Raw genomic sequence first — 57,671 nt, forward strand, 5'->3', positions numbered from 1 at the left:
TATCTATTGAAACGTTGGGTGAGCGTTTTGATGAAATGGTACATGCAGTAGGTGAAATCTCTAGTCAGATTGATGAAATGAATGCTTCAGCTGAACAAATGTCTGCGAACACAGAGGAAGTGTCAGCCTCGATGGAGGAGATGGCGGCAACGGCTCATGCAGCAAGTGACTACGTGCATGATGTGACAGATGCTACAACAAAGCAAACGAAAACAGTGCAAATGATGAACGATCAAACTGTTAAACTTTCTGAAATGGCAAAACGATTGTATGGGGCTACCCAGAAATTTAAACTTTAAAAGATAAAGGAGCTGTCGTTGATTAGACAGCTCTTCTTATGTTTTAAAAAGTTAAATAAGCACATCTTGCATGGCTTTAAGGAGTTCCCCCGTAGAGATTAACTGCTCTCCACCGCCCTGAACCATTTGATCATTACCGCCACCTTTTCCATTTATGAGCGGTAAAATCTTTGCAGCTATATCTTTCATACTTCTTTCAGCTGCTGCACCTCTTGCTGCAACAAACTGTAGCTTGTCTTCGTTTTCAGTGACAAGAAGTACGATAGCATCTTTCTGTTCAGTAACAATTATACGTGCTAGCTTTTGTAGCTCCTGCATCGTACGGTTAGAAAAGGCAGCAGCGATCATGTGGTTGTTATTGGAAATGAGTGCCTTTGCTTCAAATTGGAGCAGCTCGTCTTTTGCATGAGCAAGTGCCTTTTCCGTATTTTTTTGCGCTGATAAAATTTTAGCAAGTGCAGCAGCGGCTTCTGCTTCAGGTACACTTAACTGTCTTGCCACGTCAGCTAGAACTTTTTTACGCATGGCGAGCTCTTTTAAAACCCGCTGACCGCAAACAAAGGAGACACGAATATTGCCCTTCATTTTTTCAGTGCCTAAAATTTTAATTGCGCTAACTTGTCCGGTGGAGATTGGGTGTGTCCCACCACAACCGTTATAATCAAAATTAGGAATAATCACTAGTCGAATATCTCCAGTAACGGCTACATCTTTACGTAGATTATAATTCTCTAGTTCATTTTCTGTAATCCACGTCGTTTCAATTGGACGATTTTCTAAAATAATATCATTGGCAAGAGCTTCAGCTGCTAAAAGCTGGTCTTCAGAAATTGTATCCACAGCTAAATCAATTGTGACCTGCTCACTGCCTAAGTGGAAGCTAACAGTTGGTAGATTAAATAGCTCGACAAAAGCTGCTGTTAATATATGCTGCCCTGCATGTTGCTGCATATGATCAAAGCGCCGTTGCCAATTTAATTGCCCTTGCACGTCTCCATTCAAAATGGAAACGTCACCCTGAATATAATGTCGTATTTCATCGCCCACCTTTTCAACATCAATAACCTCAATACCATTTATTGTCCCTGTGTCATGTGGTTGTCCACCACCCGTTGGATAAAATGCAGTATTTGAAAGCACGATGAAGTTTCGGCCATTTTCATCAGTTCCTTTACTGATAACAGTCGCATCAAATTTTCGCAGCATCACGTCTTGGTAATATAATAGCTCCTTCAAGAAAAAGCCTCCTTTTATGTAGTGTATCCGTAAGAGAAGCATCTCTTTAAATTTATTGTGTCATAATTAAGGATAGGTGTATACGAGTTTTCTAGTTGACCCATGCTGAATTTGATTTAATATATAAAAGAACAGGTTAACATAAAGGAGCTAGTATGATGGAAATTACACAATTCTCAATGGAAGAAATTTTAGATCCAACAAACATAATTGAGGGTAAGCGTTACGAGTTTATTTTAGACGTGGAAGTGGACGAAGAAGATGAGCTTTACCACGAAGCAGGTATTAAAATACGAGTACTAATCGCTGAAAAAGGTGAAGAGTTATTTATTTTAAACTACTTTATTATGGAAAAGGCAGAGGGCGAGTATTTAGATTTTGCATTAGAGGATGAAGAGTTAAATGAAATTTTAGCCTTCTGCAAAGAGGAATTAGCAAAAGCTTAATATTCCATTTAAAGGAGGGGGCTGTCCGCAAAGTTGATGTAGATCGACTTTGCGGTACAGCCTTTTCATTTTTGTATACAAAAAAGCCTTTGAAGGAATCTTGTTAAAAAGGACAGAATACGTCCTTCAGATTCAACCTCAAAGGCTGTATGCTAGTAGTAAATCCGTCATACCAAAAGTGGCTGAATAAAAGTCATAAACAACTTGGTAGCTACTTCTCAAATTCCGAGTGTAGTTTAATTGCAGTCATATACAAACTGTTTTATTCACTTTCGCTTTTTAAATTATTAAAAATGCTTAACATGAATGTTAAACCTGCAACAATTCCAATGAAATTCGAACTTATGGCTTTATTAAACCATATACCACCTATGGGTAAAGATAATGGCAAAAATGTAGCTAATGGCACATATAGCGAAAAGAGAAAACAAGGAAGGAATACACAAATAAGTAAGGGCAAATTAATTTTAATGGTCCATTTTTTTATAAAAATAAGTGATAAATAGACACCCCACATAAAGAGAATAATAAAATTAGCCCAAAAAACAGGAACTATACTATATGTTGTAGCTGAGATAACCTTAATTTGATATTTAATATCATAACTGATGATTGTTAATAAAAATAACCCAATAACCCAAATTAATTTCCAAAAAAAGATGACCATTTTTTCATGAACAACCCCCCCTTAGAAGTTTAATTTATAATTATTAATACGTTCCGATATTCAAAAAGTCCCCAAATAGTCCATATATAATAAATTATACCTTTAAATTACTACTGTTAGATACTTATTTCATCATGTAAAATCCAATGACTGTTGCCTACGCTACATGAAGCTCATTTTTAAACTGTTCAATTTGCTAAATTACTTTTAATTTTTTTTTGCAATATGTATGGTGAAATTAAAGGCTTGTCGTATAAACAAGAAATAAATACATAACATTCGCTTGTGCACTAGATTTTAGCCGCAATGAAATCGAGGCTTTTTTAAAGTACGTAAAAATTGACCAACAATGGCTGTATAGGAAGAATTTTTTCTATTGTCATCTCAGTAACTGTACTTCAAAGAGGTTGAATTTTACTGTCTGTTGTTTCTCATGATAAAGTTTTTGAATTGTTATTTGTAATTGATTTAAGAATTATTTAAGATTACTGAAATAGTAGTGTTGTGCTCAAAGGGTAGACTAAATCTTAGCGTTAGGTTTAACGGGAATTTAAAACGAAGAGGTGCTTTTATGTCTTTATATACACAATCGATTATGGTGGCTTTTCTTATAACCATTTTTTTATCCTTTGCTTTGTTTATACCTTGGCTAATTTATACCTATCGAAAGTACGGTTATTTATCAATATCTAAAACGATTATTATGTTCTCCTTTATTTTTTACTTTTTATCAGCATTATGTTTAGTCTTATTACCGTTTCCTCCAACACGTGATACTTGTTCGTTACAAGCTGCAGATACTGTTCACTATAATTTACGCCCATTTCAATTTATTAGGGATATTTTAAAGGATAGTGGAATCGCTCTAACGAGTCCCTCAGCATGGCTTTATATAACGAAGCAACCAGCCTTTTTTCAAGCATTTTATAATTTCTTATTACTTATGCCATTTGGGATATACTTGCGTTATTTTCTTAAAAAAAGAGAGTACTGGAAACGTGCATTTATCATCAGCTTTTTGCTAACATTGTTTTATGAGGTAACTCAAGTTACAGGAGTTTATGGCATCTTTAATTGTGCGTACCGTATTTTTGATGTAGATGATTTAATGCTTAATAGCGCTGGTGCATGGCTTGGGTTCTTTTTAGCACCTATTGTATGGGCGTTGTTTCCTTCTCATGAGGCAGTGCAGGCAAAGGCAGCAGAAATTGCAAAAAATGATATCGTCAAACCACTATCTATATTACTAGCCATCATTATTGATTTATTTATTGCGCAGCTTATTTTGGTTGTAGTGGGGGCTGTAGTACCTAATAATAGCATTTTTGAATTTTTTATAAAGTTCATAATGTATATATTGCTATTTGGTCTAGTTCCGACTATTACAGGTGGAGCAACTATTGGTATGAAGGTTTTACGCTTTACGATGACAAGTGTAAAGGGCAACGGTATTATTCAGAAAACATGGCGACGCTGCTTCGCGATATTAGCAACGATTAGTCTATTAGAGATGATTGCTATTTTAGGGCAAATTAAGCTAAATATGGATTCGCCCTTCTATGTGCTACAAATAGTAATTACATTAGTAGCATTTATGGCTGCACTGCTTATTAGACTTATAATTGTCATACATGTAGCTCGTGTCTTAATAAGTGGAGGGAAACGCCATCTGTTTATTGATGAGTATGCTGGGTTGGTGGCAACGAGAAAAAAATAAGGGGGATTGTTGAATGAAATACGTAATCATCGGGGGAGATGCTGCAGGAATGTCAGCAGCAATGGAGATATATCGAAATGTACCAGGCGCAGAGATAACATCTTTAGAGCGTGGATTTATTTATTCATATGGGCAATGTGGATTGCCCTATGTAGTGGATGGACGTATTTCATCGACAAAGCGGCTTATTGCAAGAGATGTAGAAACATTTCGTGATAAGTATGGCATTGATGCACGAGTAGGTTATGAAGTAAATGGAATAGATGTAGACAAGCAGCTTGTTTTTGGTACACAGGCATCTGGAGAAGCCTTTGAACTCCCTTATGATAAACTTCTTATCGCAACGGGTGCAGATCCGACGATGCCAGTGAAAAAAGGTGCGCATTTAGCAGGTATACACACGGTGAAAACAATTCCTCAGCTAGAGGATTTACTAGCCGATTTAACACCAGATATAGAAACTGTCACTATTATAGGTGGCGGCTATATTGGTCTAGAAATGGCTGAAACGATTCATGCATGTGGTAAAAAGGTAAGATTAATTCAGCGAAGTAGCTATGTTGCTAGAATTTTAGATGAAGAATTTGCCCAGCATGTTCATGATGAGGCAAAAAAGAATGATATTGAACTATTGTTAAATACAGATGTAGAGGCGTTTGAAGGTCAGCACCGTGTGGAACAAGTGTTGACAGATAAAGGTGCCCTCCAAACAGATTTAGTGATTATGGCTGTAGGGATTAAGCCGAATACACAATTTTTAGAGGGAACAGGTATAACAATGTTGAAAAATGGTGCAATCATTGTTAATCGCCATTTAGAGACCTCTATCGAAAATATTTACGCTGCTGGTGATTGTGCTACGCATTTCAATATTGTCAAGGAACGCTTAGATTATATACCGCTGGGTACCACTGCTAATAAACAAGGACGGCTGGCTGGACTTAATATGTCTGGTAAATTTGCACCGTTTCGTGGCATAGTGGGTACTTCTATTTTAAAATTTTTCAATTTAACAATTGCTACAACGGGTATTAATGAGCAGAAGGCAAAAGAGCTGGGATTTGACTATGAGGCTTTTAAATTATCGGCTCGCCATATTGCAGGTTATTACCCTGGTGCTCAACGAATGTACATTAAAATTATTGTGAGAAAGCGAGATCAACTGTTGTTAGGTGCTCAAATTGTGGGACCTTCTGGTGTTGATAAGCGTATTGATGTTTTTGCGACAGCTTTATACAGTAAAATGACACTACCTGATTTATTAGATTTAGATTTAGCCTATGCGCCGCCATTTAACGGTGTTTGGGATCCATTGCAGCAGATTGCAAGAAAGAATGGACGTTTATAAATAGGAGGTAGAGAAATGAGCATTTATGATATTAACGTAACCTTAGAGGATGGTACTATCTATAGCCTGGAACGATATAAGGGAAAGCCTATGCTAATTGTCAATACAGCCTCAAAATGTGGCTTTACACCGCAGTTTGAGGAATTAGAGGGTCTCTATGAGAAATACCAGGAGGAAGGTCTTGTTGTCCTTGGATTCCCGTCAAATCAGTTTAAGCAAGAGCTCGCGACTGCAGAAGAAGCGGCATCACAGTGTCGACTGACATATGGAGTGACGTTCCCAATGCATGAGATTGTCAAGGTGAACGGTAAAGAAGCGCATCCTATTTTTGATTATCTCACTTCTCACTCAAAAGGATTTTTAGGCAACAGCATTAAGTGGAACTTTACAAAATTCCTTGTCAATCGTGATGGTGAGGTTGTTGGACGTTACGCATCAGCGGATAAGCCACATAGCTTTGAGGTTGATATTAAGAAAGTCTTAGCACAATAGTTTAGGGGAATTCATGCACAATCTGTGTGTGAATTCTTTTTTTATGTCGATATTTATTAAAAATTGGGCGATAAAAGAGGGAAATGTTTCGATAAAACATATTAACTTTTCGACAAACGATTGATTTAAGGTTGCTGTAAGCTTACGACAAATTTGCTGTAAGTTTGGAGTCGTATACTAAGATCAGAAAGAAGAGGTGAGCGTATATGACGCCATTATTAAAGGTTCAAAACGTTGGAAAAACTTACGGCAAAGGCGCAAATACTTTTACAGCGCTATCAAATATATCATTTGGAGTAGAAAAAGGAGAGTTTGTTGGTGTAATGGGTCCTTCAGGGGCAGGTAAATCTACGCTTCTCAATGTATTAGCAACGATCGATACACCAACGACTGGTGAAATTATTATTGGTGATACCAACCTAGCACGTATGAAGGATGCGGAATTAGCAGATTTTCGTCGGGATAATTTAGGGTTTATTTTCCAGGATTATAACTTACTTGATTCTTTAACGGTTCGAGAAAATATTGTTTTACCACTAGCAATTGCGAAGATGCCAACAAAGGCTATTAACGCAAGAGTTGATCGCATTGCCTCATTGTTTGGCATTCGTGATTTATTGGATAAATATCCATACCAAATTTCAGGTGGACAAAAGCAGCGTACAGCCTCATCACGTGCGTTAGTGACAGAGCCAAAATTAATCTTTGCCGATGAGCCTACAGGTGCATTAGATTCAAAGTCAGCAACAGATTTACTTGAAAGTTTAAGTGATTTAAATCAATCCCAAGCAGCTACCATTATGATGGTTACCCATGATGCCTTTGCAGCTAGCTTCTGTCAGCGCATACTATTTATTCAGGATGGGCAGCTATCTAAGGAAATTCATCGTGGGACTCTCACAAGGAAGCAATTTTTCCAAGAGATCTTACAGGTGTTGTCTAGCATCGGGGGTGGAGTAAATGACGTTATTTAGCTTAGCACGTAAAAATATTCAGCGTAATTTGTCGAATTACTTTTTATATATTGCCTCGATGGTATTTAGTATTGTTATTTACTTTACGTTTGTGACGCTAAAATATAATGATGATCTATCAGCCTTAAAACAATCCTCTCAGCAAATTAAAGGATTGATGAGTGCGTCGTCGGTTGTACTATTGTTCTTTATTGTCATCTTTATGGCATATTCTAATTCATTTTTCATGAAGAAACGGAAAAAGGAAGTAGCGCTCTATTCATTATTAGGTGTACGTAAGCAAAAGATCGGTCTCATGCTTTTTTTCGAGAATTTAGTCATAGGACTAGTCTCTCTAGTACTCGGTATTGTTCTAGGGTTCTTTATGTCACAGGGTCTATTAATGATCCTAGTAAAATTAATGGGCTATGAGGTTGTTGGAAGCCTAACTTTTTCAGTGGAAGCACTGATGAATACAACTGGTATTTTTACACTATTGTTTTTATTCACATCCTTACAAGGCTATCGTGTTATATACCAATTTAAATTAATTGATTTATTTCATGCTGAAAAACAGGGTGAGCAAATTCCACGTGCATCTTTAGTAGCTGCTTTACTTGGGACAGCACTCATTGCATTTGGTTATTATACAGCCGCCTCTGATATGTTTACGAGTAAAATTTGGCGATTCTTCACCGTTTTAGGTACGCCACTAATGGTCATAGGAGTAACCATTGCAGGGACGTATCTTCTATTCCATAGTGTTAGTGTCTTTGTATTAACAGCATTAAAACGAGCAACGTCTTGGTCTTGGAAGGGCTTAAATTTAATAGGTGTCTCACAGCTATTATATCGCATACGAGCAAATGCGAAATCGTTGTCCATTATTGCGATCTTAAGTGCAACGACTATTACTGCTGGTGGTGGTGTCTTTGGAATGTATTACAATGCTGAGGCCACTGTACGTCAGATGCTGCCAAATACATTTATGTGGAAGGGCGATCCAGTAGAAATTTCTCAGAAAGATGTCTTATATAATGAATCACTTGCAGTGAAAAATTTACGTGTCGATAATGATTTGTCGTTTTTTGAATATACATTATTGAAGGAGTCGGATTATAATCGTTTAGCGAAATTCCAAGGTAAGAATCAAGAACTGCATATTGCAGATGGATCAACCGTATTACTTGATGCAGCCTACGATGAACGATTTTCACATGATTTTACAGGAGAAGACTTTAAGTTACAAAACGGAGATTCCTTCCATGTAGATAGAATGTACACAGAAAGCGTACTAAACTTTATAGCAGCCGGAACAGTACTTGTGGTGAATGATCAAGAATTCGCTGCTACTAATGCTGAAGAGGTAAAGATGCAGGTTGTTGGATTAGATAATGATTTGAAACAGCAGGCGGTTTCACAAGACATTATTAAGCAATTGTCCACAGAACAACAAGAATCCTTCTCTAGTGTTCCGCAAAGCTATGAGGATAGTTTAGCGACAGTTGGTGCATTATTGTTTGTGGGCAGCTTCCTAGGCCTAGTTTTCCTAGCGGCAACAGGCAGTATTATTTACTTCAAAATTTTAACGGAAGCTGAGGAAGACCAGGCGAAATATGCCATTCTAAATAAAATCGGTGTGAATAGTAAGCAAATCTTAAAGACAGTGGCAGGGCAGGTGGCTGTTATCTTTAGTGCACCACTTATCGTAGGCATTGTGCATAGTGCGTTTGCGTTACTAGCTTTTTCACAGTTGTTTGGCATGAATATTACGAAGCCAGTAATACTGTGGATGGTTGCATACTCAGCTATTTACTTTATTTATTATATCTTTACCGTACGAGCATTTTATAAAATTGTAAGACAGGGGAATTAATATGAAAAAAGTAATTTTAGGAATAGGTGCATTGTTCATCTTATTCGTAGCAGGGTTGGTTGTATTGATGACTGTAGACTTTAATCGTTTAAATAAAGACACGTACTATGCCCATATTACGACGGATGGTGAGGTAGAAGAATATAAGGCAAGTAATGGTGAAATTTTTAAAACGTATTGGTACGAGATACCTACTTACAATAAAAATGGCGAAGAAAAAACATTAAAGTTCTCTGCTCAGAAAAATTTACGCCATGATGCCTATTTAAAGCTATATGTAAAAAAAGAAACAGAAGTCACTTCATATGATGAAGTCAAATTCCATGAGTTACCTGCTAAGGTGCAGGATCAAATGAAATAACAAAGAGGAGCAGCCACTAGGACTGCTCCCTTTTTAGATAAATGCTAACGGTTGTTCCTTTTTGTTCTTCGGAGGTAATACTGACTGTTCCTCCATGAGCCTCAATAATATCCCTAGCAATAGCTGTGCCTAAACCAGTGCCAGTTGTTCGTTCTGTATTTGTACCACGATAATAACGCTCAAAAATATGCTCTAAATCTGCCGCCGCTATCCCTTTGCCATTATCAGAAATCGTAATAATATTCTCATCCACAGACACATGGACAGTTACATCAGGGCCATTGTGAAGCAGAGCGTTGTGTAAAAAGTTCATGATAGCTCTGCGCATAAAATGCTCATCTATTTGATGGCAACTGTTATGTGAGGTTGCCTCAAACTCAATATTGGCAAGCTCATAGTGTGGCGTATTTAATGTATCAATCACAATCTCACGAATAAACGATACTATGTCAATTTCTCTTAGTGTGAGCGGAAGCTGCTGATGTCTTAAGCGCATCGTTAAATTTAAATCATCTAGCAAATCTTGCATATGCAATGACTGTTTCTCAATGATTTGTGCGTATTCAGCTTGCTCTTGAGGAGTTAGTGTTTCATCATCTAACAGCTCGGCATAACCACGAATAGAGGCAAGGGGCGTTTTCATGTCGTGTGAGACATTACTAATCCATTCTTCACGCATCAATTCTAGTCGCTTGCGTTCCTGCTCGTGTGCAGCTAATTCTCTGGATACCTCATTTAAATTTTCAAAAACGGGTTTATACACACCACTAGGCATTTTAACAGTTTGATGCTCATGATTTTTTAAATGGCGTATACGCTCTATCAGTGCATATAGTGGCTTAGTTAATGTACGACCAAAAAGCCAGCCAACCAATGTAGCTACTAATAAATCGGCAATAACAATAAACAACCCAAATTTGCCAATAAACTGTAAAAATGAAGTGCCAGAAACATGCATAACAAGTCTTGTCACACCACTACCCTTGATACCAATAAGATAATTTACATCATCCTTACTGCCAACATAAACAGTAGTATCAGCATCAAATTCCTTATATTTATATACTTGAATTAAATCTATAGGTGCATAGTGTGAAAGAGCTTTCTCTGGTGCGAATTGGGAATCGATGACTTGACCATTCACATCAAGTAACTGAATCCAAGCATTTCGCTGATGCAAGTGTTCAAGGCCTTCTTTACTGATTGAAGGTTTTTCATTACTTATATCAATATATTTTTGGAAATCCCGTACAAAGCTTTCTTCTGTAGATGGAACAAAGCTATCATTTTCATTTGCTAGTCGATAAATGAGGAGCCCAATAAGAATAGCAGTATTGACAAAAATAACTATGATGACAATAGAAAGTATGGAAAGGAGAAAGCGTGCTGTTAATTTCCACCTCATCCTTGTGCCTCTTTCGGTAGGACAAATTTATAGCCAAGTCCTTTGACAGTGGTGATGTACATAGGTTTAGAAGCATCCTGCTCAATTTTCTCGCGTAGACGTCGAATATGCACCATGACAGTATTATCAGAGCCGAAAAAATCCTCTCCCCATACACGCTCAAAAAGAGTCTCTTTACTTAAAATTCGATTAAGATTGTGCATAAAGCACGCCATTAAACCAATTTCCTTAGCTGTTAATTCCAATAAAACGCCATCCTTCTGAACTTCAGTTTCATCAGCATTTAGCTGGAATGGTCCAACCTGTAATGTCTTTTCGGCAATGCTCGGTGTTGACTCCTGTGTTTGATAGCCAGCTCTACGTAATTGTGCCTTTACGCGATAGGCAACCTCCTTTGGACTAAAGGGTTTTGTAATATAATCATCGCCCCCAATTGCCAGCCCTAAAATTTTATCTATTTCCTCATTTTTCGCTGACATAAAAAGGACTGGAACATGCGATACTTCTCGAATTCGTCTACATAAATCATAGCCCTCACCATCTGGAAGCATGACATCGAGTAGCACAATATTTGGTTGTGTCTGCTGAAAGCTTGTCCATGCTTCTTGAATAGTACCTGCAGTATAAATTTGCTTATAGCCCTCTTTTTGCAGACTGACTTTTAGCAGATTAGCTAAATCAGCCTCATCATCCACTACTAAAATAGTTGGTTCTTGCATGGGGACACACCCTTTCATTTTTATAATCATCTTAGAGATTTAAGAATAGCGTATAGTCTTAATTTTTGAAAGCCGAACAATGATTAATGAATTATTAAATTTACAGTATGCTCATTTATAAAAATCATTATAAAAGAAATGTTTAAAAAGTTGAGAGTTTTAACACTTTGTATTCGATATAGTTAGTGAAAAAGCTTTTTCAAAAGATTTAGAGGGAGGCGAAATGATGAGGTGCACTGCTAAAAATTTCATTAGCCGTTTACAAAATAAAAAAGAAGATGCACTTGATTATGTAATAGAGCATTATTCTAGTTTCGTGAATGCAATAGCTTATAAAATTCTTTCAGACATCAATAAAGATGCTATTGAAGAATGTGTGAATGATGTGTTTTTAGCTATTTGGCAAAATGCTAAACAATTTGAAGGCCAGCCTGAATATTTTAAAAAATGGATAGGTATGCTCACAAAATATAAAGCGATAGATATTTTTCGTAGGCTTGAAAAACAACAAGCACGAGAGAAGGGTGACGAGGAGCTCTCACAAAAGCCTGATGTAAAAGAGACAGAGCGGGAGTTTCTAAAAAAGGAGCAACGAAATGATTTATTATTCGCAATTAGCTGCTTAGAAAGTGTTGATCGGGATATTTTTATGATGAAGTATTTTCTACAGTTAACGAATACTGAAATAGCAGAGACACTTCATTTATCAAAGGCGGCTGTAGAAAACCGGCTATACCGAGGGAAGAAAAAGCTAGCTACATCCATAAAGTTAAGGGAGGTATTCATATGACAAAAAGCTATAAAGACTGGTTAAGTTTAGATATTGAAAATATAGAACCACTGGAATTGTCATCACAGCAAAAGGCTAAGCTAAAGCAAAGGGTTTTTAAGCAAACAGTTAAAAAGCGTGTACCGAAATGGGTACGTCATTTATCAGCTGCAGCACTCATTGGCATCGGCACTGTAACAACTGTAGCAACTGCTTTTCCGACTCTAGCCTCACAAATTCCATTTATGAAAAACATAGCTAGCTATTTTAATAATAAAGACACTATGTTTGAGAATTTCGATAGTTACGCTACAGAGATTGGTCAGGTTCAAACTAGCAACGGTATATCAATGATGATCGAAAATGCAGTTTTTGATGGTACTTCCCTCACGATTTCTTTTGCACTGGAAAGTGATACAGAATTAGGCTCCCATCCATTTATTCAAGGTAATTTTATTGATGTAAAAGGTTCTGTGGCTATGGGAGGAGGGAGTCGACTAGAAAAAATAAGTGATAATAAATATGTTGGGTTAGCAAATGTCACACCCTATTTTGATAAAGAAGCACCAGAGGAAGTAGAGGTAAGCTGGACGCCACAGGCTTTCTATGTAAATACAGATAAAATAGTAAAGGGTGATTGGGCTTTTCATTTTAAAGTCTCAAAACTTGCAGGTGAGTTACAGTTAATAAATGAAACCGTTACTAATTATGATGTCACTGCTAGATTTACAGCCCTTGAAAAAAATGATATGTCCACGATTATTCATTTTGAATATGAAGTTGATCCAGAGTTGCTGAAAAAATGGCCAGAGGTGACAGTGCAATTTGATGAACTGCAAGATAATGCAGGGAATAAGTATACAGTGCATGGAAATGGCGCAAGAAGTCTTGACAATGGTATTTCCTACAAATCTAGTGCTACTATACAGGCTATTCATTCATCCGCCAAGTCCATTACATTTGTTCCAGTGATCTATTTCTCCTTAGGCTCCGGAAAAGGTATGGAAATAAAGGAGATGGATCCTGTCACACTTCCAATAAAATAATTAAATGAAAGGTCCTTGTGCACTTTTAAAGCACAAGGACCTTTTGAAACTTTTACGGAGTATAAATCGTAAAGAGAGTATTAAATAACTAGGAGGGAAAGCAAATGTTCAAAAAAATAGCAGCAGATGCATTAGGATTGTCGGATATTGGCATAGTTGTGCCACGTGAGGATTATGATAAAACGGATGCAGATGATTTTATTTTGCATGAAATAGATGAAAAAATTTATTTTTTAATTAAAACAAAGGCAGACGAGTATTGCTTCACAAATAGAGCGATTATACATGTTGATGGTGAAAGTGCCATGAGCAAGAAGCGATTGCTGCGCCGTTATGATTATTCTATGTATACTATTACAGATGTTTTTCTCGAAACAGCAGGAACAATCGATCTTGATGTCGAAATTAAGTTTACAATAGGTAATTCTCCATTATCCATCGATATTCATAAACGTTTTATTGATGATATTAAAGACTTATATAAAGCGTTACATGCAATCAGCTATGAGCAAAAGCAAAATGCCTACAAGCTAGAGGCAGCAGAAAAAAGCTTACAAATTGCTTCCTCATCCATCGGACGAATTGGTAATGATAATGTCACTCCTTCTACATCATTCGAGGAAATTACACGCTTTGCAAATAGCTGGATGATAGATCATAAGGACAAATATAAAAAAGACGATTTCTCACACGTTTATGATTTATATATGAACAATTAAGAAAGAATAGCTCTCTGCAATTTGTGGAGAGCGTTTTTAACATAAATACATAAAATCAAACTAGGAGTGTGGCGAAAAATGACAAACGAATTGCAAGTGCTAGAAAAAGAAATAGGAATAGAAAATGGACATTTCGAGCAGCAACCGCAAGCCGTAGAAACATTATTCGTAAATGAGTTTATAGATGGTATTTTAGACCCTTCGCAGAAAATGCTTGGTCCTGTTAAAGATGGTGGAACGATTATTGCTAATACAACACCTGGTTGCTGGGGACCCATGCTGACACCTACAATTCGTGGTGGACATGAAGTGACAAAGCCTGTATTTGTAGAAGGAGCGGAGGTAGGAGATGCCATTGTCATTAAGATTAAATCCATTCAGGTGACATCATTGGCAACGGCATCTGGACACGATGAGGTTATTAGCGATCGATTTATTGGTGACCCATTTGTTTCCGTAAAATGTCCAGGCTGTGGCAAACTTCATCCGAGCACTATTGTTAAGGGAATCGGTCAGCACGCCATTCGTTGTTCCACATGTGATACCGAAACGGCACCTTTTAAAATGACCAATGGCTACACGATGGCATTCGATCATAAGGGGAATGTTGGTGTTACTGTTGGTCGAGAAGGAGCACGTCGTATTGCACTGGATGCGAAAAATTATATGCGCACACCTGAAAATTCTATACAAAATCCGGTAGTAGCATTAGCACCCAGTGATTTAGTTGGCGTTATGGCTAGAATGCGTCCATTTTTAGGACAACTTGGTACGACGCCTTCCAAGGCTATGCCAGACTCTCATAATGCAGGAGACTTTGGATCATTTTTAATTGGGGCACCACATGAATATGCCTTTACACAAGAGGAATTGGATAAACATCGTACAGATGGGCATATGGATATAAGCCGTGTTCGTGAGGGGGCAACCATTATTTGTCCAGTTAAGGTTCCTGGAGGTGGTGTTTATATTGGTGATATGCACGCCATGCAGGGTGACGGTGAAATTGCGGGACATACAACAGATGTTGCTGGTATCGTCCAACTACAGGTTAGTGTATTGAAAAAAGCGTCATTGGAAGGTCCAATTTTATTGCCAAATGCTGAAGATCTACCTTATACAGCTAAACCTTTTACAAAGGAAGAAAAACGCCGGGCTCGTGAGCTTGCGGAGGAATTTGGGGTTAAACAGGTGGAGGATGCATTCCCTGTATCAATCATTGGCTCTGGAACATCATTAAATGAGGCAACAAATAATGCCCTAAGTCGTGCTGCAAAGCTTTTTGAGATGAGTGAGCCAGAGGTGATGAACAGAGCAACTATTACAGGCTCCATAGAAATTGGTCGTCATCCTGGAGTTGTAACAGCAACCTTCCAGGTACCGAAAACTGTACTGAAAAAAGCACGAATTTATAAACCAGTGAAAAAACAATATGATTGATTGATAAAAATAAGCACAAAAGCAAACTATGAAAATTATTTCTGGTTTGCTTTCTTTTTGTTGGCAAAGACTTTTGTCTAAAGATTGACAAATAAAAATTGTTTTCTATTGATTAGTTGCTATAATAGAACAAGTTCTAAATAGCTAAAAGATTGTTATAGTTCTAATAGAATTCTTACATAGAAATGATGGTGACACATGGCAGATTTCGTGCGTTTACAAGAAAAAAGAGAAAAAGCAAACAGTTTTAAAGCATATATCAATAAAATGCGAGGTGGAGGACATGCACCTTCAAGAACAAATTTTGCTGACGCTCTCACAGGTGCGGTAGGGGGGTTAGTATGTATTTTTGTGCTTCTTTGGCTGACGAATTACACAGGGACAACTTGGCTAATGGCCTCACTTGGTGGTAGCTGTGTACTCGTATTTGTGGTTTGGAATGCACCGTTGTCTCAACCACGAAATATTATTGGGGGGCATTTTATTTCTGCCTTTATTGGTCTATCTATATATTCCCTTCTAGGAACAAGTATTGTTTCCATTAGTATTGGTGTAGGATTAACAATTTTCTTAATGGCGATTACGGGAATTATTCATCCACCGGCAGGAGCTAATCCTATTATTATTATTTTAGGAGGCTATGGATGGAGCTATTTGGTGATGCCTGTATTATTAGGTGCATTAATTATTGTGTTCTTCGGTATAGTGATTAATAATTTACGAGAAACACGACAATATCCTTCATTCTGGTAAAGATAATAATTGTGTAATCTATATTTGGCGCAGGGCAATTAAAAATTTGACAGATTTTTTTGTAACTATTTGAATGGTTACTCGTCTACTGTTACGAGAAGGTTAATTTCTCGATTATATTAGTGAATTATACATAACTTCCCTAAGTTGTGTATGGCTAGCACTGTCTAGCATAGGCAATGAGTGAATTGTGACAATGCCAATGGGCTACCAACTTATAAGCAATTGTCCAAGGAACTCATTCGCCCTTTATTAGGAAAATATAAATTTTAACCCATCTATTAAGTTACTATTCAATAGATGGGTTTTTCTTTGTCGCATTTATAAGAATACTTTTGTCGTATTCTTAAGGCATATCATAATTTTTTTAGCATATGTTGGATTAGATTTGTTATATTGAAGAAAGAGTATTAGCGAAGCGTGTTAGTATTTTTGATAGGGGGCTCCAATTTCATGCTGTTGGATTGTGATGAGCAGTTATTCATGGCATATAAACGTAGTGGTGAAAAGGGTACTGAAAAAGTGCTGTCAACTTGGTCGGAGGCGGAGAACAAGTTACAGGCAGACCCAAAAATATTAGGTACTGCACTTTCACCAAATTTATTTTTAGTGAATGAGGAAATGGCGATGAATATTGCTTTTTCAACTGCGAGGAAATATTGGGGTCATGTAACTACAGATACGCAAGCTTTTTTTGATAAGCAGGGTATGGATGCTAAATTTGTACATGATCGTCTGAATGATTTTTTTTATACGCAAAAAGGGAAAGAGATTTTTTTTGAGCAGCTTTTTGCACAGCATACAATGGACTTTGAACGGTTAATATGGTTAATCTTTGGCAAACGAATGAAAATTACAATGCCGGTTAACGAACTTCAAACTATATTTTTATATAAATTAAATAATGAATATTTTGTGCATATGATTTATAAAGAACATACTCTATTTTGGCATTGGTTGTTTATGAAAAAGATTTATTCACTGTTTATCCACAAACCTTTAGAACAATTCACATTTATTCATGAAATGCTTGGTCATTTTGAGCATTCTGCAAGAAAAACTTATGCACATGTGAATAACTTTGTGAATAATTACAAAAAAGTTCTGGATAAGTGTATAACTTATGTGGATAACCATAATTCAACATGCTTAGAAAAAAAACAGTTACACCTTTACCAAATCGTTGTGCATTACCGATTAGCCGAAGGGGATAATCGTTGTGTTAAGTCATTAATTACTGCTTTTGAAGCGGATTGGCGTTATTCAATGTATGCTTTGACAGAGAAAGAAAAGGTGTTGATTGCCTACCTTCTGTTTCATATAGCACATCAGGAGAAGAATGATGAATTGGTTATCCAGTACGGAGAATATTTATTAGAGGATGAAAGACTTAATAATTATGCAATAGAGATTATGCTGGAATATAAAGAACTACTGCCTAATCGAAAGCCAACACCTCCCGCTATTATCAAAAATTATGAACTAAATTTTCTAGAAAACTTATATGCTATTTTACTCGATCATTACGTAAGAACCGAGCGTTATCATGAGGGATTAACACTTTTAAAGGAGCATAAACTAGCATCCAATAAAAAAATACATGCAGCATTAGTGCAGAAAAACTATAGTAATGAACATTTTATAGCGATAGAGGCTTATGTCCAACAAGATATTGCTTTACTTGTTAATAATTCATTACAGCATATTGGATTATCTGTTGATGAATGGCGTAGAAATTATCGTCTACCAGAGGCTTCGTATTATTTTGTTGCACAGAGCGCATCCCTTCATATATTAAATATCTTAAAAGTTCTATTTGTAACCGAGCAGTATGAACTCTTTGAAAAATTAATGGAAATTTATAAGAAGTACTTACTTATAGATGATCATTTCGAGAGTTTACGAGTGTTTATAAGTGCATATGTAGAGCAGGAATGATTAAAAAAGAGTGTCTAGTGTAAATATGTACTAGACACTCTTTTCATGTTGTTGAAATACTATTATGTCAATGAAATCAAGGTGACAAATTAAAAAGTATTGCCCTTTTTCATAACGAGGGGTTGATCTCCATTCCGACTGAGTGCTTTCCTGGGGCTGTCCGCTTCGCTTGCCCACTGGAAGCTTTGCTCTGTGCGAAGGCGAAGCGTCAGCAACACGGTCTTATCTGTGCGAAAGCGAAGCGTCAGCAACACGGTCTTATCTGTGCGAAAGCGAAGCGTCAGCAACAAAGCGAGTAGCCTGGAATGGAAATCACCTTCCTTTTGACTAAATATTCACAAAGAGTCCCATGACCATTTAGTTTTTCAACACTCTTTTTGATGTTTATTCTAAAACGCCCTTGTCTTTAAAGGCAGCAATTTCTTCTGCGCTAAAGCCAAGAGCAGATAACACTTCCTCATTATGCTCTCCGAGTTTGGCGCCAACATGCCTATATTCTGGTTGAGCGCCATCAAATTTAAAGGCAGATGCAATTTGTTTTTGCGTCGTACCATCGCTTTTGGGAATATCAACAATCATGCCACGAGCCTTTAGCTGTGGGTGCTCGCACGCTTCAGGGAAGGTTAAAACGGGTTCCACACATCCCTCAAAATCCTCGTTAAACACTTCTAGCCATTCATTATAAGTTTTTGATAAAAAGGCATCATGAACGGCTTCTTTAAAACGAATTTGTGTATAGTATGAATCATTAAAAGTATTATCAATAAGCTCAGGAATATCAAGGGCTTCACATAGCAGCTTGCGGAATTGAGGCTCAAGACTTCCTACTGAGAAAAATCTCCCATCTTTTGTTTTGTAAAAATCATAGTAGCTACCACCATTTAAAATTTCCTGCTCTGGCTGAGGCACACGTCCCCCTCCAATGTATGCGGCTCCATACATAGCATTAAGTGAAAATACAGCATCGGTCATACTAATGTCGACATATTGCCCTTCGCCAGTTTTTTCACGATGTAATGCAGCAGCCAGTACGCCAATTGCAGCATGCATGGTGCCTCCTGCAATATCAGCTAACTGAATTCCCATCGAAACGGGTTTTTTATCCTTATGGCGAGAGTAATCCAGTACACCAGCTAATGATAAATAATTATTGTCATGTCCTGGACGATTGCTATAAGGTCCCGTTTGACCATAACCAGTAATTGCACAATAAATAACCTTTGGATTAATTTCCTTTAGAGCCTCATAGCCAATGCCAAGTCGTTGCATAACGCCAGGTCGAAATCCTTCAATAATAACATCGTACTCATGAACGAGTGACTTCACGATTTCCACAGCCTCGGGCGATTTTAAATTTAACGTTAATGACTTTTTAGAACGATTTAAATGTTGGTGTATATATGCCTCATGATCGTCATCATAAGGAGGCATGATTCGTGTTAAGTCCACGCGCTTTGAAGATTCAACGTGGATAACCTCCGCACCTAAATCAGCAAATATCATTGTTGCCATTGGCCCCGGTAGTAATGCAGAAAAATCGAGAATTTTTAACCCCTTTAAAATACCCAAATCTCCCAACCCCTTTTGTGTAGCTACTAATGCCACCTATATTAAGAGACTTAGTAGCTTTTCTCTTAACCCCATTTTGAGAAGCGTATATTGCGTCTGTATTAATACAGAATACTATAAATTTATCAGTATTATAACAGAAAAAATGATGGCTTGACTATGCTAATTTTTATTATAAAATAATTAGTCTGAAAATTATATGTCAGAATAACAATAAAAGTAAAAAAATTTCGAATATAGATTTTCTGTCAAATTTCAGATAATAATCACCTTTTATTTGAAGATTCTGTAAATAAAAAAAGCGAAAAAATCTCTATGTAATAGAAAATACATAGAGATTTTTCATAGTGTTGAAAAACTAAATGGTCAAGGGACTCTTTGTGAATATTTAGTCAAAATGAAGGTGATTTACGTTCCAGGCTACTCGCTTTCCTGTGGGCGAGCGACGAGCCGCTTCGCTGCTGATGACGCTCCGTGCAGGGTCTCGTCTGTCTCGCTATCCCACGGGAGTCGGGTAGCCTTCCACTCCAATCAGCAATAGTGTAGAACTTTAAATATTTTCTTCCCTTAAAAGTAAAGTAAAGCATATTACTTACTATTTATTAAATGAGATAGAATAGTTGGTACAATCCCATATGGTTGTCAACCACATTTTTGTGCATAAAAATACTTTATAACTAAACATAAAACCTCTTACCACCTTGTCGTACTGCTTTTCGCATAGAAAAAATGTTATCAGCTTCATTTTCACGAAAATAGTGATGGTTAAGACTTAAATTTATTACTATACATTTATGTGAGAAATGCCAACGAAAATACTATGAGCGGTGGTTGATTGGAGTGTAGACTGAGTGATTCCTCAGGGTTCAGCGTCACAGATGAGAACCCTGGAACGCCAGTGAAGCGGCTCATCGGACGCCCCAGGAAGCTCTGCTCTGCGCGAAAGCGAAGCGTCAGCGGCAAATGTTTTCTGTAGCGAAAGCAAAGCAGCTACAAAGCCCTCAGTCGACGGAAATCAACCCCTCATCTTGAAAAAGGGTTATACTTTTTAATTTGTCACCTTGATTTCATTGACATAATAGTATTTCAACAACATGAAAAATCTCTATGTAATACATAGAGATTTTTATATTGTTATAGAAATATTATGTCAAAGTGTACGCTATTACTTTGAATAAAAATTCACTGTAAAATAAGGTGAACCATTGTTTTTAAAGCAAACACCGACAAAAACATGCGTAAATTCTTTTCTTAAAATATTCCTACGATGTCCTGCAGAATTCATCAGTGCCTCATGAGCAAAAATGCTATTGCATTGACCAGAGGCAATATTTTCACCATACCAGAAATAATCTACACTACCAGCAGTAAGTCTATTATTCGAATGATGACCTTTATGATCCTCATGGCTAAAAAATTGATGAGTTATCATATTATTACTATGTTGGCGAGCAATAGAATTGCATTTTTTATCATAAATAAGTGGTTGCAATCCTTCTACGGCTCGTTCATGATTAATGAGTTCAACCATTAAATCTTCAAATCCTGTCCGTAATTCATTGGAAGGTTTCCCATAGAAGCTATTTTTATTTAATTCTGTAGCAGAATGAATCCAAAGAATGGAGCGAACTATATTGTTTTTGTGTAAATCATAGAAAAAAGTGACATAGTGCTGATTAATTAAATAGGTACCATGTGCTACATTGTCTGTACAATCAATATAATGTAGCAAGTAACTTGTATTTTGATAGTGCATAGCTTTGAGAGGAGACCCATATTTTTTAGTAACCTCAGTTAGACTAGCACCTATTTTAATACCAAATGCTTTATGCGCTAATCTCGTTTCATATCCACCAATGACTTGAGAATTATGCCTTCCTACAAGAGAAAATAGGAAATCATCTGTCCCTATTCGATGCCATTCCATTTCATATTCACTTTGAAAGCTAATACTTGAGGCGTTTTTTTGTGTCAAAGCACTCGAATAAGCTTTTTTATTTGAGCTGATAGAAGCTTTAGCCCATAATCCCATACCAAAGCCCAATAAAATTGGAGCTGTTTTATAAATCAACATACTTCAATCCTCTTCTGTTAAAGTACAATATCTAATAAAAATCTATCAGAAATAGAGCGTTTTATTACTATAAAAATACTATATTTTTGCTAAAAAAACGAGAGGATAAATTTTGGTACTTACACTATAATGTTACTTTAGATATAAAATATCTATAAAAAATCACTGTTTTCAATAAATTATTTCTAATAAAATAAGGAAATGTACTCATTAAGAATAATAGGGGTGTGAAAGTTGAAATCAAATCGGTTAAAGTTAAAACATTTAATTATGGGAGTAGCAATGGCTGCCTTTTTCTTTACAAGTATTGGTAGTCTCTGGAGCGGTTACCAAATGAATGTTGACTCGATTAAAGAAAATACATTAGAAACGAATCGAGTGTACGCACAAAAATTAGCATCTACAGCAGATGCTTACCTAGAGGAGGCTTTTCAAATTTTAGGTTATAGTGCTTCCAATATAAGCTCAAAGATGAATGATGGAAATGCATTAGAGCAGGAAACAGATCGTTTGAAAATGCAAAATAGTATGTTTAACTCTGTCGTTATTACGAATGCAGATGGCCGTGTACTTTCTATCTCACCTCCCTCTATAGAAATAAAGGGAGAGGTTTTAACATCAGTTGGTGCTAAAGAGGCTTTAACTAAAAAGGAGCCGCTTATATCAAAACCTTATGAGGCGATAACAGGACGTCTAATTATTTTTATATCTTATCCTATATTCTCAGCATCCAATGAATATCTAGGAATGGTGGCTGGTAGCCTTTATTTAAAGGAACAAAATGCCTTTAATAATTTATTGGGAGAACATTATAGCCACGATGGTTCTTATGTATATGTAGTAGACGAAGATGGTCGAGTGATTTACCATCAGGACCCAAGTAGAGTCAATGATATAGTTACTGAAAATAAAGTCGTGAAAGCTGTAATTTCTGGGAAGAATGGAGCACAGCTAGTCGAGAACACAAAAGGCATTAAAATGCTTGCAGGCTATAGTGCAGTATCTTTAGCAGGGTGGGGAGTCGTATCTCAAAGACCTTTAGATGTGGCATTAGCGCCTTCGTTTGATCGGGTGCAGGATGTGGCGATAAAATCTATACCACTTATGCTGGTTTCAATCCTTATTGTGCTTTGGGCGGCAGCACGTATTGCTAGTCCTTTACAGCAATTAGCCACTTTAACAGAGGAGAGCCTAGATAGTAAAAATGTTGAGGGGCTAAAATCTGTCCAAGGTTGGTATTTTGAAGCGTATTCTTTAAAAAGTGTTTTAATAAGAAGCTTATCTTTTTTACATGGACAGGTACTGTTTTTCAAGGATCAATCGACCACTGATCCACTAACAGGGGTAACAAATCGACGTACGATGGATGCAATGCTGGCAGAATGGCAAGAAAACAAGCTACCTCACGCTATTATTATGTTGGATTTAGATCATTTTAAAAGTGTGAATGATACATATGGTCATGCTGTGGGAGATAAGGTGTTGCAATTTTTAGCGAAAAATATGAAAGCTGTAGCTCGAGAAGGAGATGTATGCTGCAGATACGGTGGGGAAGAATTTGTTATGCTATTACCTAATACTACAGCGGAGGAAGCAGCTTCTGTTGCAGAAACGCTACGTCAGGTTTTAGCTAACACGATCAGTCCTTGTGGTCGACCTGTGACATTATCGGCAGGGGTAGCTGTCTATCCTCAAATGGCTGATTCAACGGAAGCATTATTTGAAGCTGCCGATGGGGCATTGTATCTTGCTAAGCAGGCTGGGCGTAATCAAGTGATGGTAGCTGGGCAAGATAATTAGTAAAAAATTTATGACAGATAGGCATACATTGCTATTTTAGGGGTACATGATTAATGTAGAAATCATTTGGGCAAGCTACTCTTAAATGAATTGACATATATCACTTCTAAATCATGTTCAAATAATATGCAAACTCGGGACACATCTCTTGATCGACTTGACAAGACGTAAGGTTATCCCCCTTTCCCTTATGACATTTCAAGAACGACTAGATGTATGCCTATATATCGTTAAAGCCAAGCGAGCACCGATGCTCCTTGGTTTTTTTGTGTAGGAATCCCATAAGAAAAATGAATGAATTATGCTTATAGAGTTGCTTAATAAGACAGGGAAATCTAAAAAGGCGTACTCACTGCTCAAATGTACACTTTAAATTCACAAAGCACTGATTAATGCGTGACTTTCTACTAGTATTTTAGAATTAACTATGAAGGTTTTCTAATTAGCTGTCGATATAAAGGGTATGATGAAATTGATATTTGTGCGTATCAAAATCCATAAAGTGAAAGGATGAGTGGAATGGATAAAACCAAAATCCAAAAAGTGAACAAAGCACTTATTGCAACTGTCTTTGCTACTAGCGGAATTGCTTTAGTAGTGCCACCGCCACAAAAGGCAGAAGCAGCTACCTCACCGTTTAAGGATATCGATCAATATTCAAGTCACTATGATAATATTTTAAAATTATATTCTCAGGGTGCGATTAGTGGGTTTGCAGACAATACCTTCCGACCAAATCAAAATGTAACAAGAGGTCAGGCAGCTAAAATGCTGGCTACTGTCTTAAAGTTAGACCTAAAAAATGTACAGGACCCTTATTACAAGGATGTTCCAAAAGGTAGTGAATATTACAAATACGTAGCGGCATTACAAAATGCAGGGATTATGTCTGGATATTCGAATGGAACATTTATGCCAAATGAAGTTATTACACGTGGCCAATTAGCAAAAATGCTAGTGCTTGGATTTAAATTTGAGGTAGCTTCAAATTATAATCATAGCTTTCAGGATGTTAATAGCCAAACGAGTAATGCCATTTATATTCAAACATTAGTGGATTTAAAAGTTACAGAAGGAACTACGCCAGTTACATTTTCTCCATTTAATCCAGTAACTCGTGGTCAGATTGCCTCTTTCATTGTTCGCGCACAAGATAAAAAGGGGAATGCGTCCTCTTACAAGATTACGGGTATTGAAGATGATGTAGTCTACATAAATGCTGAGCCTTACACGGTACCTGACAATTTAGCAAACGTTTTTAATGAGTATAATGCACCTGTTTTACAGGGAGCAATTATTGAAGGTAATTTAGCTGGGAAGACTATTCAATCTGTTTCAAAGCTAACATTGAATGCAAGCGGCACAAGCTCAAAATTTTTAGATTTTGACGGTGAGTATGGTTCATTTGGTGCAACCATTGTTGTCAATGGAAACTATATTGGATTTTCTAATATTACATTGACTGGCACAATGCTAGTAAACGAAACAGTGCGTCCTCCTTTACATTTAAATGTTTCCGGCTACAAGCCATTATCAATTGGGCGCACAGCAAGTACGAATTTTTCATTTATTAACTGGTCTAATCCAGAAAATCAAAATGGAGAAAGCTCGTCCTCGTCCAATAGCAATTCATCGTCTGATCTTCAAAATTGGACAAATCAAAATTCAGAGAAGAACCCAGATAAAAACAAACCGTTTGTTAACTGGTCTAAAGAAAAAGTGACCATGAAAAATGTGGAAAAACATCTTGAGTTTTATAACAGCACTGTATCACGTTTAGTTGTATCTCAAAGCGGTACTAAAATTGAAACGAATACTAAGCTACCGCGTGTGGATATTATCGGAAGTGTTCGTGAATTTGAAATTCAAGGTGACATTGGAACACTAAACCTTGATACAGAAACAAAGCTTACAATATATGGCGATAGCAATATCGACTGGATTAACTACAATAGCTTTACAGATTTAGAGCTTTATATAGACGGTCGAGTTGGTACACTGTATGTGGATAATGCATTTGGCTGGGTGGATATTGGTCCATACACGTATATTGACAAAGTCATTATACCAAAGGGTGAATCACCAAATAATATCTTCGATGATTTCTTAGAGGATAAAGATAATGTTGGCAGTATCACAGATCCAGATGGTAAACCAATCGATAAGGATGATATTGAAAACCAAAAGCCTGCTGATAAAACTAAGCCTGTTGTTAATATCACTAAAGTATCTGTATTGAATGGTAGTGATGTACAGGTAGACTTTACTTCAGATAAAGTCGGCACATATTACTATATAGTTCGAGAAAAGGACGCTGAACCACCAACAAAACGAGAAATGGTTGATCGTGTTTCTACTGATAATGTTGCAAGTGGAACAGGTTCGGCTGTATTAAATAACAACACCTTTAAAGTGACAAATCTAGGTGAGAAAAAAGAATATGTTATTTATATAATGGTCGTAGATGGTGCGAAAAATGTTTCTGATCTTAAATCAGAATCCTTCCAGATGAAGGATGCGTCACCGCCAGTAGTAAAATCTCTAAAAGTGAATCCTTTACATGGTGGAAAACGAGCAGAGTTTACATTTACTGCAAGCGAGCCAGGGGATTACTACTACTATGTTCGGAAAAAGACAACTGCAGCTGATCCGACAACCGCAGATATAGTAGCAAAGCCAACAGGGACAGGTAAGGCTGTTGCAGGTAAACTAGGAATTACGGAGATTTTAACAGGCTTAGAGGCAGAAGAAGTGTATCAGCTCTATGTGGTCATGAAGGATGCATCGGGTAACTATTCGGTAGACCCTATCCCAAAAGAGGCCATCAAAGAGTTTACGACAAGTGCATTAGATAATATTCATCCTTATGTTGAGCAGACGAAGCTTGAACCAGCAGGAAAAGCAAATCAATTTTACTTATATTTAAACGAAGCATTGGATCCAGAAAGTGCTCGTAATATAAATAACTATGATTTATCAGGGACAGTTATTGTTAACACAACAGGACAAAATAAAATTAAACCTTCGGCAGTAGAATATAAAGAAGGGGACAAAAAAGTATTATTAACGATTCCTTCTGAAACAGGCTTTGTTTATGGTGATACATTACGCGCTACTGTTTTACCGGGCGTAAAGGACTTAGCGGGTAATGATTTTGAAAATGTCAATACTGTTGACCCTGGCAAACCTGTTAGAAACTATGCGGAATATATCCATGAAAAATTTGATATGCCTGTTATAACGATTGAAAATGTAGTTAGTAAGCCAGATCAAAATGATAATTATAGACGTTCTGAAGTAGAATTTAAACCAAGTAAGGCTGGTACTTATTATTATATGGTGCTGCCTGATACTGTTGAAGACAATGGAGAAGTAAAAACGTTTAAGCAATATTTAACAGACAAGGGCATTACAGAACGTGATTTTGTGAATGAGTTTGCAAATGATTCATCATTAAAATCAGGCTATTTCCAAATTGGTGGGGAGGATATATATATTGATCGTGGATCAGGTCCAGCTGATTTAGAGGAAGCTACAAAAAAATTCCCAATAACGATTTCGAAAGACAAATTGAATCCATTCCTAAGCTATTCCGTCTATATGGTCTTAAAGGATCGTGGCGGGGAAATTTCGAAAATTACCTCAAAGGAAATGATTGGTGATACAAGAGCACCGTTAATTAAAAATTTAGTAGTAAAACCTAAAGAAAATGATGATACGAAAGCTATGATTTCCTTTGATACTGATGAAACAACAGAGCTTCATTATTGGTTTGTACCGAAGAAAAATGCAGATGGCACAACAAATGATTCAGCAAATCTAAAAATTGATACACCTGCTGAACGCAAATTCTTAGAGGAAAAATTAAGAAGTAGCCCAAGCGTTAAGAAAAGTGGAAAGGGATCATTCCCATTATCTGAAGCTACAGGTGTAACTTTAGAGCCGCATAAGGAATATGTTGTGTATTTTGGTGCTGCAGATACGTATGGAAATATAACAGTGTACAGATCCAACGCTACTTCCGATGGTTACGATGAATCAAGTATGGGTTGGATGAGAGAAAATTTCTATTCTGATGGTACACCACCACGTATTGAAATGACAGTTGATGGTCAAAAGAAACGTAATATTGTTTATCGTAATCCAGATGATACATTTACGATTACATTTAGTGAAGCCATTATGCGCGATGAAAATGGTAATTCTTTAATAAACAATTTAAATTTACTTACAATTACGAATGAATCTGGTCAAGATATTACGTCTCAATATCAATTTGTTAAGTATACACAAGGTACAAAAACAACAGATGAAAGTAAGTTGATTATCAGACCAGTTGCACCAAATACGGCAGATAAAACATTTACAGTGAAGATGAAGAATGAAGCAGTCGATTACAATATTACAGGTTACACGGGTAATAAATTCAATGTTGAGGATTTTGGAAAATATGTATACCAAAAATCTGGTGTGGCATTCAGATCAGCTACATTAATGGGGAATATCTCAGTGGGGAATGTCCATTCTTACAGAGAGCTTGAGTTTATGTATCAACTTGCAAACGCAGGAGATGATGTGAAATTCTATTATGCAGTCCGTGTAAATGTTGTTCCTGGAGACTTAACCGCAGAAGAAATTATTTTTGCAGGTGAGCATGCTGACCAAATAGCGGCTGGACAAGCTGTTCCTGGTATTGCTAATGGTATTTCAGTTGCAGGTACTGGTAAACCTGAAAATTCATCAGATAACTCCCAAAGATCGGTATTAACAACGAAGTCTTCTAATCTGAATAAAGTATTTATGGAGGGTGACCGTATTTACTTTGCAACTGTCGATAAATATGGTAATATTTCTCAAGGTGTACTAGATACAAACGACCAACAGAAATATATTAAAATTGAGAGAAAACCTTAATCAAAATCGTATAATAGACATCTAATTAAAGTTTTAGTTCACACTTTAAAGATTCTAAAACGTTATAATCAATTTATCAATATAGTAATTTGGAGAGATATTAAAAGCCAAACAATTGTAGAGAGCTACAGTTGTTTGGCTTTTATTTATAAACTTTAATTTGTTGGCATTGAAGAAAACTCAACAAGAACTACGTGCTATACGAGAGAGTAACAAAGTGTGTTTACAAAAAAATTACTTATCCTAACAAAAATATCAGACATTAAAATTGATTAAGGTATTGTGACATCAAATTTCATAAGAGGATATGCTCAAGTACGACTTCGTCATACAGCATTTTGATGCTATAAATATAACCCCAAGTGCGGAGAAATTGTCACCTGGGGTTTTCATTGTTATCAGGTATTTAAAAAGCGAGGGAGTCGGCTAAGCATACAGGGAAAGACACTAACATGATCCTCCTCATCGAACTTTACATAATGAGTGTGAATGTTTTGGTCGCTTAAACGCTTCATTCGTTCTGCTGCTTGCTCAGCTCCTTCAAGCATATCAGCCAGTTCATTGGCACCAATTGTGAGCAGGAGATTGATAGTATGATTCCCATTCCAAGTTTCACTAAGTCTCTCCATTTCTTTAAACACAGCATTGTCAGCCCACCAAACAGAGGGACTTCCAGCTACGATGTGCGTAAATAAATAAGGTCTTGCACATAAAGCATATAGAGTAAAAAGACCACCTAATGAATGCCCTACAATGGCTTGTTTACTTTTATTAATGGGCCATTCCTTTGCCACCTTAGGCATCAATTCATGTTCGATAAAATCTAGAAAATCATTCGCCTTGCCATTAGGAGGCCAAGGCGTACCATCAGGACGAGGTGGTAGATTTTCCTCACCTACAGGTAATGTAAAATCAAGGCATCGTCGTTCCATATCAAATGGCTCCTTTGAGGGATAGCCAATACCTATAACAACAATGGGGTCGAAGCCTTTTGGTTTTCTTGTTTGTAACTTTACAGCCTCTGCAAGCGTTGGAAAAAATGCATCTCCGTCTAAGGCATAAATCACAGCATAGCCTTCTGCAGGTGGCTCGTCTGCTGGGGCCGCAATCAAAATTCGATAGTCTAACTGCTGGTGGGAAGTCATCACGTATTCAAAATAGCCTTCTGATACATAGGGTTTTTTTGTCATAGTTTTCATGGCGTTAAAAACTCCAATACATCATCTATGACTTTTCCTTGTGCATGAATGCCTCCATTTAGCCAATAATCTCCTGCTGTTTCGAATACTTGATTGTTTTTGAAGGCTGTTGTACTTTGCCAAATTTTACTTTCCTTAAATTCCTTTAAAAATTCATCCCCAAGATTGCCATCATTGATAAGGAAAATATAATCTGCATCAAGCTCTGGTAAAATTTCTAATGACACTTCGAAGGCACCATTCTTCACTAAGCTGCTTTGTTCAAAGCCTAATTCATGTGTCAATACATAACCACTGAAATACTCATCAGTCATAAAGAACATACCTTTCGCATTAAAGCGAATTAACGCCACTTTTTTCCCTTGAGTAATAGTAGCTAGCTTTGCTTTTGCAGCATCCACTTTCTCTTGATAACTTTGTAATGCTTGCTCAGCCTTATCTGGTTCATTAAGCAACTGCCCCAATACTTTAATAGAACCTTCTAAATCGGTGGGTGCATTTTTGAATACGTATGTTGGTGCGATTTTTGCATATTTTTCATATGTGCCATTTTCAACATAAAAAGAGTTGTACAAAATAATTAAATCTGGTTTGTTAGCCATAATCGCTTCGGCAGATGGGGGACCACTTGCAAAGCTAATTTCTGGTACACCTTGTAACTGATCTTGCAAATAGAGCTGTGGCTTCACGCCATTTGACCATTGCATCATGGGTTTAATGCCTAAAGCAAGCAGCGAATCCTCCATGACAGGCGCAAATATTTTTGTCGGCTTAGCAGGTAATGTCACTTCATTTCCAAGCTCATCCTTTATTGTTAATGGATATACATCTTTTGGCTCCTGCTTGCTTTCTGAGACTGCCTGTGTTTTTGCCTTTTCTTCTTTAGTATTTGATTGAGCATTGCAGGCAGTAAGTACGCCAATAACAAGTAATAAAGAGGCAAACACAAAGATAGATTTTAAAATTGTTTGATAGTGATAACGACAGTTTACGTTCATTGTTCATCAAGGTCTCCTTCTACTGATAATGATTCTCAAATGGAATTATAATTCAGCGTTAGATAAGAAGCCATGGACTGGAACAGGAAAGGGATTTGGATTTTTTCCGGTTAACATTAACAATGTTTCATCTAACATTCGATTAATGGCAATAGCAGAGTACTCAAACCAAGGATTCGATGGCAAAATATACACATGTCCATTTTTTATAGCTTGTAACTCTTTCCAACTATCAAGGTATTGTAAAGCGAGCCAATAATTTCGAGTGGCCGTATCGGGGCAAATGATGAATAGCAAACGATCTGGATTTATGTCTAAAAGCTGTTCAAGAGTGATAAGCTCGTTACATGTTTCTTGTTGAGCATCAATAGGATGAAGCTGCAAATCTGTAAAAAGAACATTTTGAATTCCTTTATTACAATATAAAAATAATTGATCTCCACATAATCGGAGTACAGCAAAAGTATCCTTTCCAACCGCTCGTTTGATCTCTAGCTTTGCCTGTAATGCTTTTTGCTCGTACGTTTGAATGAAATGTTTACAAGCGCTCTGTTTGTTGATGGCGTCAGCTATTTCTGTTAATTGAGTTTTCCAATCCTTTGCTTTAATCGTCACATGTTTGACGCCAATTGATTCAAGCCAATGTAGCATTGATAGGGAGGGCTCCTCCTGAAAAATATGAATATCCGGCTTTGCAGATGCTAATTTTCTAAAGTTATCCTCCGATTCCGCATCAAATATATTTAAAGGCACATGAATTTTATCCTGGTAATGATTGTAATAATATGGACTCCATTTAGCATTGAGTGGTGCAGCGACAGGTATTATTCCTAGTGCTAATAAATTCCCAATAGTGGACACAGAAAAAGTGGAGATACGCTGACGGGCTATTTTGCTATAAGAGGATGGTGAAACTCCAACCTCCTTTTTAAATTTTCGACTGAAATAAAATTCGTCACTGTAGCCAACCTTACTAGCAATATCACGCAACAATAAGTCAGTATCGCGAAGTAATTGTTTGGCATGTCCAATGCGTAACTCTGTTAAATAATCAGTAGCACTTTGCCCGAATTCCTTTTTAAATGCCTCCCCAAAATAGCTGGAACTGAGACCAGAAATGAAAGCTAAATGATCAATCGTTAGAGGCTGATGATGGTGTTTTGCAATATAATTTCGGATATCCTTTAATGATATTTGAGTTGTCATCATATCTGTAGCACTTTCTGTTTTCATGTTAACAAGTCACCTCTTATATGTTAGTGTGAAAATTATTTTATATTAACCAATAGCTTCGGTAATGCACCCAGTAATTTCTCTCTTGTAAAGGCATCGTTGTAATTCCATTTTGTTGCGTCAATCAAATAAGCGTGGTTATTTTGAACAGCAGAAAGTTCTTTCCAACTATCACTTTTAAGCAGTTCCATAGTTGCTATTTGCGATTCAAGCTGGTCAGATAATAGCATAAAAATTCGATCACCAGCGTACTGAGGTAAGTGATCAATTGGGATTTCCTTATAGCCCTTCCCAGCTTGTAGTAATTTTTTTACTTGTCTATGAGGCTGGAATCCATATGGATGAAAAAGCGCGGGCGATAGACCTGTACAGCCCATAACAAATAGCCGTTTACCGTGGTCAAAAGTTAAAACTGTAGCCGTTTCACCAGGCTTTACAACTTTTTGTAGCTGTAGCCACATTGTATTTTCTTGTAGTCTAAAATGTGTTAGCCAATCTTCTGCTCGTTGTTGTTGCCCAAGCCACTGCCCTAGTAGAAGAATGCGTTCGTCCAAGGAATCCCAGGAATTGAGTGTAATGGTTGGAGCAATAGATGATAAAGACTGATATTGCTGCTCGTCATTATTTGTAAAGATAATTAAATCTGGATTCAGCTTTGAAGATTTTTCAATGTTAATTGGAAATGCCACATCTTGCACATTAGGTACGTGATTTTTATAAAATGATTTGCTAATAGATTTTTTGTCACCACCTATTGGTTGTACATTAAAAATCAACATATCCCCAAACGTTTCTCCATGATAAATAATTCGATGAGGTGAGACAGGAATTTCTACCTCATGCCCTGTCCAATCTTTAACAAAAGTCCTTTGCTTATATTGACGAGCGAACTGCTTTGGCGGAATGCCAACGATCTGTCGAAAGCGGCGATTAAAATAATATTCATCATCAAATCCAACCTGTTGGGCAATATCTTTTAAAGGTTCATTTGTTTGTAGGAGTAATTCCTTTGCGTTTTTTAGGCGTAAATCTGTTATATAATCCAATGGCCTTTTCCCAGTTAAGGTTTGGAAGATTGCACTGTATTGCCATTGGGCGATATGGGCTAAATCAGCGAGTTTTTTTACTGGTAAAGACTGCTGATAATACTTATGTATATAGTCAATTGTTTGTTCAACAGCCTTTGTAATATTTACTTGGTAATCCATATGAAGCTGATGTTCAAATAATAAATGTAATAATTCATACAAGACCACTTGTTGTTTAAGATAATCCGAGTGAGGCTTCATAGCATATAAATCCTCTGTTAGTCGAGTAAAGCGGGTAGCCGGGTATAACGTATATTCCACTTGCTCAGAAAAAATGGGTTCTATATATGGAGAAGGGCCTTGTACTAACTGAAAAGCTGAAAAGGAAATTTTATAGAAACGAAAATCTTTAGTTATACCCGATAAATCAATTATTGAATGAGGCTGTACAAGGAAAATTTTACCCTTAGTCACAAGATAGGGAATATCATCAATCGTTAACGTTCCACAACCATCCGTAAAAAGAATAATAGTATGATGAGAGGTTGAAATAAACGGATAGCTCTGTGTAATACAGTCAATAGCTTCTAAATGAAAAAGTAAGTCTTTGGTAAAAGAAGTTGAATTTTTATCTTCCATTAGTGACTTCCTTTCTAAATGAAAATCATTATCAATTAACTGTATTGTATAAAAAGTAAAGAGACATTTCAACAAAGATGAAATGTCTCTCTCTTTTATTTATTTTTTTAGCATATTTGGTAGTTCAGTTAGCAGCCATTCTCTAGTTGAGGCATCACTATCAGCTTTTCGAATGTCAATTGTGTAGACATGCCCATTTTTTACAGCAGGGAGCCCCTTCCAAATTGGACTTTCCATCATTTCCTTTGTAGACTGTTTCGCTTCATCAGGTACTGGCGTAAGGATGAAAATTCGATCTCCTGTATACTCAGGAAGAAGCTCTGTGGAGATTTCAGCAAATCCTGTCCCTTCATCTAGGATTTGTTGTATGTTGTCGCCAGACTTTAAGACATTGGAGTCGTAAAGAACCTGTGAAAGACCTGCACGTGCCATCACAAACAGTCGATCCCCAGGATAGTAGGTTAAAACAGATGCCGTTTCATTTTCTTTTAAAACTCCTTCGTCAACTAAGGATTTCCACATTGTATCTGCCTTCGCTTTATAATTACTGAGCCATTTTTCTGCCTCTTCCTTCTTGTTTAATATATCTCCAAGTTCTGTTAAACGCTGCTCTAAAGGTGCAAAGGTATCGAATACAATAGTTGGTGCCACTTTGGATAGCTGTTCATAGATCTTTTCATCTGAAGTCGCAACAATAATAAGGTCTGGTTTTAGTTCAAGTGTTTTCTCAATATTGATTGGGAAACCGACATCTTCTACATTATGTACTTCTTTCTCCCATGCATAATCAGTAATCCAGGAGAAACCTGCACCTACTGTTTGGGCATCTAATGCGACAATATCACCATAGCCCTCGCCATGATAAATCACTCGCTTTGGTTCTAGTGGGATTTCCACCTCATGATTTAAATAGTCTTTATAAACACGTACTTTGCTTTCAGTCGGTTGTTCTTCCTCTTTTTTTGCTGTTTCATTTTTGGAGCTACAAGCAGCTAGTACTAATCCTAAAGTTAGCAATACGCTACAAAGGAGCATATATTTATTAAACGTTTTCATACCTAGTCCTCCGAAATAGTATTTAATAGATAATGAGAATCATTATCGACATTAGTTAGCATAATGGAGCAAGTTAACTTTCACAATGGAGAAATGAAAGAAGCTCCATTAATTTTTATCCAAAATTTAATTGATGACCATGTAGGTTTTGGAAGTAAAATCCGTGTAACCGTTAAATTATCCGCCAATTGGTGGAGAACGATATTTAAAAAGATTAAAATAACCATGTTTCTAAATGATAATAATTATCAATGAGGGGAGGATGAAGGTAAATGAGGAATTTTTGGCTGTTTGTTACAACTGGTATGTTATTGATTGTCACAACGACAGGGTTTGCACGTATGGCCTATGGTATTATCTTACCCTTTATGCAGCAGGGGCTATCACTGTCAACAACACAATCCGGGCTACTTGGAACAATGCTTTTTCTAGGCTATTTGCTAACAGTAGGGCTTTCGGGAATGCTATCAATGCGCATTGGTGCAAAAAATGTTCTGCTCGTTGGAGGATGCCTTGTTATTTTAGGCTTGGGAGGTCTAGTATTTGTCACAGGCTTTTGTTGGTCGTCTATCACTTTGTTCTTAGCAGGGGCTGGAAGTGCATTAGTTTATACACCTTTACTATCGATAGCCGTTAGCCTGTATCCAAAGAAACGAGGCACTGTGATGGGACTGTTAATGAGCGGAGCTGGTATTGGGATGCTATTTTCAGGCTTACTCGTGCCATTCATGCTACAGCAATTTCCAGAGCTAGGTTGGAGAGGAGCTTGGTTAATATTAGCAATCATGACCATTGTAGTAGTGTTGTTAGCATATTGGGTAATAAAGCAACCACAGGCTATAGCTGAAAAGAGTACTACTCGGGATAGTAACGCTTCTTGGCGAAGTAAGGAGCTGTATATGATTACAGGTTTGTATTTCGCTGTTGGACTAGTCTATCTTATCCCTAATCTATATCAAACAAGCTATATGAAGGAGCTTGGCATCTCAACTGCTACAGCAGGCTCTATCTATGCAATTGCAGGTATCGTTTCTATTGGCGGAGCTCCATTTTGGGGAATGTTGGCTGATAAAATTGGTGTAAAAAAAGCTTTGATAGCAGCATTGCTATTATCTGTTATAGGAGATCTCCTTCCAATTATGCGAGAAAATACAGGAGGGTTTATATTATCCTCCATTATCTGGAGCTCTTCACTTGGTGGAGTTCTTGTTTTGATTCAAATGAAGGCTAGCCAGCAGGTGTCACCTTCGTATGTAGCATCCGCTATAGGTTTTATTTCCATTTTCTATGCTGTGGGTCAAATGATGGGGCCAGGAATTGCAGGCTGGCTTATTGAGTATGCAGGAGGATTTAAAATGGCTTATGGCTTTGGTGCAATCGTATTCTTTATCACACTACTTCTGTCAACTGTTCTTAAAGGTGAAAATATACAGGAACAATAGTCCTAGCGGATGTCACGTATTCACGCTAAGGCATAATTGATAGCTAAAAGTAGCTCTGTTTGCTATACTTTGGTTAATTATTGATAATCATTCTCAATAAAGAACTGAAGGATGGTGACAACCTCAATGAAAGTTGATTTTCATCAAAATTTTAATCGTTTTTATCATGCATTCAAAATATTGAATCCACAGGAAATACCAAAAGATTATATGGCTTTTCAGTCAAGTGTAAAAGATGGAGCTATTCATCGACTTAGCCCTCGTCAGGATTTGGAAGTGGTCGTTTCTGATTATTCATTTTATAAAGAGCATCGAATGGATATGCTTACAGCCAAACCTATGGTAGAAATTAGCTTCTGTCTTCAAGGAACAAGGGAAGTTCAAATTTCGGGTTGTACCTATGAAATAACTGCAGAGACATGTTCATTACAATTTATTGAACAAGTAGAGGCTAGTTTTTTATTCAATAAAAATGAAGCTTATCAAATGGTTGGTATTGGTATTCCAGTTTCAACCTTTAATCATTATATGGATAAGATAGATGGTATCGGTGAGAGTTCTTTAAATTTTCATAAAGTTCTTAAAGGGACCTCCTATCGCCTGTTTCAGGAAAAAATTGATGCTATTGATACCCTTATTTTAAAACAAATGTTGCATGGTATAGCTGCTAAAAAAATGACAAATTTAGAGCTTGAATATACTGTTTTACAACTGTTAATAAGAACATTTCAAACTTTTCTCAGCCACCCTATTAATCAAACGGAATTCTCAAATAGTGACAGGGAAAAGATACGTCAAGCACAGGCCATTATAATTGAAAATATGATGAATCCACCCTCCTTAATGGAATTGTCGCGTTTAATCGGGTTAAATGATTTTAAATTAAAAAAGGGCTTTAAAGAAATGTTCGGCACAACAGTGTTTGGCTATTTACGTGAGAAACGTTTAGAGAAGGCTAATTATTTACTACAAAATGGCTCAATGAATGTAACAGAGGTTGCCTATACAGTGGGCTATTCCAATCTAAGCTATTTTGCTGAAGCGTTTAAGAGGAAGTATGGAAAAAATCCTAAAGAGGTATTAAAGAAATTTTCTCAGCCTTTTACCGAGAGGAACAATCTATGAAAAACGTAGAAGATCAGCTAAAGATATGGGAGAAGAGTGATTTTCGGGTGAAAGATATTCGCTTGTTTCGATTGTTGAAGGATGAGATTTCCCAGCCTTATTAAATGCCTACTAATGCCTTTCTCTGTTTTTAAAAAGGCGGAGCTGAGATGATAAGCTCTATCAAATAAAATAATCGAGTGTCTTTCACTTTGGGAAAGGTACTTATACAGGCACTCAATACTATTGAATATTATTATTCTTTAAAAAGGAATTATCCATAATTCATAAAGATGCCTAACTAGTTTGCTTTTTTAAATTCTACTTCATTATAATGATAATCAATATCAATTTGACGTTTTAGGAGGATAGAAAAAGATGTATATAGCAAACAGCCTACTTTCCCATATTTTTTATCAGCCTATACAAATAATTCATTTAGAAGATATGCTAGATACCTATAAACACTCATCTCCATTACCATGTATCATCATCGTTTATGATGGTAGTGTTAGCTATACTCTTCAAAATCGGCAAATAGAGCTTCACGCTAGAACCATAATGTTTTGGGATCATATCAGTAATTTTCATATTCCCAATAATAGCAATGTGAATGGAATAGTCATCGAGTATCGCCCGTTTGGAGTAAGAGAATCCAACTTATTTCAAGAAATCACCATGATTCAAGATTGTTCGTATAAGATTATGAGTCTGGCATTGGAAATAGAGAAGGAAGAAAGGGCTATTAAAAAAACGCACCCATTCCGCCTACAGAAATTATTCGCTGACTTGTTAGAGACGCTTTACACAGAATTACAAGAATCTATACAGCAAAAAGAAGAATCATGGATTGAAATGGCACTAGCATATATTCATTTGCATTTTCAGGAAGAATTGACGCGTGAACAAATGGCGAAAAAGGCTCAGGTGAGTCCAGAACATTTTTCGCGTACATTTCTTAAGCATACCGGTTATCCATTTACTAAATACTTAACTTTACTAAGAGTCCGTGAATCCCAAAAAAAGCTATTGAGTGAAATGCCGAAATTGGATGACCTTGCGCGAGATGTTGGCTATCGAGAAGGTTCCTATTTAAGTAGGAAATTTAAACAGCTCGTTGGTGTATCGCCTTCAGTCTATAATCAAAAATCGAAACGTGTTGTTGCCCTGAACACAAATCATACAGCATGTTTATTAGCTCTTGGGATTATGCCTGAATTAGGTGTATTTTCACCATATATTGAGAGCTTAAAGCCAGTTCCTCCTGTACATAAGCTAAAAGGTTATGAGTATGATGTTGTCACAAATTATGAGGAAATTATAGCGGCATGTCCAGACGTCATTATTAACTATACTGGTGAAAGAGAGAGAAAAGCATTCCTTTCGTTGGCACCTGTATTCGAGCTTCCGTGTATGCAGTTTAGCTGGCGAGAACAATTTCGCCTTATCGCAAGCATTGTTGATAAACAGGATTTAGTTGAAGAATGGCTTTATCAATATAATGAAAAGATAGCGGACTGTAATCATATCCTTGATCGACGGATTGGTCAAAGAGGTACTGCAATTGTCTGGGAGATAGGGAGCCATGCAGCCTATTGTCTAGATAGTAGCTATGGTAGGGGGAGTCAAATATTATATGACGATTTAGGATTCAGTCGACCGCATTCGATTGTTGGACATAGTATTAGGGAATCTGGTTTTTTTTCAGCCGAAATAGAAGAGCTTGTTCATTTTCCAGCAGATCATATTTTTATCACGGCTACTCCTAAGCAAGATTTTGAGAAAAAACGTCTTATGCAGTTGCTACACTCAGAACAATGGCGGTCTATGGAGGCTGTTCGCAGGAAACAAGTGTATTTTATCAATCAGTATGAGTTATTTTATGGATATGATCCATTGTCAACAGCCGCTCAGCTGAAAGAATTGATGAGAGAATTGACATCATAAAAGTACATGGCGATAGATCACTTTCATGCATGGACATTTATAGTATACTCTTCTACAATAAATGAGAATTGTTATCATTTACGTTGTATGGAGGGATAATATTGCTTTTACAAAGAAGAAAAATCATTGCTTCACTTTTTCTTGGATTACTACTTCTATTAACGGCTTGTGGGAATACGACAACCTCAGCCACTAAAGAGAGTGAATCAGCAGATACAAAAAAGGTACAAACTATGAATGGAGAAATTGAAATTCCCATAAACCCGAAGCGTATCGTTGCTGAAGAATATATTGCTACTTTAATCGTGTTAAATATAAAGCCTGTTGGTGCACCTGGATTAACACTTGAAAATTATTATTTAAAGGATGCCTTAAAAGGGGTTACGAGCATTGGTACCTATGGGAAGCCATCCACAGAAAAAATTATAGGCTTAAAACCAGATTTAATCATTACAGGCAATGGAGATAATTATGAGGCGTTAAGTAAAATTGCTCCAACTGTTGTGATTCCTTATGGTGAATTAAAAGATGCACATGAAGAACTTACATACTTTGGTCAATTACTAGGCAAGGAGCAGGAAGCAAAGGAATGGCTAGCACAGTATGATCAAAAAATTGCTGATGCTAAAGCACAGGTGGATGCGATAATACCAGCGGATGCAAGCTTTTCAATTATTGAAGATGCGGGCAAAAAACTGTATGTTTATGGTGATAACTTTGGTCGTGGTGGACAGCCAGTTTATCAGGCACTCGGACGAAAGCCACCTGCAAAATTTGCCGATGAAATTATGGAAAAGCAGTGGGCAGAGATTTCAGAGGAGATGCTAACAGAATACGCAGGTGATTATATTATTTTGACAGCCGATACTCGAACGCTTGAGGATTTCAAGAAAGATCCAATTTGGAGTAGCTTACCAGCAGTAAAAAATGATCACCTTTATATCTGGCCAGAGGAACGTTCATGGTATTACGATCCAACTGCTGTCCTTGCTCAGGTTGAAGAATTAACCAAATGGCTTACAAGTAAAAAGTAAGAAAGTGCTACTTCCTTGTTTATAAAACAGGGAAGTATTTTGCATATCATGAATAGGTGGTATCTTCGTATTTTAAAAAAACAATGGTTTAACCCATCCTCTCATCACGAATGGGAATTAGGCTTTAACGGAGAGCCTTATTTTGTCATTTGATCAGTTGCCTGTACATAGGCTTCGTACAAGTCGTTATTTCATGCTCTCTCAGGCATTGTGGGTAATTGAAGAAACTAGCAAAAAGTAAAAAGTTAATGCATAAACAAATAAATGACTAAGATGAGATTCCTAGTCTTCAGATTTTAATGGAATGAGCAGGATAATAATGAATGGAAGCAATATTTACTTGATGACGAATAAAATTCATCAACATGTCCTTTAAACACAAAAATGAAAAGCAGATCCAAAAACGAGTCTGTTTTTTTCAATTTGGATGATCCAAAAGCCTGTTTCTTTAAATGCATGCTAGAAGCCTTAGTAGGCTAATTAAAAATGTTTAATGACCTTTGTGATTAACTGGGCGGCTACATTATGACCTACAATTTGATTAACCGTTCCTGTAAAATAAAGATCCTTTTTCGGTAAATAAAACGCAAATGCCCCAGATTGTCCCCAATGACCGATTAATCCATCTTTAAAGGAAAAAAGAGAGATTGGCTGTTTTGCTATGCCTATTCCATAATAAAATTGTCCAGGAACAAAGAGGAAATTAAAGCTATTTAATAATTCATTAAAATCACTTTTCGGAAAAAGTTTACCGTTAAAGAATGCTCTTACAAAAATCATTGATTCCTTAGCTGTAGAGATAATACCTCCCTCTGCGGGTATAGAAGACATGTATTGAGGAATATGGAGTTGTTTAGATTTGTAATTTAATGGAAGTGGTTTTGAATCATTGCTATCCTCATAAACATAGGTATGCTTAAGATTTAATTCATCAAAAATAAATTCCTTAAATACTTCCTGAATTGATTTTCTTGTAATCGTTTTAATAATTTCACCCAAAATCTGATAATTCGTATCAGAATAATGTGCCTTTCCTTTTTGTCCAGGCTTAAATTTTGGTTTCATTTGTTTCACAGAATGAATTGTTTTATCAAAAGGCCAAGATTGATCCTTGCCATTTACTAATTCTAAAAAAATCTCAGAAGTAAAATAGTCTGGAATTCCTGAAGTATTAGACATCAAATGTTTGATTGTAATATCATTTGAATAGTCAATCTCTTTTAACACATGAATTCGGCTTACTACATCTTTAGAAAGATATTTTGAGATTTTATCATCTAAATTTAACTTATTTTCTGCCCTTAGCTTCAAGATGCTTGCTGTAATATATAATTTCGTGACACTTGCAAGAAAATATGGGTGATCATCCTCCATATTGCCTGCACTAGACACTTGAGAAAATGAGTTATCCCCTTTTTCTACACATAACACGACACTCACAATATTCTTTTTTTTAACTGCCTGAGCGACTAGCTCATCCAAGGTCGATTGATTGATAGCATTGTTCATTGTAAAAGGCTCCTTTCTGAAAATTTCTTTTACACACTTTCTACATATACGCTTTACTCCATGAAATGTTTCATTGAATAATTACAATGACATTTATTCGCGGATGTCACGGATTTTAAAAGAAATGAATTGTGCGGGCATAATTCAAAATCCGGACGCCATTACGCCAAGGCGAAATTGATTGACAACAACAAAATAAAGATGATAAAAGAAAAAAGCTGCTTACTAGTTTTTTAATTACTAGAAAGGCAGCTTTTTTGAATGAAAACGATGAAATAATTATACAAGAGATGCTTTGTTATCACTTGCCTCTTTCTTTGCAGTATGGTCAATGACTAAGCCCCTATGTGAGGAATATACAAATATAATTAGTAGAAGACTAATTGTAATGCAAATCCAATAAGGTGTATTTGGATGTATACGATATAATTCTGTCCCAACAATTGGTGCAACTAATGAACCAACTCCAGTAGCAACGGCTGTTAAACCGCCAGCAGCACCCTGATTTTCCTTTCCAGCTGCCAAGGAGATGCCAGCTGTATAACCTGACATAAGAAAACCACCACCAATGCCAAACAGCATAAAGGCAATAACAAATCCACCTAAATGATTCCACTCGATTAATAGGACAAACCCAAGTAGAAGTATAGGCAAACCGATACGTACCAGCCTACGTGGTGAATATTGTCGTTTTTGAATAATAGTCATTTGCACAAGCGCCATCATTAAACCAACGGCAAACATACCAATACCTACCCAGATTGCTGTTTCCTTAGAAGCTAATGAAAATCGATCCTGTATAAAAAATCCAGAAGTTACTTGAAGCATAACAATCATTGACATAACACTCGTAGCAATAAGTAGATAGGAACGAAGACCACTAGTTGTTAATGTAATCTTATTGCGTTTATTGGCTACTACGGTCGGCTCTGCTTTAGGAATGTGTATAGCTATCAAAATAACAGCGATTAATGCAAGAATAGCTGTGATAATGACTGGGAAAATTAGATTAATTGTTGATAGAAGTGCTCCTAGGGCAGGACCAATAATAAAGCCAATGCCTGTAGCTGCACCTATCATCGCCATACCTGCTGATCTTTCTTGCACAGAAGTGATATCTGCCATCAATGCTTGTGAGGATGATGAAATTGCTGGGAAAAAGAAGCCAAACATAATCCTCGAGCTAAGTAATAGGATGAACACGACATTGATTGGTAATAAATCCTTCATCCCCATCCATCCTAAAAAGGCGAAAAAGGCTAAACTAAATGAGAAACCAACAAATCCAATCACCATGACCTTTTTCCGACCTATTCGATCACTTTGTACTCCCCAGAAAGGAGCCGCTAGTAATAATACTAAGGCAGCGATAGAAATAACAATTCCAGCGTGTCTTTCCTGAAGTCCTATCTCTCGAATTAAAGGTGCAAGAATTGGGATAATAACCCCGAATCCGATATAACAAATAATCATTGATAAAAAAATTACTTTTTTTGGTTGCAAGTCCATTCCTCCTTTATTGATGATAATTATCAATTAAGGTAGTGGAGGTTGCCACTCTGTAAAGGATTTTCTTTAACGGTAAATGGATTTTTTAACAACAGTTTTAACGAAAAAATCCGTCTACTAGTATAAATAATCCCGGAAATGGTAGAAAGAAAAAATTTTTTATATAAACTTAATAATGATATTGATTATCATTTTCGATAATTGAGGAGGAATAAATAGATGTGTAGATTGAAAAATTATAAATATATTTTTGCTTTTCTCTGTTTACTACTGATGGTGACAGGATGTGCTAAGAAAACAACAGAAGTAGATAGGAAAGGGGCTTCTAATTCTACAGTAGAACAGACTCAGTATCTAAAAGTAATTCACCATTTAGAAGGCAGCACAACTATCGATAAAAAGCCCGAAAGAATTGCGACACCCTACATATCCTTTGTAGATTATTTAGCTGTTTTAAATGTATTTCCAATTGCTGGTCAAGGGATTGGTACTATTCAGAGAAATTTCCCTTACTTAAATGAGTTAATAAAAGATCATACGATTATAGATCTCGGTCAGGAAGTAGATATTGAAAAGGTACTTGCTGTTAAACCAGATTTGATTATTGCGGCAGATGATATGAGCGACAAATACGAACAATTATCTAAAATAGCTCCAACAGTGATTTTGCCACAAGCCGGCGATTGGAGAGAAACATTAATGCAAATGGGTGAAATTGTTGGAGCTGAAGAAAAAGTAAGAAAAGTACTAGTAGATTTTGATGAAAAATCGGCTAGGTACAAACAAGAACTTAGTAAGCATAGTAATGAAACTGTATTGTTTACAATGTACCAGGGGAAAGAAAATTTTGTCACATGGGATATAGAAAGATTTGAACCCTTTTATAATGGACTAGGATTAAAGCCAGTTCCAGAGGCTGAAAAAGGGGGAACCATAAGTCTAGAAGGTCTAGGTAAATTAAATCCCGATCATATTTTCGTTGTGAATAATTGGCAAACACCAATTGCAGGTGGTGTTGAAAAAGATTTGGAACATAACGCCGTTTGGTCAAGTTTAAACGCAGTTAAAAATAAGCAAGTTTATTACTTAGATGATCCATCTTTACCTGGTCCATTAGCTCTTGCCAAAATAAAAGGAATTGAAGATATTTATAATGCATTAAAATAGTACAATGTAAAAATCCTCTCAATTATAGGAAATATTGAGAGGATTTTTAAGGATGACTATTTTTCATTTTTTAATATTTCACTAGGGTTATAACCAAATGTTTTACGAAATAATGTAGCGAAATGACTTAAATTTTGATAGCCAACCATTAGCGCTGTTTCACTGACATTAGCTTTTCCTTGCTCTAAAATATTTCGTGCTTCAAGCATCCGCAAACTTCTAACATAGCCGAAGACTGTTGTACCAAATAGTTCTTTAAACCCGTATTTTAATTTGTAGTCATTTAAGCCAATCTTTTTCGAAAGTGCTAAAATGCTAGGTGGATTTCTCCAGCAATTATTTAAAATCTCTTTTGCATGATAGAGAGCATGAATATCAATTTCATTAAGCTTCGTGGCGGCTTTCTTCTTTTTCTCTTCAAGCTCTATGCCATTTAAATGAAGGGTTAACAATTCAAGTGCTTTCCCCTCTATATAAAGCTGTTTCAGCATGCCTGTATAAGGACAATTCTTTATTTGCTCGATTAGTCGATGAATGTAAGAGGGATTGGATATTTGCTGACAAAAAAACGATTGCTCAAAAAGGTGTTTATTTTCTGCGATTAATTGTTTGAAGTGTCTTAAATCTATACGTAATTCCATCATGACTACTTTTTCCTTTGGCGTCAGCTCTGAATATATTTTGGTGTTTTGAACAAATAGAAAATTGGAGGTGTTGGCTGCTAAGCTAAATTCTTTTCCATTTGTTGCCCAAAATCCATCCCCAGATAGTGGATAGAACAATTCAAGATGAGGATAACGAACGTTACAGCTTAAAGATAGGGGCTCATTCGTTTGAGCTTGAAACCAATTCATTTCCATACCTACTCTTAAAAGCTGTCTTTCAATATTACCTGAGCCATTATGGATAGGTAAACTATAGGTTTTTTGATTGGATGGCATGATCAACTGTCTGCATTCAATTTCGCTATAGAGTGAGTCTAGATCATTTGTATCGATGTTTAAATTCAATTCTTAAACGCTCCTTAAGTAATAAGATATGTAAAAAATTTCTTATTATATCCACTATAAATGAGAATTGTTTTCAGTGCAAATAAGGATGGTATAACTTATAGAAACAAAAAGAAAAAGGGGAATGAGTACCCCTTTTATCATACCCAGCCAAATGCTCGAGCAATCGTTGCTGTTAGCCATGTTACCCCGATAGCGATAGCCGTTGGAATTAAAAATGACATAAATGTCCATTTTGGACTCTTAGTTTCTTTATAAATATTCACCAAAGTGGTTCCACATGGGAAGTGTAGGAGAGAGAAAAGCATCATATTTAAAGCTGTCAGCCACGTCCAGCCTTGGTCGATAAACACTTGCTTAAGCTTCGATAAATCCTCAATTTCAAGCATAGCCCCCTGAGATAAATAAGCCATGATGAGGATAGGAATAACAATTTCATTAGCAGGAAGCCCCAGAATAAAGGCAGCCATAATAAAGCCATCCATGCCTAAAGCCTGACCAAATGGATCTAAAAAATTCACAAAGTGCATTAAAATACTTGTATCGCCAATGTATATATTAGCGCAGATCCAAGTCAAAATAGATGCAGGTGCTGCAACGATTACCGCTCTTTTTAAAACATTCCATGCTTTATCGATACTTGCTCGCAAAATTGTATTCCAAAACTTTGGTCTTCGGAATGGTGGTAGCTCTAGCGTGTAATGAGTAGGAACACCCTTTAAAGCTGTTTTAGATAGTCCCCAGGATACCGTTAATGTTACGACTACACCAAGCAAAACAAATCCTATTAAAATGGTTGCTGTCATAAATGTACCAGCTGCTCCTGTAAACCCAGTTACCATAAAGAGCGAGGCTAATAAAATAAGGGTTGGCCATCTCCCGTTACAAGGAACAAAATTATTGGTTAAAATCGCTAACATTCGTTCACGAGGGGATTCTATAATTCTAGTAGATAGAATAGCTGCCGCATTACAGCCAAAGCCCATAGCCATTGTTAAAGATTGCTTTCCATGACCACCTGCTCGTTTAAATAAACGGTCCATGTTAAATGCAACGCGAGGTAAATAGCCGTAGTTTTCTAGTAATGCAAAGATTGGGAAGAAGATAGCCATTGGTGGCAGCATCACACTAATCACCCAGCCAGTCCCTCTAAATAGCCCAAGCACTAAAATACCATGGAGCCACCCAGGCGCATGTATTGCTTCAAAAAGGTATGTGAGCTTACTCTCCAGAAAGCCAAATAAGCTTGCTAGCATATCGGATGGAATATTTGCTCCAGCAATCGTAATATAAAAAATAGTGCCAAGCATGAGCAGCATAATTGGGAATCCCCAAATGCGAGATGTGAAAATTTCATCTAATTTATCAGATCTGTACAGAGCCGTATGCTGTTGGGACACTACCTTTTTACATAACGATTTACTTTTTGCATAAATATCGCTAACGATTTCATCTCGAATGTCCTCGTTCGAAACTTCTCTTACTTCAGCTAAAATTGCCTTTAAGGAGCTATGATTTAACACTGATCGGGACTCCATTTGTGCTCACCTCTCGCTGTCTATTATTGTTATGATTGTGTAGCTTTACAATTAAATCCTCATCTCCGTCAAGTAAGCGAAGGGCAACCCATCTTGAGGGATATTTATCATCAAAATAGCCATTAAGTTTAGATTCTATTTTGAATATTGCTTCCTCAATCTCTCTTGAATAGGTCATACGATAAGGAGTTGTAATGATCTGCCCATTGACGAGCTGATTCAATGTATCCAACAATTGATCAATTCCTTTTTTATTTCTTGCTGATATTTTGACAACAGGGACTCCTAGCTCGCGTGCCAATTTCTTTTCATCAATCTGAATACTCTTCTTCTCTGCTTCATCTATTAAATTGATACATATAATGACATTGTTGGTCATTTCTAATACCTGTAGTGCAAGGTTTAAATTTCTTTCTAAAGAAGTTGCATCAAGCACGACAATCGTTGCATCAGGCTGATCAAAAATAATATAATCTCTTGCCACTTCTTCATCTGTCGAATTGGAGAATAGAGAGTAGGTTCCTGGTAAATCCACAAGTACATATTGTTCACCCTTGTGTTCAAAGAAGCCTTCAGCATGAACAACCGTTTTTCCTGGCCAGTTTCCCGTATGCTGTTTCAATCCTGTTAATGTATTAAACAATGTACTTTTGCCTGTATTCGGATTACCTGCTAAAGCTATTTTATTTACTCTCATTTTGTTCCTCCCTTACAATTTCGCCCAAAATCTTAGAGCTTTCATCATTACGTAAAGCAATAGTCGTATTACTAACACGGTATGCGACTGGATCTCCTAAAGGACTTTTGCGAAGAACCGAGATTTCGGCTCCTTTCACAAAGCCTAAATCTAATAATCTTCTTCTTAAAGGACCCTCAATATTTATTTCTTTTATTAAAAAGCAATCGCCAAATGAGCATTTTGAAAGTGATGTTAAGTTTTTAGTCATGGGCAGTTTTTGTTCCCTTCTATAATAATATTTCCTAAATTATATATTGTTTCTTTAAGGAAACTTTATTTAAGCATATGCCCGTAATATGACTAATGTCAATGATTTTCTAATTTTTTTTGGAGGAAACAATGGTAAGAGACCTTATCCTGCAATTTAAAACCTTTGATTCTTATAGGTTGTATTAGTAAAGGGAAATACGGTACAGATTTCCCTATTTATAATGGTTTTTTTTTACATGAAGAACACGTCAAATTAAATGAATTCTTGCTTATGGTATAGCCCAGTTTTAAATTTTAATATTTTACTTAAGAGACGTAATGTCTTCATCTAAATTTAGAAGTAATAAATGATTCTTATAAGCAACAAAATTGTATTGATATTTTGAATTAAATGGTAGGTAAATTCATCTATTTTGAAAAAAAATATTTTTTTTAACCTATTTTTAACCTTGAAACCGTAATGTGTTAGGAAAAGCAATGTTTTTTGAAGGAGGTTTAAGAATGGATCAATTTGTCGGAGAAATTCGATTGTTTGCTGGGGATTATGCGCCAGATGGCTGGGCCCTTTGTAATGGTCAACTCCTATCTATTTCCGAAAATGAAATACTTTTTTCTTTGATTGGCACAACGTATGGGGGAGATGGTCAAACAACCTTTGCATTACCCAATTTTCAAGGCAGGGTTGTGGTACATCAAGGACAGAATCCAACGACTGGCACTACCTTTGTCAATGGTCAAATGGGAGGGGTGGAATCTGTCACATTAATCTCATCACAGCTTCCTGCACATACACACCAGGTAAAAGCTTCTTCTCTTGATGGCACAACACCTAGTCCAGAAAATGCTGTTTGGGCAAAAGATATACAATATTCGACACAGCCACCAAATGGCACAATGAATGCCGCCATCGTTTCAAGTGTTGGAGGAAACGCTCCTCATAACAATTTAATGCCATTTTTAACAATTAGTTACATTATTGCCCTTTACGGTATGTATCCAACGGAATAGGAGGTATGAAGGATGAGTGAACAATATCTAGGTGAAATTCGATTGTTTGGCTTTGGGACAGTTCCAAGTGGCTGGGCACGATGCGACGGCCAAGTATTGCAAATTAATACAAACCAAGCGCTTTATTCAATATTAGGAGCAACTTATGGTGGTAATGGCTCCTCGACATTTGCATTACCTGATTTAAGGGGAAGAGTCCCAGTTCATGTAAGTAGTAGTATCACACGTGGACAAAAAGCAGGAGAAGAGGCACATGTATTAACAACTAATGAGATGCCGACTCATACACATATTGTTAATGGTAGTTCAGAAAGTGCTACGTTGAAAGTGGCTACTGGAAATGTATGGGGTACATCCACTAATAATATTTATTCTGTCAATCAACCAAATACTAATATGAACACGCAAGCATTGTCAACATCAGGAAATTCGCAGCCACATCAAAATATGCAGCCATACAGTGTCGCTAATTACTGCATAGCTTTAGTCGGAATTTATCCATCAAGAAATTAGAAAAAAGGAGGTGGGCAAAGTGTCAGAAGCATATATTGGAGAAATTAGAATATTTGGTGGTAATTTTGCACCAAAAGACTGGGCTTTGTGCGATGGCCAGATAATAAACATTGCCACGAATAGTGCATTATATGCTATTTTGGGTAACAGATATGGAGGAGATGGAAAAACAACGTTTGCTTTACCAAATTTAAATGGGAGGGCAGCGCTTCATCAAGGAACTGGTGTAGGGTTAACACCAAGAAATGTTGGAGAATCTGGGGGTTCAGCTACTGTTACATTATTAACCACTCAAATGCCTAGTCATAATCATATTGCTACTTGTAACAATACTCAACCATCAAATAATGAGCCAACTGGAGCAATATGGACCGATCAACAAGGGAAAGGCTCTGTTCCTCTCTATACGCCACAAGTAAATAAACAAATGAATCTAATGACGATGGATGTAGCTGGGGGAAGTCAACCACATAATAATATGCAACCATATTTAGGGCTAAACTTTATTATTTGTTTATATGGGGATTGGCCTCCTAAAGGTTAACGATTCATTAAATGAAGGGTGTGGAACCAAGAAGGAGAATATAGAATGGGAAAAAAGATATTAACAATAACCCTGTGTTTGGTGTTAGTCGTTTTTAGTCAATTGGCAGGAATAGGGTTTGTGTCACCTTTAAAAGTAGAGGCAGCCGCTTGCGATTCTCCCGATTTCCCGAAGTGTATACAGGATTTAACACAAGCTTCGTGGAAAGATGATACAAATAATGGCTTTGTAGTGAGTGGTATTCCTGGTAATGATGGTATTAATATATTCAAGTATAGCAATGGATCACAATTTCCAGCTGGTTATTATTTTGATGCAGATGAATATTCACCACCAAAATCAATTAGAATTTCTGCTGGAGAAAGCTTTGCAGGTGGGATCTTCGATTTAAAATCAATAAAAATTAATACTATTAATAAACATCTTGAAAACGATGCATTATCCTTAACAATTCAAGGGTATGATGGAGCAGGAAACCCAAAAGGAAATCCTGTAACTTTTAAGACAGTTGCAAATCATGAACCTATTTATGAAATTCCTATTAATATAGAGGGTATCAACTCATTTGTCATTACTGCGAGTGTACAATTTATACCTACTGTACAGGCGGGACTATGGGATTTAACATTTACTCAATTTACGATTGATATCCCAAATAATAATCCGCCGACAATTTCAAATGGTACTATTACTACCTCAAATATTACTACATCAGGAGTACAATTGGACTGGGCTAAAGCATCTGATGATATAACAACTCAAGAGGATTTAGAATATCGAATCTATCAATCTAGTAGTAACAATATTGGTACGGTTAGTACAATTGAATCGAATGGTACACCGTTAGGCAGTTATGTCAAGGATAGTAATTCCTTTAATGTCACAGGTCTTGCTGCCAATACTACCTATTATTTTAATGTCATTGTCAAAGATACCGATGGCAATAAGAGTGCATATACGATGCAGCAGGTAACAACCCTTGCCTTAAATAAACCACCGACATCCAGTAATGGAACCATAGATGTAAACGAGGGTCAAGTGTATACATTTAATAGTACTTCCTTTGCTTTTTCAGATGAAGATGCTGGAGATACTTTGAAACAGATTCAAATCTCTACTATCCCAAATAGCGGACAGCTCTTTCTTGATAGCAATAATAATCAGCAATTTGATGGTGGGGAAGCTATTACAAATGGTATGACAATCAGTAAGGCTAATTTAGATGCAGGTAATCTAAAATATATTACAGAAAATGGCTCTTCTTCATCTTTTACATTTAAGGTAAGCGATGGTATTGATTTTAGTACTGTCTATACGATGAGTCTAGTCGTCAATGCACGTCCAGCAGTGACAATTTCAACAAATAAACCTAGTCCAACAAATAGCCTTCCAATTTTTATAGCTATTGTTTTCAGTGGGTCAGTGACAGGCTTTACGGTTGGGGATATAGAAGTTACAAATGGAAATGTGACAGCACTGTCAGGAATTGGTACCACATATACAGCCCTAGTATCACCTATTGCAGATGGAGCTGTGAAAATCAAAATTCCTGAAAAGGTAGTTGCAAATGGTGGAGGTGCATTAAATAAAGCATCAAATGAATTACAAATAATTTATGATGGTACACCACCTACCGAAATAGGTCTTAGTAATACTACTGTACAAGAAATGAAGCCTATTGGTACAACTGTTGGGACATTGACAGCAACAGATTCAGGAAGCTCGCAAACATTCAAGTATTCATTACAGTCTGGGGATACAAGCTTCTTTACGATTGATGGAAATGTATTAAAGACAAATATGTTGTTTGAATATGATACGAAAAATAGTTATAAGATTACGATAAGAGTAACAGATGAGGCTGGCAATACGTTTGATAAGGAGTTTACAATCCAGATTACTAAAAATAATGCACCAACAGGCTCTATTATGATTAATAATGGGGCAGCATATACAAATTCTACTAATGTTATCTTAACAATGACGGCAACTGATTTAGAAGGAGAAGCGATAGAAATGCGCTTTTCGAATGATGGTACTACTTGGTCCAATTGGGAGTCAAAAGTATCTACGAAAAGTTGGACATTGTTAATTGGCGATGGTAGTAAAACAGTTTATATGCAACTAAGGGATACTACTGGCAATATATCAAATACATTCTCAGATACAATCGTGCTAGATACAACACCTCCAGTCATAACAGGAGTTACAAATAACGGTCTTTACAACACTGACGTAACAATTAGCTTCAATGAAGGAACGGCTACCTTGAATGGAGCTGTCTTCACAAGTGGAGCCACTGTAAGTACATCCGGAAATTATACTTTGGTAGTAACAGATAGCGCAGGTAATACGACAACCATTACATTTGTGATTGATAAAGCTCTACCAAAAGCTGTAGAGGTGAAGATCAAATCGAATAATCTGGATCCTACAAAGGCTAAGGTAGGAGATACGATCACATTAACGATGAAAACAGATAAAAATATCCAAATACCGACAATTACCATTGCGGGGAAAACTGCAACTGTAACGGGAGCCGCCACAAACTGGCAGGCAACATATGTTATAGCAAATGGTGATTTAGAGGGAAAAGCACCTTTTACCATTAACTTTAAAGATTTACAAGGCAATTCAGCAGCAGAGGTAACTGACGTAACTGACGGAAGCTATGTCATAGTTGATGGTATAAAGCCAACTGTAAAGAAGGTGACAATGGCTTCAAATAATGCTAATCCAGCAGTTGCTAAGGTAGACGATGTTATCACAATTGACTTTGAGACAAGTGAGGATATTCAATCACCAAATGTAAAGATTCTAGGACAAACAGTAAATGTAAGCGATAAAGGTAATGGAGATGCTAAAACATGGCAAGCAAGCTATACGCTGAAGCCTGGAGACACAGAGGGACCAATTAGCTTTACAATTGATTATCAAGATTTAGCAGGGAATGACGGCTTACAGGTAACGAAGGTTACATCAGGAACAATTGTGATGTTTGATAAAAAGGCTCCTGAAATAACAACCTATTTCCCAGCGCATCAGGCAATTGATGTTCAGCCTACAGACAATCTCGTGTTAACATTTAATGAAAAAATCTTACCTGTAACTAGTAAAAACATTATCATTCGAAATGCTACGGATAACCAAATTGTCGAAACAATTGGTGCTACACAAGCAAATGTTTCTATTACTAATGAAACTGTGACAATAAATCCTACAGTGGATTTGGCCCTTAACACCGCTTACAGCATTCAAATTGATGCAGGAGCATTTGCTGATTTAGCGGGCAATGCTTATAAAGGTATTACTGATAATACTTCCTGGAATTTTACGACTAGCGTACTGCCAATATACACAGTTACGTATGACGGTAACGGAGCAGGTGGGGGCAAAGTGCCAACAGATTCGAAGCAGTATAAAAGTCAGGAGACAATCACAGTACTGGGCAATACAGGTAATTTAATGAAAGCAGGCTATACATTTGTAGGCTGGAATACGAAGGCTGATGGAAAAGGTGTTACCTATAAAGATGGGCAAACGATTCAAATGGGAAAAGAGAATTTGATATTATATGCTTTATGGTCTAAAAATCCTGTACCAGGAGATGGAGGATCGTCAACTCCGAATCCTACTTCAACACCTGACCCTGTTGCACCAAGCAATCAATTAAAGGTGAATGTAGTAGATTCGAGCATGCCAGACGAGGTGCTCCTACAAACAATGTTAACACGTGTATTTAGTAACGGTAGTTTCCAGGATACAGTAAACTTTACGGTTGCAAATGCAAACGAGTTTCTCCGAAAATTAGCGAATAAGGAAGAAAAAAGATCTCGACTTGTGTTACCCGATATGGAACAACCAGCAAGTGAAACAAAGGTGATACTAGCTAGAGAGGCTGCCAAACGATTAATAGAGGGCAAATCACATTTTGGTATAGGTATGGGAATAGTCAAAATTGATGTTCCTTTTGCTTCAATGAATGATTTCGATGAAGATATTTATTTCCGAATTGTACCGATTAAGGATGCACTACGGCAGAAAGCTATCGAGGAGCGGGCTAAACAAGCAGAAAAAGTCTTACAACAGAGTAATGGAGCTAATGTAAAGCTTGTTGGTCAACCAATATCTATTGACACAAATCTACAAAATCGTCAGGTGACATTGCTGCTACCATTACCAGCGAACATAACATCAGCTCAACGGGAAAATATAATGGTTTACGTAGAGCACAGTAATGGAACACATGAATTAATACGTGGGCGTTTTGTAGAATTTATGAAAGGGCAAACAGGTATTGCCTTTGATGTACAACACTTTTCTACTTTTTCTTTACTATATGTAGAACAAGGACAGGAAGAAGAGCAACCAGAAAAGGAACCTATAGAGGTAGACAGAACATTTGCCTCCTATATTCAAGGCTACACAGATGGCACTTTCCGTCCGAATGCAAATGTCACACGTGCGCAAATAGCAGCGATGCTGGCAAGAAACCTAAGTGACAATGATGTACCAGAGACATCTAATTTATTTTATGCGGATACAGCTACTTCTTGGGCAAAAAATGACATTGAGTATATTCGAACGCAAGGAATCATGCAAGGACGTCTTGATCATTCATTTGGTCCGAATGATATGATTACTAGAGCTCAAATGGCGGTTATTGCTGTGAGGTGGATTGATAAGCAATGTGTAGAAGAATCTACAGATACCCCATATTGTGAAGTGACGGCAAGTGGCGAAACATATAGTGATGTGGCTGCTACGCATTGGGCGGCAAAAGAAATCGATCGCATAAGCGCAATGGGAATAATGGTTGGCTCAGGCAATGGACAATTTAGACCTGAAGAGAAACTAACACGCGCTCAGGCAGTAAAGGTACTGAATCGTATCTTTAATCGTCCAATACCGACTGAGGAAACAGAACAAATCTTCAAGGATATACCAAAAGAGCATTGGGCTTTCTTTGAGATTCAAGCCGCAGCAAAATAAGATCAATAAAACAAGCATACTAGGTGGAAAATGCCTAGTGTGCTTTTATTTTGTCGAAAACATAAGAAAGTTTTAATTTTGAAGGGGGATTGCTGAATTGATGAGAATATATGCACGATTGTCTAGTATTCATGCTAGATAGAAAACTATTTATGCTAATAAAATCTATGGTTATTTGCCTTTTACAAGACATCTGTGGTAGTAACAATAAAAACGCCTGAGCCATCTTCATTAAACATTTATTCCATTGAAAAACTTTATTGGCATAATAGTTTTTTAATAACAAGAAACACGCTAGGAGAATACTGCCTAGCGTGCTTTAAATTTGAGCATAACATCAATTAATTTCTTACAATTTGGAATGTACCAGATGTAGTTGTTTGAATATAAATTCGATTACCATCAATTGTATAGTCTGCTGGCATTCTCTCCCCGAATTCATCGATACGGACAATGTAGGAGTTGGAAGGTATATTTTCAATAATAATTTCCATATCAGCCTCATATTTAACAGGTTTTTTATTTAATGTTGCCTGGAAATTGATACGATTCAAATTTCGTGTAACTTGAATATCCATCACGCCACTATCCTCATTTAGAAGCGTTTCAAGTGGTGGAATGATGACCGTCATATTGGCTTTGGTTGTTAGTACGTATCGTTCTGTATCGATTTCAGAGTCTGCCACATTTATTTTAGCTTTATAGGTGTTTTTGCTTTTAGTCATCTCTGTAGTTTTACCCGGTTCAGCGGCTGTATCTGATAAAGTTGGCGTTTTTGTCCCGTTCCCATTCTTCGATAATGAATACTTGCCGTTTACATAGTCTACTAATGTCCAAACATTTGGAACAAGCTGCTGTTGTACAGGTGTCAAGGCTTCAAATGCTGTTTTTACTGCTTGAACATCCTGAGCAGTGGAAGTTTTAGGTGATAAAGCTTTAATGGCATTTTCTACTTCCTTTGCTACAGTTTTATCTTTGACAACAAGTTGCTCAGCATCTAGTAAAAGCTGTTCAATCCCAGAAGGTAATGAGATGTTCGAATATTTTCGTAAAGCATTCAGCTCAGCTCGGGCATCAGCGACATCCTTATGAAAGTTCGTGCGAGACGAGTTTAACAATTTAATTTTATTGACCACTTTATCTGTAGAGGTATTCGGCAAGATAGAGGATGTCAATATTTTTTGAGTTTGTGCGCTTACATAGGTTTTTTGTGCAGCATTCAAAGTATTATACCAATCTCTTGTTTCTAAGACATTTTGATAATAGTTTACAGAAGTCGATTCAACAGAAGCTAATTTCTCCTCAATTTGAGCAGCAAGCCTGCGATACGCAATTCTTGTTTGTTGATGAGCTGAGAGCGTAGAATAATTAGTAACATATTGCTTTTCGTTTTCATTTAAGGCGTTATAGGCTTTAAGAGCAGATTCTAACGATGTTTGGAAGGAAGCAGTTGTGTTATTAATATTTGAAATAAGCTGAATAACATTTGCGACATTCGAGTTATAATTTGCAACATTGTATATGTAGGCTACATTTGGCTTGTTAGAGAAATCGGTTGCAGCAGCTGTTGTAGCAGGTGTCGTATAAATAAGTGAAGGGACTGCAACTAGGGCTAGTAATGCTAGTCTTTTTTTGTTTGTCATAATATAAGAAAACCTCCTATTGGATAAGTTTGTTGGCTGATTAGTCCTAAGTGAAAAACTGGGCCTTGGATAGTTAGAATATAATTCGATGATTAAATTAGTCTATATATATAAATTTTCCATCCTAAGTTATGATGTTAAACCAATTTTATCATAGTTTAGGATTTTTTTATGTATATTTTGAGTGAATAGGTCAATAGGCTATACGTTTTTAATTGACTTCGTGTCTTATGTACTTAAAACGAAGAAGAACTAATAGAAATATTTTAAATAGGGACGGATAGAATTTGCAAAATGGCGGATAGAATGATTCAACTGAAGGATAGATTTTTAAAACTGAATGATAGTCCAACGTCTTTGTTGAATTCGTCGGAATTTGTTTAGAAACTGTATAGAATGAAATGTTAATATATAGGTGTATAAGATGAAAAATGTAACAATTATACATTAATTACACAAAAATGGAGGATTAAAATGGAAGTATTTATTGGTAGACAGCCAATTTTTAATCTTCAAGAACGGGTTGTTGCATATGAATTATTATATCGTAGTAAAAATGGAAATTCTTTTCCGATGGTTGATTCAGATGCGGCAACAATTGACGTACTAGTAAATTCATTTCTTTCAATTGGTATTGAAGAGGTAACAAAAGGTAAGCCTTGTTTTGTGAACTTTACTGAAAACTTGCTTATGGGCTCGATAAATGAATATTTAAATCCATCAGAGGTTGTTATTGAGATATTAGAGGATGTTCCGCTTACACCACAATTAGTAGAGAGAGTAATTGAGCTGAAATCGTATGGATTTAAAATAGCATTAGATGATTTTATATTGGATGAGCATGTTCAAGTTTATGATGAACTTTTCGCCCATATTGATTATATAAAAGTTGATTTTTTATCGTCACCACTACTCAAGAGAATGGAAATTGAAAATAAAGTGAAGGAAAATTTCCCCCACATTCAACTGCTTGCAGAAAAAGTGGAGACACGTAATCAATTTGAAGTTGCAAAACACTCAGGCTATAAATTATTCCAAGGCTATTTTTTTGAACAACCCCAAATAATT

Annotated in this window: 44 protein-coding genes (2 of these 44 only partly in view); 26 read left to right on the top strand and 18 right to left on the bottom strand. The window is 36.6% G+C overall.

Features of this window, described 5'->3' with window-relative positions:
• A protein-coding gene (locus QNH24_RS00915) for a methyl-accepting chemotaxis protein (RefSeq protein WP_283870329.1) crosses the window boundary here: on the top strand, nucleotides 1-299 show its 3' end. The gene continues 1,723 nt to the left of window position 1, outside the view; only the last 299 of its 2,022 coding nucleotides appear in the window; its start codon lies beyond the left edge, outside the window; it ends in the stop codon at nucleotides 297-299.
• Between the two features lie 51 nt (nucleotides 300-350).
• Here QNH24_RS00915 and QNH24_RS00920 read toward each other — a convergent pair whose 3' ends face one another.
• Nucleotides 351-1,535, bottom strand: a complete 1,185-nt coding sequence (locus QNH24_RS00920; protein ID WP_283870330.1) for an alanyl-tRNA editing protein — start codon at nucleotides 1,533-1,535, stop codon at nucleotides 351-353.
• A 158-nt stretch (nucleotides 1,536-1,693) separates the two neighbouring features.
• On the opposite strand from QNH24_RS00920, the gene QNH24_RS00925 reads away from it, so the two are divergent.
• A complete protein-coding gene (locus tag QNH24_RS00925) occupies nucleotides 1,694-1,981 on the top strand; it encodes a DUF6509 family protein (protein ID WP_283870331.1) in 288 nt (95 codons plus the stop codon).
• Nucleotides 1,982-2,243: 262 nt separating this feature from the next.
• Here the strand turns inward: QNH24_RS00925 and QNH24_RS00930 are convergent, their stop codons facing one another.
• A complete protein-coding gene (locus tag QNH24_RS00930; protein WP_283870332.1) occupies nucleotides 2,244-2,648 on the bottom strand; it encodes a hypothetical protein in 405 nt (134 codons plus the stop codon).
• Between the two features lie 571 nt (nucleotides 2,649-3,219).
• Here QNH24_RS00930 and QNH24_RS00935 point away from each other — a divergent pair.
• From QNH24_RS00935 to QNH24_RS00960, 6 genes are all read left to right on the top strand, one after another.
• The gene (locus tag QNH24_RS00935; protein ID WP_283870333.1) at nucleotides 3,220-4,365 is read left to right on the top strand and encodes a VanZ family protein; all 1,146 of its coding nucleotides are present in this window, start codon (nucleotides 3,220-3,222) and stop codon (nucleotides 4,363-4,365) included.
• A gap of 13 nt (nucleotides 4,366-4,378) precedes the next feature.
• Nucleotides 4,379-5,713, top strand: coding sequence for an FAD-dependent oxidoreductase (locus QNH24_RS00940; RefSeq protein ID WP_283870334.1), 1,335 nt, complete (start codon nucleotides 4,379-4,381; stop codon nucleotides 5,711-5,713).
• A gap of 15 nt (nucleotides 5,714-5,728) precedes the next feature.
• Complete coding sequence (locus QNH24_RS00945) at nucleotides 5,729-6,205, top strand: glutathione peroxidase (protein WP_283870335.1); 477 nt, start codon at nucleotides 5,729-5,731, stop codon at nucleotides 6,203-6,205.
• Between the two features lie 206 nt (nucleotides 6,206-6,411).
• Nucleotides 6,412-7,179: an ABC transporter ATP-binding protein gene (locus QNH24_RS00950; protein WP_283870336.1), complete on the top strand. Its 768-nt coding sequence runs from the start codon at nucleotides 6,412-6,414 to the stop codon at nucleotides 7,177-7,179.
• Nucleotides 7,166-9,034 (top strand): ABC transporter permease, encoded by a 1,869-nt coding sequence (locus QNH24_RS00955; protein ID WP_283870337.1) that lies wholly within the window; start codon nucleotides 7,166-7,168, stop codon nucleotides 9,032-9,034. Before QNH24_RS00950 ends, QNH24_RS00955 begins: the two co-directional genes overlap by 14 nt.
• Before the next feature lies 1 nt (nucleotide 9,035).
• Entirely contained in the window at nucleotides 9,036-9,395 is a 360-nt protein-coding gene (locus QNH24_RS00960; RefSeq protein ID WP_283870338.1) for a YxeA family protein, read from the top strand.
• Between the two features lie 16 nt (nucleotides 9,396-9,411).
• On the opposite strand, the gene QNH24_RS00965 is transcribed toward QNH24_RS00960, so the two are convergent.
• Both QNH24_RS00965 and QNH24_RS00970 read right to left on the bottom strand, forming a co-directional pair.
• A complete protein-coding gene (locus QNH24_RS00965; RefSeq protein WP_283870339.1) occupies nucleotides 9,412-10,800 on the bottom strand; it encodes a sensor histidine kinase in 1,389 nt (462 codons plus the stop codon).
• Nucleotides 10,797-11,519, bottom strand: a complete 723-nt coding sequence (locus tag QNH24_RS00970) for a response regulator transcription factor (protein WP_283870340.1) — start codon at nucleotides 11,517-11,519, stop codon at nucleotides 10,797-10,799. Before QNH24_RS00970 ends, QNH24_RS00965 begins: the two co-directional genes overlap by 4 nt.
• Before the next feature lie 223 nt (nucleotides 11,520-11,742).
• On the opposite strand from QNH24_RS00970, the gene QNH24_RS00975 reads away from it, so the two are divergent.
• The 6 genes from QNH24_RS00975 to QNH24_RS01000 all read left to right on the top strand — a co-directional run bounded on the left by QNH24_RS00975 (nucleotide 11,743) and on the right by QNH24_RS01000 (nucleotide 18,184).
• The gene (locus QNH24_RS00975) at nucleotides 11,743-12,309 is read left to right on the top strand and encodes a sigma-70 family RNA polymerase sigma factor (protein WP_283870341.1); all 567 of its coding nucleotides are present in this window, start codon (nucleotides 11,743-11,745) and stop codon (nucleotides 12,307-12,309) included.
• Complete coding sequence (locus tag QNH24_RS00980; RefSeq protein WP_283870342.1) at nucleotides 12,306-13,334, top strand: DUF4179 domain-containing protein; 1,029 nt, start codon at nucleotides 12,306-12,308, stop codon at nucleotides 13,332-13,334. Before QNH24_RS00975 ends, QNH24_RS00980 begins: the two co-directional genes overlap by 4 nt.
• A 104-nt stretch (nucleotides 13,335-13,438) precedes the next feature.
• Complete coding sequence (locus QNH24_RS00985) at nucleotides 13,439-14,053, top strand: PH domain-containing protein (protein ID WP_283870343.1); 615 nt, start codon at nucleotides 13,439-13,441, stop codon at nucleotides 14,051-14,053.
• A 78-nt stretch (nucleotides 14,054-14,131) separates the two neighbouring features.
• Nucleotides 14,132-15,493, top strand: a complete 1,362-nt coding sequence (locus tag QNH24_RS00990; RefSeq protein WP_283870344.1) for an acetamidase/formamidase family protein — start codon at nucleotides 14,132-14,134, stop codon at nucleotides 15,491-15,493.
• A 198-nt stretch (nucleotides 15,494-15,691) separates the two neighbouring features.
• Nucleotides 15,692-16,246 (top strand): HPP family protein, encoded by a 555-nt coding sequence (locus tag QNH24_RS00995; protein WP_283870345.1) that lies wholly within the window; start codon nucleotides 15,692-15,694, stop codon nucleotides 16,244-16,246.
• Nucleotides 16,247-16,699: 453 nt separating this feature from the next.
• Nucleotides 16,700-18,184 (top strand): hypothetical protein, encoded by a 1,485-nt coding sequence (locus tag QNH24_RS01000; RefSeq protein WP_283870346.1) that lies wholly within the window; start codon nucleotides 16,700-16,702, stop codon nucleotides 18,182-18,184.
• A 384-nt stretch (nucleotides 18,185-18,568) separates the two neighbouring features.
• On the opposite strand, the gene QNH24_RS01005 is transcribed toward QNH24_RS01000, so the two are convergent.
• A complete protein-coding gene (locus QNH24_RS01005) occupies nucleotides 18,569-19,753 on the bottom strand; it encodes a CaiB/BaiF CoA transferase family protein (RefSeq protein ID WP_283870347.1) in 1,185 nt (394 codons plus the stop codon).
• A gap of 1,165 nt (nucleotides 19,754-20,918) precedes the next feature.
• Nucleotides 20,919-21,824, bottom strand: coding sequence for a CAP domain-containing protein (locus tag QNH24_RS01010; protein ID WP_283870348.1), 906 nt, complete (start codon nucleotides 21,822-21,824; stop codon nucleotides 20,919-20,921).
• 237 nt (nucleotides 21,825-22,061) lie between these two features.
• On the opposite strand from QNH24_RS01010, the gene QNH24_RS01015 reads away from it, so the two are divergent.
• Nucleotides 22,062-23,627, top strand: coding sequence for a sensor domain-containing diguanylate cyclase (locus tag QNH24_RS01015; RefSeq protein ID WP_283870349.1), 1,566 nt, complete (start codon nucleotides 22,062-22,064; stop codon nucleotides 23,625-23,627).
• 519 nt (nucleotides 23,628-24,146) lie between these two features.
• A complete protein-coding gene (locus QNH24_RS01020; protein WP_283870350.1) occupies nucleotides 24,147-28,541 on the top strand; it encodes an S-layer homology domain-containing protein in 4,395 nt (1,464 codons plus the stop codon).
• A gap of 398 nt (nucleotides 28,542-28,939) precedes the next feature.
• On the opposite strand, the gene QNH24_RS01025 is transcribed toward QNH24_RS01020, so the two are convergent.
• The 5 genes from QNH24_RS01025 to QNH24_RS01045 form a co-directional block, all read right to left on the bottom strand.
• The gene (locus QNH24_RS01025; RefSeq protein ID WP_283870351.1) at nucleotides 28,940-29,740 is read right to left on the bottom strand and encodes an alpha/beta hydrolase; all 801 of its coding nucleotides are present in this window, start codon (nucleotides 29,738-29,740) and stop codon (nucleotides 28,940-28,942) included.
• Complete coding sequence (locus QNH24_RS01030) at nucleotides 29,737-30,738, bottom strand: ABC transporter substrate-binding protein (RefSeq protein ID WP_283870352.1); 1,002 nt, start codon at nucleotides 30,736-30,738, stop codon at nucleotides 29,737-29,739. The genes QNH24_RS01025 and QNH24_RS01030 overlap by 4 nt, the downstream gene beginning before the upstream one ends.
• Before the next feature lie 45 nt (nucleotides 30,739-30,783).
• Nucleotides 30,784-31,971, bottom strand: coding sequence for an AraC family transcriptional regulator (locus QNH24_RS01035; RefSeq protein ID WP_283870353.1), 1,188 nt, complete (start codon nucleotides 31,969-31,971; stop codon nucleotides 30,784-30,786).
• Between the two features lie 35 nt (nucleotides 31,972-32,006).
• Nucleotides 32,007-33,638, bottom strand: a complete 1,632-nt coding sequence (locus QNH24_RS01040) for a helix-turn-helix domain-containing protein (protein WP_283870354.1) — start codon at nucleotides 33,636-33,638, stop codon at nucleotides 32,007-32,009.
• 99 nt (nucleotides 33,639-33,737) lie between these two features.
• Nucleotides 33,738-34,694 carry an ABC transporter substrate-binding protein gene (locus QNH24_RS01045; RefSeq protein ID WP_283870355.1) on the bottom strand — a complete coding sequence of 319 codons (957 nt, stop codon included), beginning with the start codon at nucleotides 34,692-34,694 and terminating at the stop codon, nucleotides 33,738-33,740.
• 272 nt (nucleotides 34,695-34,966) lie between these two features.
• Between QNH24_RS01045 and QNH24_RS01050 the strand changes: the two genes are divergently transcribed.
• The 4 genes from QNH24_RS01050 to QNH24_RS01065 all read left to right on the top strand — a co-directional run bounded on the left by QNH24_RS01050 (nucleotide 34,967) and on the right by QNH24_RS01065 (nucleotide 40,221).
• Complete coding sequence (locus tag QNH24_RS01050) at nucleotides 34,967-36,136, top strand: MFS transporter (RefSeq protein WP_283870356.1); 1,170 nt, start codon at nucleotides 34,967-34,969, stop codon at nucleotides 36,134-36,136.
• A 126-nt stretch (nucleotides 36,137-36,262) separates the two neighbouring features.
• Complete coding sequence (locus QNH24_RS01055) at nucleotides 36,263-37,261, top strand: AraC family transcriptional regulator (protein WP_283870357.1); 999 nt, start codon at nucleotides 36,263-36,265, stop codon at nucleotides 37,259-37,261.
• A gap of 357 nt (nucleotides 37,262-37,618) precedes the next feature.
• The gene (locus QNH24_RS01060) at nucleotides 37,619-39,187 is read left to right on the top strand and encodes an ABC transporter substrate-binding protein (RefSeq protein ID WP_283870358.1); all 1,569 of its coding nucleotides are present in this window, start codon (nucleotides 37,619-37,621) and stop codon (nucleotides 39,185-39,187) included.
• 101 nt (nucleotides 39,188-39,288) lie between these two features.
• The gene (locus tag QNH24_RS01065; RefSeq protein WP_283870359.1) at nucleotides 39,289-40,221 is read left to right on the top strand and encodes an ABC transporter substrate-binding protein; all 933 of its coding nucleotides are present in this window, start codon (nucleotides 39,289-39,291) and stop codon (nucleotides 40,219-40,221) included.
• 480 nt (nucleotides 40,222-40,701) lie between these two features.
• On the opposite strand, the gene QNH24_RS01070 is transcribed toward QNH24_RS01065, so the two are convergent.
• Nucleotides 40,702-41,730 carry a serine hydrolase domain-containing protein gene (locus QNH24_RS01070; protein ID WP_283870360.1) on the bottom strand — a complete coding sequence of 343 codons (1,029 nt, stop codon included), beginning with the start codon at nucleotides 41,728-41,730 and terminating at the stop codon, nucleotides 40,702-40,704.
• A gap of 279 nt (nucleotides 41,731-42,009) precedes the next feature.
• The gene (locus QNH24_RS01075; RefSeq protein ID WP_283870361.1) at nucleotides 42,010-43,233 is read right to left on the bottom strand and encodes an MFS transporter; all 1,224 of its coding nucleotides are present in this window, start codon (nucleotides 43,231-43,233) and stop codon (nucleotides 42,010-42,012) included.
• Between the two features lie 234 nt (nucleotides 43,234-43,467).
• On the opposite strand from QNH24_RS01075, the gene QNH24_RS01080 reads away from it, so the two are divergent.
• Nucleotides 43,468-44,406: an ABC transporter substrate-binding protein gene (locus QNH24_RS01080; protein WP_283870362.1), complete on the top strand. Its 939-nt coding sequence runs from the start codon at nucleotides 43,468-43,470 to the stop codon at nucleotides 44,404-44,406.
• A gap of 56 nt (nucleotides 44,407-44,462) precedes the next feature.
• Here the strand turns inward: QNH24_RS01080 and QNH24_RS01085 are convergent, their stop codons facing one another.
• The 4 genes from QNH24_RS01085 to QNH24_RS01100 form a co-directional block, all read right to left on the bottom strand.
• Complete coding sequence (locus QNH24_RS01085) at nucleotides 44,463-45,416, bottom strand: helix-turn-helix transcriptional regulator (protein ID WP_283870363.1); 954 nt, start codon at nucleotides 45,414-45,416, stop codon at nucleotides 44,463-44,465.
• Nucleotides 45,417-45,556: 140 nt separating this feature from the next.
• Nucleotides 45,557-46,954: a nucleoside recognition domain-containing protein gene (locus QNH24_RS01090; protein ID WP_283870364.1), complete on the bottom strand. Its 1,398-nt coding sequence runs from the start codon at nucleotides 46,952-46,954 to the stop codon at nucleotides 45,557-45,559.
• Nucleotides 46,926-47,651 carry a FeoB small GTPase domain-containing protein gene (locus QNH24_RS01095; protein WP_283870365.1) on the bottom strand — a complete coding sequence of 242 codons (726 nt, stop codon included), beginning with the start codon at nucleotides 47,649-47,651 and terminating at the stop codon, nucleotides 46,926-46,928. The genes QNH24_RS01090 and QNH24_RS01095 overlap by 29 nt, the downstream gene beginning before the upstream one ends.
• Nucleotides 47,638-47,901, bottom strand: a complete 264-nt coding sequence (locus QNH24_RS01100; protein WP_054771884.1) for a FeoA family protein — start codon at nucleotides 47,899-47,901, stop codon at nucleotides 47,638-47,640. The genes QNH24_RS01095 and QNH24_RS01100 overlap by 14 nt, the downstream gene beginning before the upstream one ends.
• A gap of 503 nt (nucleotides 47,902-48,404) precedes the next feature.
• Here QNH24_RS01100 and QNH24_RS01105 point away from each other — a divergent pair.
• Genes QNH24_RS01105 through QNH24_RS01120 form a run of 4 tightly spaced genes read left to right on the top strand, consistent with a single transcriptional unit; the run spans nucleotide 48,405 to nucleotide 54,960 of the window.
• Complete coding sequence (locus QNH24_RS01105) at nucleotides 48,405-48,911, top strand: phage tail protein (protein WP_283870366.1); 507 nt, start codon at nucleotides 48,405-48,407, stop codon at nucleotides 48,909-48,911.
• Between the two features lie 12 nt (nucleotides 48,912-48,923).
• On the top strand, nucleotides 48,924-49,424 hold the full coding sequence (locus tag QNH24_RS01110) for a phage tail protein (protein WP_054771886.1): 501 nt from the start codon (nucleotides 48,924-48,926) through the stop codon (nucleotides 49,422-49,424).
• Nucleotides 49,425-49,443: 19 nt separating this feature from the next.
• Nucleotides 49,444-49,968: a phage tail protein gene (locus tag QNH24_RS01115; protein ID WP_054771887.1), complete on the top strand. Its 525-nt coding sequence runs from the start codon at nucleotides 49,444-49,446 to the stop codon at nucleotides 49,966-49,968.
• 45 nt (nucleotides 49,969-50,013) lie between these two features.
• Entirely contained in the window at nucleotides 50,014-54,960 is a 4,947-nt protein-coding gene (locus QNH24_RS01120; protein WP_283870367.1) for an S-layer homology domain-containing protein, read from the top strand.
• 341 nt (nucleotides 54,961-55,301) lie between these two features.
• Here the strand turns inward: QNH24_RS01120 and QNH24_RS01125 are convergent, their stop codons facing one another.
• A complete protein-coding gene (locus tag QNH24_RS01125) occupies nucleotides 55,302-56,603 on the bottom strand; it encodes a hypothetical protein (RefSeq protein WP_283870368.1) in 1,302 nt (433 codons plus the stop codon).
• 474 nt (nucleotides 56,604-57,077) lie between these two features.
• Between QNH24_RS01125 and QNH24_RS01130 the strand changes: the two genes are divergently transcribed.
• Nucleotides 57,078-57,671, top strand: the 5' end (the start) of a protein-coding gene (locus QNH24_RS01130) for an EAL and HDOD domain-containing protein (RefSeq protein WP_283870369.1). Its footprint extends 636 nt past the window's final position; only the first 594 of its 1,230 coding nucleotides appear in the window; it begins with the start codon at nucleotides 57,078-57,080; the stop codon falls past the right edge of the window.

The organism is Lysinibacillus pakistanensis (genome assembly GCF_030123245.1).
GTDB classification, from domain to species: domain Bacteria; phylum Bacillota; class Bacilli; order Bacillales_A; family Planococcaceae; genus Lysinibacillus; species Lysinibacillus pakistanensis.

Excerpts from the sequence above, each read along its gene's own strand:
- QNH24_RS00990 (WP_283870344.1), top strand. The coding sequence starts at position 14,132 with ATGACAAACGAATTGCAAGTGCTAGAAAAAGAAATAGGAATAGAAAAT.
- QNH24_RS01100 (WP_054771884.1), bottom strand. The coding sequence starts at position 47,901 with ATGACTAAAAACTTAACATCACTTTCAAAATGCTCATTTGGCGATTGC.
- QNH24_RS01060 (WP_283870358.1), top strand. The coding sequence starts at position 37,619 with ATGTATATAGCAAACAGCCTACTTTCCCATATTTTTTATCAGCCTATA.
- QNH24_RS01025 (WP_283870351.1), bottom strand. The coding sequence starts at position 29,740 with ATGAAAACTATGACAAAAAAACCCTATGTATCAGAAGGCTATTTTGAA.
- QNH24_RS01125 (WP_283870368.1), bottom strand. The coding sequence starts at position 56,603 with ATGACAAACAAAAAAAGACTAGCATTACTAGCCCTAGTTGCAGTCCCT.
- QNH24_RS01045 (WP_283870355.1), bottom strand. The coding sequence starts at position 34,694 with ATGAAAACGTTTAATAAATATATGCTCCTTTGTAGCGTATTGCTAACT.
- QNH24_RS01110 (WP_054771886.1), top strand. The coding sequence starts at position 48,924 with ATGAGTGAACAATATCTAGGTGAAATTCGATTGTTTGGCTTTGGGACA.
- QNH24_RS01020 (WP_283870350.1), top strand. The coding sequence starts at position 24,147 with ATGGATAAAACCAAAATCCAAAAAGTGAACAAAGCACTTATTGCAACT.
- QNH24_RS00925 (WP_283870331.1), top strand. The coding sequence starts at position 1,694 with ATGGAAATTACACAATTCTCAATGGAAGAAATTTTAGATCCAACAAAC.
- QNH24_RS00970 (WP_283870340.1), bottom strand. The coding sequence starts at position 11,519 with ATGCAAGAACCAACTATTTTAGTAGTGGATGATGAGGCTGATTTAGCT.
- QNH24_RS00965 (WP_283870339.1), bottom strand. The coding sequence starts at position 10,800 with ATGAGGTGGAAATTAACAGCACGCTTTCTCCTTTCCATACTTTCTATT.
- QNH24_RS01090 (WP_283870364.1), bottom strand. The coding sequence starts at position 46,954 with ATGGAGTCCCGATCAGTGTTAAATCATAGCTCCTTAAAGGCAATTTTA.
- QNH24_RS00930 (WP_283870332.1), bottom strand. The coding sequence starts at position 2,648 with ATGGTCATCTTTTTTTGGAAATTAATTTGGGTTATTGGGTTATTTTTA.
- QNH24_RS01120 (WP_283870367.1), top strand. The coding sequence starts at position 50,014 with ATGGGAAAAAAGATATTAACAATAACCCTGTGTTTGGTGTTAGTCGTT.
- QNH24_RS00985 (WP_283870343.1), top strand. The coding sequence starts at position 13,439 with ATGTTCAAAAAAATAGCAGCAGATGCATTAGGATTGTCGGATATTGGC.
- QNH24_RS01055 (WP_283870357.1), top strand. The coding sequence starts at position 36,263 with ATGAAAGTTGATTTTCATCAAAATTTTAATCGTTTTTATCATGCATTC.
- QNH24_RS01040 (WP_283870354.1), bottom strand. The coding sequence starts at position 33,638 with ATGGAAGATAAAAATTCAACTTCTTTTACCAAAGACTTACTTTTTCAT.
- QNH24_RS00975 (WP_283870341.1), top strand. The coding sequence starts at position 11,743 with ATGATGAGGTGCACTGCTAAAAATTTCATTAGCCGTTTACAAAATAAA.
- QNH24_RS01105 (WP_283870366.1), top strand. The coding sequence starts at position 48,405 with ATGGATCAATTTGTCGGAGAAATTCGATTGTTTGCTGGGGATTATGCG.
- QNH24_RS01050 (WP_283870356.1), top strand. The coding sequence starts at position 34,967 with ATGAGGAATTTTTGGCTGTTTGTTACAACTGGTATGTTATTGATTGTC.
- QNH24_RS01095 (WP_283870365.1), bottom strand. The coding sequence starts at position 47,651 with ATGAGAGTAAATAAAATAGCTTTAGCAGGTAATCCGAATACAGGCAAA.
- QNH24_RS01030 (WP_283870352.1), bottom strand. The coding sequence starts at position 30,738 with ATGAACGTAAACTGTCGTTATCACTATCAAACAATTTTAAAATCTATC.
- QNH24_RS00960 (WP_283870338.1), top strand. The coding sequence starts at position 9,036 with ATGAAAAAAGTAATTTTAGGAATAGGTGCATTGTTCATCTTATTCGTA.
- QNH24_RS00940 (WP_283870334.1), top strand. The coding sequence starts at position 4,379 with ATGAAATACGTAATCATCGGGGGAGATGCTGCAGGAATGTCAGCAGCA.
- QNH24_RS00955 (WP_283870337.1), top strand. The coding sequence starts at position 7,166 with ATGACGTTATTTAGCTTAGCACGTAAAAATATTCAGCGTAATTTGTCG.
- QNH24_RS01070 (WP_283870360.1), bottom strand. The coding sequence starts at position 41,730 with ATGAACAATGCTATCAATCAATCGACCTTGGATGAGCTAGTCGCTCAG.
- QNH24_RS00950 (WP_283870336.1), top strand. The coding sequence starts at position 6,412 with ATGACGCCATTATTAAAGGTTCAAAACGTTGGAAAAACTTACGGCAAA.
- QNH24_RS00995 (WP_283870345.1), top strand. The coding sequence starts at position 15,692 with ATGGCAGATTTCGTGCGTTTACAAGAAAAAAGAGAAAAAGCAAACAGT.
- QNH24_RS01035 (WP_283870353.1), bottom strand. The coding sequence starts at position 31,971 with ATGAAAACAGAAAGTGCTACAGATATGATGACAACTCAAATATCATTA.
- QNH24_RS01000 (WP_283870346.1), top strand. The coding sequence starts at position 16,700 with ATGCTGTTGGATTGTGATGAGCAGTTATTCATGGCATATAAACGTAGT.
- QNH24_RS00980 (WP_283870342.1), top strand. The coding sequence starts at position 12,306 with ATGACAAAAAGCTATAAAGACTGGTTAAGTTTAGATATTGAAAATATA.
- QNH24_RS00935 (WP_283870333.1), top strand. The coding sequence starts at position 3,220 with ATGTCTTTATATACACAATCGATTATGGTGGCTTTTCTTATAACCATT.
- QNH24_RS00945 (WP_283870335.1), top strand. The coding sequence starts at position 5,729 with ATGAGCATTTATGATATTAACGTAACCTTAGAGGATGGTACTATCTAT.